51 protein-coding genes and 1 pseudogene (2 of these 52 only partly in view) are annotated in these 55,951 nt (G+C 70.0%); 31 read left to right on the top strand and 21 right to left on the bottom strand.

Translation table 11 applies throughout. The features are described 5' to 3' along the window. The 6 genes and pseudogenes from TSH58p_RS32835 to TSH58p_RS32810 form a co-directional block, all read right to left on the bottom strand. Positions 1-461 (bottom strand): annotated as a pseudogene (locus tag TSH58p_RS32835) (ATP-binding cassette domain-containing protein); it reaches 328 nt to the left of the window's first position. Continuing rightward, complete coding sequence (locus tag TSH58p_RS32830) at positions 458-1,579, bottom strand: siderophore-interacting protein (protein ID WP_109067879.1); 1,122 nt, start codon at positions 1,577-1,579, stop codon at positions 458-460. Before TSH58p_RS32830 ends, TSH58p_RS32835 begins: the two are co-directional and overlap by 4 nt. Then, on the bottom strand, positions 1,576-3,585 hold the full coding sequence (gene fhuB, locus TSH58p_RS32825) for a Fe(3+)-hydroxamate ABC transporter permease FhuB (protein ID WP_109067878.1): 2,010 nt from the start codon (positions 3,583-3,585) through the stop codon (positions 1,576-1,578). Before fhuB ends, TSH58p_RS32830 begins: the two co-directional genes overlap by 4 nt. Continuing rightward, complete coding sequence (locus TSH58p_RS32820; protein ID WP_109067877.1) at positions 3,578-4,501, bottom strand: ABC transporter substrate-binding protein; 924 nt, start codon at positions 4,499-4,501, stop codon at positions 3,578-3,580. The genes fhuB and TSH58p_RS32820 overlap by 8 nt, the downstream gene beginning before the upstream one ends. A gap of 19 nt (positions 4,502-4,520) precedes the next feature. Continuing rightward, entirely contained in the window at positions 4,521-6,755 is a 2,235-nt protein-coding gene (locus TSH58p_RS32815; RefSeq protein ID WP_109067876.1) for a TonB-dependent siderophore receptor, read from the bottom strand. A gap of 122 nt (positions 6,756-6,877) precedes the next feature. Further along, positions 6,878-8,530 carry a cyclic peptide export ABC transporter gene (locus TSH58p_RS32810; RefSeq protein ID WP_109067875.1) on the bottom strand — a complete coding sequence of 551 codons (1,653 nt, stop codon included), beginning with the start codon at positions 8,528-8,530 and terminating at the stop codon, positions 6,878-6,880. A 204-nt stretch (positions 8,531-8,734) separates the two neighbouring features. Between TSH58p_RS32810 and TSH58p_RS32805 the strand changes: the two genes are divergently transcribed. Continuing rightward, on the top strand, positions 8,735-9,727 hold the full coding sequence (locus tag TSH58p_RS32805; protein ID WP_109067874.1) for a FecR domain-containing protein: 993 nt from the start codon (positions 8,735-8,737) through the stop codon (positions 9,725-9,727). 30 nt (positions 9,728-9,757) lie between these two features. Here the strand turns inward: TSH58p_RS32805 and TSH58p_RS32800 are convergent, their stop codons facing one another. Next, positions 9,758-12,175: a TonB-dependent siderophore receptor gene (locus TSH58p_RS32800; protein WP_109067965.1), complete on the bottom strand. Its 2,418-nt coding sequence runs from the start codon at positions 12,173-12,175 to the stop codon at positions 9,758-9,760. Positions 12,176-12,329: 154 nt separating this feature from the next. Between TSH58p_RS32800 and TSH58p_RS32795 the strand changes: the two genes are divergently transcribed. The 4 genes from TSH58p_RS32795 (at position 12,330) to TSH58p_RS32780 (ending at position 16,379) form a co-directional block, all read left to right on the top strand. Further along, positions 12,330-12,863: an RNA polymerase factor sigma-70 gene (locus TSH58p_RS32795; RefSeq protein ID WP_109067873.1), complete on the top strand. Its 534-nt coding sequence runs from the start codon at positions 12,330-12,332 to the stop codon at positions 12,861-12,863. Between the two features lie 174 nt (positions 12,864-13,037). Continuing rightward, positions 13,038-13,976, top strand: a complete 939-nt coding sequence (locus TSH58p_RS32790; RefSeq protein ID WP_109067872.1) for a hypothetical protein — start codon at positions 13,038-13,040, stop codon at positions 13,974-13,976. A gap of 110 nt (positions 13,977-14,086) precedes the next feature. Further along, positions 14,087-15,313: a LysR family transcriptional regulator gene (locus tag TSH58p_RS32785; protein ID WP_109067871.1), complete on the top strand. Its 1,227-nt coding sequence runs from the start codon at positions 14,087-14,089 to the stop codon at positions 15,311-15,313. A gap of 145 nt (positions 15,314-15,458) precedes the next feature. Then, positions 15,459-16,379 carry an NAD(P)-dependent oxidoreductase gene (locus TSH58p_RS32780; RefSeq protein WP_109067870.1) on the top strand — a complete coding sequence of 307 codons (921 nt, stop codon included), beginning with the start codon at positions 15,459-15,461 and terminating at the stop codon, positions 16,377-16,379. Positions 16,380-16,406: 27 nt separating this feature from the next. Here TSH58p_RS32780 and TSH58p_RS32775 read toward each other — a convergent pair whose 3' ends face one another. After that, positions 16,407-17,324 carry a helix-turn-helix domain-containing protein gene (locus TSH58p_RS32775; protein ID WP_109067869.1) on the bottom strand — a complete coding sequence of 306 codons (918 nt, stop codon included), beginning with the start codon at positions 17,322-17,324 and terminating at the stop codon, positions 16,407-16,409. Between the two features lie 183 nt (positions 17,325-17,507). Between TSH58p_RS32775 and TSH58p_RS32770 the strand changes: the two genes are divergently transcribed. The 3 genes from TSH58p_RS32770 (at position 17,508) to TSH58p_RS32760 (ending at position 20,323) form a co-directional block, all read left to right on the top strand. Beyond that, positions 17,508-18,671 carry a cytochrome P450 gene (locus TSH58p_RS32770; RefSeq protein ID WP_109067868.1) on the top strand — a complete coding sequence of 388 codons (1,164 nt, stop codon included), beginning with the start codon at positions 17,508-17,510 and terminating at the stop codon, positions 18,669-18,671. Between the two features lie 84 nt (positions 18,672-18,755). Continuing rightward, the gene (locus TSH58p_RS32765) at positions 18,756-19,079 is read left to right on the top strand and encodes a 2Fe-2S iron-sulfur cluster-binding protein (protein WP_109067867.1); all 324 of its coding nucleotides are present in this window, start codon (positions 18,756-18,758) and stop codon (positions 19,077-19,079) included. Further along, on the top strand, positions 19,079-20,323 hold the full coding sequence (locus TSH58p_RS32760; protein ID WP_247873806.1) for an NAD(P)/FAD-dependent oxidoreductase: 1,245 nt from the start codon (positions 19,079-19,081) through the stop codon (positions 20,321-20,323). The genes TSH58p_RS32765 and TSH58p_RS32760 overlap by 1 nt, the downstream gene beginning before the upstream one ends. A 121-nt stretch (positions 20,324-20,444) precedes the next feature. Here the strand turns inward: TSH58p_RS32760 and TSH58p_RS32755 are convergent, their stop codons facing one another. The 6 genes from TSH58p_RS32755 to TSH58p_RS32730 are packed head-to-tail and all read right to left on the bottom strand — an operon-like array spanning position 20,445 to position 25,031. Further along, the gene (locus tag TSH58p_RS32755) at positions 20,445-21,287 is read right to left on the bottom strand and encodes a class III extradiol dioxygenase family protein (RefSeq protein ID WP_109067866.1); all 843 of its coding nucleotides are present in this window, start codon (positions 21,285-21,287) and stop codon (positions 20,445-20,447) included. Positions 21,288-21,291: 4 nt separating this feature from the next. Then, positions 21,292-21,645, bottom strand: a complete 354-nt coding sequence (locus TSH58p_RS32750; protein WP_109067865.1) for a protocatechuate 4,5-dioxygenase subunit alpha — start codon at positions 21,643-21,645, stop codon at positions 21,292-21,294. A gap of 28 nt (positions 21,646-21,673) precedes the next feature. Further along, positions 21,674-22,549 carry an amidohydrolase family protein gene (locus TSH58p_RS32745; RefSeq protein ID WP_109067864.1) on the bottom strand — a complete coding sequence of 292 codons (876 nt, stop codon included), beginning with the start codon at positions 22,547-22,549 and terminating at the stop codon, positions 21,674-21,676. A 25-nt stretch (positions 22,550-22,574) separates the two neighbouring features. Then, positions 22,575-23,633, bottom strand: coding sequence for a 4-oxalomesaconate tautomerase (locus tag TSH58p_RS32740; RefSeq protein ID WP_109067863.1), 1,059 nt, complete (start codon positions 23,631-23,633; stop codon positions 22,575-22,577). Continuing rightward, positions 23,626-24,297, bottom strand: a complete 672-nt coding sequence (locus TSH58p_RS32735; RefSeq protein WP_109067862.1) for a 4-carboxy-4-hydroxy-2-oxoadipate aldolase/oxaloacetate decarboxylase — start codon at positions 24,295-24,297, stop codon at positions 23,626-23,628. The genes TSH58p_RS32740 and TSH58p_RS32735 overlap by 8 nt, the downstream gene beginning before the upstream one ends. After that, positions 24,297-25,031, bottom strand: coding sequence for a PIG-L deacetylase family protein (locus TSH58p_RS32730; protein WP_109067861.1), 735 nt, complete (start codon positions 25,029-25,031; stop codon positions 24,297-24,299). The genes TSH58p_RS32735 and TSH58p_RS32730 overlap by 1 nt, the downstream gene beginning before the upstream one ends. A 475-nt stretch (positions 25,032-25,506) precedes the next feature. Between TSH58p_RS32730 and TSH58p_RS32725 the strand changes: the two genes are divergently transcribed. From TSH58p_RS32725 to TSH58p_RS32695, 7 genes are all read left to right on the top strand, one after another. Further along, on the top strand, positions 25,507-26,454 hold the full coding sequence (locus tag TSH58p_RS32725; protein ID WP_109067860.1) for a Gfo/Idh/MocA family oxidoreductase: 948 nt from the start codon (positions 25,507-25,509) through the stop codon (positions 26,452-26,454). A gap of 107 nt (positions 26,455-26,561) precedes the next feature. After that, the gene (locus TSH58p_RS32720) at positions 26,562-27,926 is read left to right on the top strand and encodes an MFS transporter (protein ID WP_109067859.1); all 1,365 of its coding nucleotides are present in this window, start codon (positions 26,562-26,564) and stop codon (positions 27,924-27,926) included. A 279-nt stretch (positions 27,927-28,205) separates the two neighbouring features. Next, positions 28,206-29,390 (top strand): ABC transporter substrate-binding protein, encoded by a 1,185-nt coding sequence (locus TSH58p_RS32715; RefSeq protein ID WP_109067858.1) that lies wholly within the window; start codon positions 28,206-28,208, stop codon positions 29,388-29,390. 58 nt (positions 29,391-29,448) lie between these two features. Continuing rightward, complete coding sequence (locus tag TSH58p_RS32710) at positions 29,449-30,318, top strand: branched-chain amino acid ABC transporter permease (protein WP_109067963.1); 870 nt, start codon at positions 29,449-29,451, stop codon at positions 30,316-30,318. Between the two features lie 23 nt (positions 30,319-30,341). Next, positions 30,342-31,340: a branched-chain amino acid ABC transporter permease gene (locus TSH58p_RS32705; protein ID WP_371732470.1), complete on the top strand. Its 999-nt coding sequence runs from the start codon at positions 30,342-30,344 to the stop codon at positions 31,338-31,340. After that, entirely contained in the window at positions 31,337-32,095 is a 759-nt protein-coding gene (locus tag TSH58p_RS32700) for an ABC transporter ATP-binding protein (RefSeq protein WP_109067857.1), read from the top strand. The genes TSH58p_RS32705 and TSH58p_RS32700 overlap by 4 nt, the downstream gene beginning before the upstream one ends. After that, positions 32,082-32,792 carry an ABC transporter ATP-binding protein gene (locus tag TSH58p_RS32695; protein ID WP_109067856.1) on the top strand — a complete coding sequence of 237 codons (711 nt, stop codon included), beginning with the start codon at positions 32,082-32,084 and terminating at the stop codon, positions 32,790-32,792. Before TSH58p_RS32700 ends, TSH58p_RS32695 begins: the two co-directional genes overlap by 14 nt. A gap of 15 nt (positions 32,793-32,807) precedes the next feature. Here TSH58p_RS32695 and TSH58p_RS32690 read toward each other — a convergent pair whose 3' ends face one another. Continuing rightward, positions 32,808-33,917 carry a metal-dependent hydrolase gene (locus TSH58p_RS32690; protein ID WP_109067855.1) on the bottom strand — a complete coding sequence of 370 codons (1,110 nt, stop codon included), beginning with the start codon at positions 33,915-33,917 and terminating at the stop codon, positions 32,808-32,810. Between the two features lie 52 nt (positions 33,918-33,969). After that, on the bottom strand, positions 33,970-34,356 hold the full coding sequence (locus tag TSH58p_RS32685; RefSeq protein WP_109067854.1) for a response regulator: 387 nt from the start codon (positions 34,354-34,356) through the stop codon (positions 33,970-33,972). A gap of 288 nt (positions 34,357-34,644) precedes the next feature. On the opposite strand from TSH58p_RS32685, the gene TSH58p_RS32680 reads away from it, so the two are divergent. The 7 genes from TSH58p_RS32680 (at position 34,645) to TSH58p_RS32655 (ending at position 42,438) form a co-directional block, all read left to right on the top strand. Beyond that, positions 34,645-36,378, top strand: a complete 1,734-nt coding sequence (locus TSH58p_RS32680) for a sensor histidine kinase (RefSeq protein ID WP_109067853.1) — start codon at positions 34,645-34,647, stop codon at positions 36,376-36,378. A gap of 253 nt (positions 36,379-36,631) precedes the next feature. Then, positions 36,632-36,841 (top strand): cold-shock protein, encoded by a 210-nt coding sequence (locus TSH58p_RS32675; protein ID WP_109067852.1) that lies wholly within the window; start codon positions 36,632-36,634, stop codon positions 36,839-36,841. Between the two features lie 72 nt (positions 36,842-36,913). Then, positions 36,914-37,066 (top strand): hypothetical protein, encoded by a 153-nt coding sequence (locus TSH58p_RS33495; RefSeq protein WP_158282546.1) that lies wholly within the window; start codon positions 36,914-36,916, stop codon positions 37,064-37,066. 61 nt (positions 37,067-37,127) lie between these two features. Further along, on the top strand, positions 37,128-37,331 hold the full coding sequence (rpsU, locus tag TSH58p_RS32670; RefSeq protein WP_035673681.1) for a 30S ribosomal protein S21: 204 nt from the start codon (positions 37,128-37,130) through the stop codon (positions 37,329-37,331). A gap of 92 nt (positions 37,332-37,423) precedes the next feature. Further along, positions 37,424-37,957, top strand: coding sequence for a translation initiation factor IF-3 (infC, locus tag TSH58p_RS32665; RefSeq protein WP_035673684.1), 534 nt, complete (start codon positions 37,424-37,426; stop codon positions 37,955-37,957). 188 nt (positions 37,958-38,145) lie between these two features. Next, entirely contained in the window at positions 38,146-39,288 is a 1,143-nt protein-coding gene (locus TSH58p_RS32660; RefSeq protein WP_109067851.1) for an efflux RND transporter periplasmic adaptor subunit, read from the top strand. A gap of 6 nt (positions 39,289-39,294) precedes the next feature. Then, complete coding sequence (locus tag TSH58p_RS32655; RefSeq protein WP_109067850.1) at positions 39,295-42,438, top strand: efflux RND transporter permease subunit; 3,144 nt, start codon at positions 39,295-39,297, stop codon at positions 42,436-42,438. 27 nt (positions 42,439-42,465) lie between these two features. Here the strand turns inward: TSH58p_RS32655 and TSH58p_RS32650 are convergent, their stop codons facing one another. Then, a complete protein-coding gene (locus tag TSH58p_RS32650; RefSeq protein WP_109067849.1) occupies positions 42,466-43,893 on the bottom strand; it encodes a sigma-54-dependent Fis family transcriptional regulator in 1,428 nt (475 codons plus the stop codon). A 275-nt stretch (positions 43,894-44,168) separates the two neighbouring features. Here TSH58p_RS32650 and TSH58p_RS32645 point away from each other — a divergent pair, with 275 nt between their 5' ends. From TSH58p_RS32645 to TSH58p_RS32600, 9 genes are all read left to right on the top strand, one after another. After that, entirely contained in the window at positions 44,169-45,080 is a 912-nt protein-coding gene (locus TSH58p_RS32645; protein WP_109067848.1) for a 3-hydroxyacyl-CoA dehydrogenase family protein, read from the top strand. Between the two features lie 58 nt (positions 45,081-45,138). Beyond that, a complete protein-coding gene (locus TSH58p_RS32640) occupies positions 45,139-46,077 on the top strand; it encodes a 3-keto-5-aminohexanoate cleavage protein (protein WP_109067847.1) in 939 nt (312 codons plus the stop codon). A gap of 46 nt (positions 46,078-46,123) precedes the next feature. Next, complete coding sequence (locus TSH58p_RS32635) at positions 46,124-46,903, top strand: 3-hydroxybutyrate dehydrogenase (RefSeq protein WP_109067846.1); 780 nt, start codon at positions 46,124-46,126, stop codon at positions 46,901-46,903. 41 nt (positions 46,904-46,944) lie between these two features. Further along, positions 46,945-48,159 carry an ABC transporter substrate-binding protein gene (locus tag TSH58p_RS32630; protein WP_109067845.1) on the top strand — a complete coding sequence of 405 codons (1,215 nt, stop codon included), beginning with the start codon at positions 46,945-46,947 and terminating at the stop codon, positions 48,157-48,159. Between the two features lie 407 nt (positions 48,160-48,566). Continuing rightward, positions 48,567-49,235: an ABC transporter substrate-binding protein gene (locus TSH58p_RS32620; RefSeq protein ID WP_158282545.1), complete on the top strand. Its 669-nt coding sequence runs from the start codon at positions 48,567-48,569 to the stop codon at positions 49,233-49,235. A 23-nt stretch (positions 49,236-49,258) separates the two neighbouring features. Continuing rightward, a complete protein-coding gene (locus tag TSH58p_RS32615) occupies positions 49,259-49,819 on the top strand; it encodes a hypothetical protein (protein WP_158282544.1) in 561 nt (186 codons plus the stop codon). A gap of 3 nt (positions 49,820-49,822) precedes the next feature. Next, on the top strand, positions 49,823-51,256 hold the full coding sequence (locus TSH58p_RS32610) for a di-heme oxidoredictase family protein (RefSeq protein WP_109067842.1): 1,434 nt from the start codon (positions 49,823-49,825) through the stop codon (positions 51,254-51,256). Between the two features lie 39 nt (positions 51,257-51,295). Further along, entirely contained in the window at positions 51,296-53,401 is a 2,106-nt protein-coding gene (locus TSH58p_RS32605; RefSeq protein ID WP_247873805.1) for a TonB-dependent siderophore receptor, read from the top strand. Between the two features lie 46 nt (positions 53,402-53,447). After that, a complete protein-coding gene (locus TSH58p_RS32600) occupies positions 53,448-54,335 on the top strand; it encodes a TonB family protein (RefSeq protein WP_109067840.1) in 888 nt (295 codons plus the stop codon). On the opposite strand, the gene TSH58p_RS32595 is transcribed toward TSH58p_RS32600, so the two are convergent. The 4 genes from TSH58p_RS32595 to TSH58p_RS32580 all read right to left on the bottom strand — a co-directional run. Next, positions 54,328-54,696: a helix-turn-helix domain-containing protein gene (locus TSH58p_RS32595; protein ID WP_109067839.1), complete on the bottom strand. Its 369-nt coding sequence runs from the start codon at positions 54,694-54,696 to the stop codon at positions 54,328-54,330. The genes TSH58p_RS32600 and TSH58p_RS32595 overlap by 8 nt on opposite strands. Further along, entirely contained in the window at positions 54,689-54,895 is a 207-nt protein-coding gene (locus TSH58p_RS32590) for a type II toxin-antitoxin system RelE/ParE family toxin (protein WP_247873804.1), read from the bottom strand. The genes TSH58p_RS32595 and TSH58p_RS32590 overlap by 8 nt, the downstream gene beginning before the upstream one ends. A 98-nt stretch (positions 54,896-54,993) precedes the next feature. Further along, a complete protein-coding gene (locus TSH58p_RS32585; RefSeq protein WP_109067837.1) occupies positions 54,994-55,686 on the bottom strand; it encodes a helix-turn-helix domain-containing protein in 693 nt (230 codons plus the stop codon). Beyond that, positions 55,683-55,951, bottom strand: partial view of an FAD-binding oxidoreductase gene (locus TSH58p_RS32580; RefSeq protein ID WP_109067836.1) — the final stretch only. It continues 1,168 nt past the right edge of the window; only the last 269 of its 1,437 coding nucleotides appear in the window; the start codon falls outside the window, past its right edge; it ends in the stop codon at positions 55,683-55,685. Before TSH58p_RS32580 ends, TSH58p_RS32585 begins: the two co-directional genes overlap by 4 nt.

The raw sequence follows: 55,951 nt of genomic DNA, 5'->3' as shown, positions 1-55,951 counted from the left end.
ACACCCGCTGCCGCTCGCCACCCGACAGGCTGTCGACCAGCCGGTCGGCGAAGGGCGCGGTGTCGGTCAGCGCCAGCGCCTTCCTCCACCTTGCGGGCGTCCTCCGCGCGGAAGGCGCCGAGCGCGCCGTGCCAGGGGTAGCGGCCGAGCGCCACCAGCTCGCGCACCAGCAGCCCGGACGCCGCCGGCATGTGCTGCGGCAGGTAGCCGATGCGGCGGGCGAGCGCCCGCTGCCGCCAGCGGTCCAGCGGCTGGCCGTCGAACAGCACCCGCCCGCTGCTGGGCGGCTGCTGGCGGGCGAGGATCTTCAGCAGGGTCGACTTGCCGGAGCCGTTGTGGCCGATCAGCGCGGTCACCCGGCGCGGGAAGAGGTCGCAGGACGGCAGATCGAGCAGCAGGCGCCCCGGCAGGGCAAAGCGCACCCCGTCGAGGTGGAACATCGGCTTGGTCGCTGGCGTCATCCGGAGGTTCCGCGGTCTGAAGAGGCTATTGGCGGGCTGCGCCGCCAGTAGGCGACGGCGAGCATGCGGTCGCGGTCGATGCCGCAGCCGCGCAGATGCTCGCGCAGCCGGGCGAGGTCGTCGAATTCGCAGGCGACCCAGGCGAACAGGGTGGCGGTGTCCGCCGGGAGCGTCAGCGACCGCACCGCCTCGACCAGCGGGCTGGCCGTCCCGGCGCTCCGGCGGTGCAGCCAGCGGACGGCGATCCCGGCGGGGGCCTGCAGCGGCAGCTCGTCCGCCGCGTCCTCCACCTCGATCAGGGCGGTGCCGCGGGAGTCGTCGGGCAGTTCCTCCAGAATGCGGGCGATGGCGGGAAGGGCCGTCTCGTCGCCAGCCAGCAGGTACCAGGAGGCCGGACTGACGCCGAGCCCGTAGGGGCCGGACATGCCGCAGAGGTCGCCGGGCCGCGCCCGCCGGGCGAAGTCGGCGCCGGGGGCCTCGCCGGAATGGCCGCCATCATGGACGTCGTCCTCGTGCAGGACGACGTCGATGTCCAGTTCGCCAGCCTCGGCATCGACGCGCCGCAGGGTGTAGTAGCGGACCGCCGGCCGGCGCTCGGGCTCCGGCAGCACCGGCCGCCCGTCGGGGCCGGGGCGCGGCCAGGACGGCACCGCCAGCCCCGGCGGCGGCAGATAGAGGCGGACATGCAGGTTGTCCGACGTGGCGAAGCGGCCGAGATCCCGGCCGCGGAAGGTGATGCGGCGCAGGCGCGGGGTCAGGTCGCGGACCGCGGCGACGCGGATCTCGCGGAAATCGGCGAACAGCGCACCGGTCTCGACGTCGCCGGTCCAGACGATCGCCGCGCCCTCCCCCAGCAGGCCGAGCAACTGCTCGGTGATGGAGCCGCGAAACCGCTCCAGGAGGCCGCGGTCGTCCGATTCCGCCCGCAGACGCAGCGCGTCCGTGCCAACGGTCAGCGTCAGGCGGCCGAACGGCCCGTCCGTCGTCCGGCGGTCGCCGTCGCGGGCGAAGGTCAGCCCGTAGGGCTCGGAGGCGGCGACCAGCCAGTCCGCGGCAGCGGCGGGGGTATCGGGGAGGAGGTCTTGGGGAATCGCGGTGTCGCAGAGGAAGCGGGTCATCGGCGCCGTCCCAGAAGCCAGAGAAGAAAGGGGCCGCCGATCACGGACGCGAGCAGCCCGGCCGGCACTTGATAGGGGAAGATCACCCCGCGTCCAAGCCAGTCCGCCGCCAGCATGACCAGCCCGCCGAGCATGGCCGAGCCGAAGAGATGGGCCGCCGCCCGCTGCAGGCCCATCATGCGGGCGAGGTGCGGCCCCATCAGCCCAACGAAGCTCAGCGGTCCGACGATCAGCGTCGCCGCCGCGGTCAGCAGCGCCGACAGGCTGAACAGGACGACGCGGCTGAGCGGCGGGCTGACCCCCAGCGCCGCCGCCACCCCGCCGCCGAGCGGCAGCAGGTCGAGCCAGCGGGCGACGAAGGGGATGGCGGCGACGGCGACCCCGGCCAGAAGCAGCGCCGCCATCGCGTCGGTCCGGCCGACCATGTAGGTCGACCCGGACAGCCAGGTGACGAGCGTCTGCAGGCGCGGGTCGTGCCCGGCCATCAGCACGGCGACGACGACCCCGGAGATGGAGCTGGTGGCGATCCCGGCCAGCAGCAGCCGGTCGGGCGAAAAGCCGTCCTTGCGGCCGAGCGCCAGCATCGCCGCCAGGACCGCCGCCGCTCCCGCCCCGCCGGCCAGGATCTGGGCGCCGCGGCCGGGGGCCCCCAGATCCTGATCGGTGGAGAACATCAGCGCGATCACACCGAGGATCGCGCCGGAGGAGACGCCGAGGATTTCCGGCGCCGCCAGCGGGTTGCCGGTCATCCGCTGCAGCGTGGCGCCGGCCACCGCCAGCATCGCCCCGCCGGACAGCGCGGCCAGAGCCCGCGGCAGGCGCCAGGGCTCCACGGCGGCGAAGGCGCCGCCGACGCTCCACTCCCAACCGTCCGGTCCGGGACCGACGGCGACCGCCGCCCACAGGGCCAGCGGCAGCAGCAGCGCGGCCCCGGCAAGCGGCAGGGCCGGCCGGGACGCCCGCGACGGGGGAACGGTGGCGGCGGTGACCGGTGGGGCCGCCGTGCGCAGCCGGGGCAGCAGCCAGAGCAGCATCGGCACGCCCAGCACCGCGGTGACGGCGCCGGTCGGCAACTCGCGGTAGGTCACCGGGGCCAGCAGCACCAGGGCGTCGGTCGCCCACAGCAGGGCGGCACCGCACAGGGTCGCCCACAGCATGCGCGGACCCAGCCGGCGGGCGCCGGCCATGCCGACGATGGTCGGGGCGGCCAGCCCGACGAAGCTGACCACGCCGACGGCGGCGACGCTCAGCGCGGCCAGCATCACCGCGATCACCAGACCAGCCAACCGGGCGCCCGCCACCGACAGGCCCAGGCTGCGCGCCCCGCCCTCGCCGAGGCCGAGCAGGACCAGCGGGCGCAGCACCAGCGCGGCGGCGAGCGCCAGCACCGCCAGCCGCGGCGCCAGGAAGGCGGCCATGCTCCAGTCCTGCTGGTCGAGGAATCCGGCGCCCCACAGGAACAGGCCGATCAGCAGGTCGTGGTTGAACAGCACCATCACGCCGCTGACCGATCCGGCGTAGAGGCTGAGGACAAGGCCGGCCAGAACGACGGTCACCGGCGACAGCCCCTTGCGCCAGGACAGCGCCAGCAGCGCCGCCGCCGACAGCCCGGCGCCGGCCAGCGCCACCCATTCCCGCCCCAGCGCCAGCGCCTCGGGCAGCCACAGCGTGGTGACGGCGAGCGCCAGATGCGCGCCGGCGGAAATGCCCAGCGTGGCGGGCTCGGCCAGCGGGTTGCGCAGGACCTGTTGCAGGATGGCCCCGGCGAGCCCCAGCGCCGCCCCGACCAGCAAGGCGACCGCGAAGCGCGGGAACAGGACGTAATGGGCGGCGAGCTGGTCGAGCCGCGCCGGGTCGGGAGCGACGAGCGCCCGCCACCACAGCTCCGGCGGCAATTGCCGGTCGAGCACCGTGACGGACGCCAGCCCGGCCAGCAGGAACAGGCCGACGACCGGCCATGCGGGACCGAAGCGGCGGGGCGGGGGTGCCATCGCGGTGTCAGCCATGTTGCGGGGCAAGCCCTTCCCCGAGCAGGCGGGCGAAGCGTTCCGCCGCCGGGACGCCGCCGTAGAACAGGATGGGCGGCAGGATGGTGACCCGGCCTTCGCGCAGGAAGGGCAGCCCCGCGAACAGCGGCAGGGTGGCCAGCGCCTCCAGCGCCCGCCAGCCCTCGCTGCCGATGTTGACCAGCCCGGCGTCTGGGCGTCCGGCCAGCCGGTCCATGGTCACCGTGGCGTGGCCGTAGGGGCCGCTGGGGCCGGTCCAGGCGTTCACGATTCCCAGCCGGTCGAGGACGTCGTGATAGAGGCTGTTGCGCCCGTGGATGAGGACGCGCCGCCCGTCGAGGACGCTGAGAATGTAGAGCGGGTGCGGCTCCCATCCGGACAGCCGGTCGCGCGCCGCCGCCAGCGTGCGGTCGAGCCGGGCGACCGCCTGTTCCGCGGCCTCCGGCGCGCCGAGGCCGGCGGCCAGCCCGCGCAGCGCCGCGATGGCGAAGGCGAGTTGCCCGCCCGCGTGCCCGTCCTCGTCGGAGCGGGTGTCGAAGGGCGGGTGGAGGGTGACGGGGGCGATCCGTTCCAGCCGGCCCTGCACCGCCGCCAGCGTGCCGTCGCCGACGAAACGCGCCGGGGCCAGCCGGTCGAGCAGTTCCAGGTTCGGTTCCGCCCGCGCGCCGATGTCCGGGACGCCGTCCGGCACCGCCGGCTCGACCACCGCCCGGCGGTAGCGGTCAAGCTCGGGCAGGCCGCGCGGAACGACGCCCAGCGCCAGCAGGGCCTGCGCGCTCGTCCAGTCGAGCGCGCAGACTCCGCCGGTTGTCCGTCGCTCCGCCGACCGCGCGCCGCCGGCCATCAGGCCGACCGGCAACGCGGCGGCGGTGCGCAGGAAGCGGCGCCGGCCGAGGGTTCCGTTGATGCCGGGCATCGGGGACAAGGGTCCGGCCTTACCAGCTGTATTTCAGCGTCGCCAGGACCTGGCGGCGGTTGCCGTACAGCACGGTGTTGTCGTAGAAGCCCGGCGAGTAATAGGTCTTGTCGGTCAGGTTGCTGACGTTGAGCGCGGCGCTGGCGCCCGCCAGCTCCGGACGCAGGGCGCCGAGGTCGTAGCGGATGGCGGCGTCGATCAGCGCGCGCTCGGGGATGGTCGCGGTGTTGGCGATGTTCTTGGACGAGCCGACATAGCGCACCCCAGCCCCAAGGCCGAGCCCGTCGAGCGGACCGGACTTGAAGGTGTAGTCGCCCCAGGCCGAGGCCATGTGGCGCGGAATCCCCTTCGGCCGCAGCCCGACCGAGCTGGCGGAGGAGCCGACGGCGGGGTTGTCCTTGGTGATCTCGGCGTCGATGAAGGCGTAGGAGGCGATCAGGCTGAACGCCTCCGTCAGCGCCATCTTGCCCTCCAGCTCGATGCCGCGGCTGCGGATCTCGCCTTCCTGCACGGCATAGCCGCTGTAGAGCGGGTCGCTGGTCGACACGTTCTGCTGGGTGATGTGGTAGAGCGAGGCGGAGATGAAGCTGTTCCAGCCCGTCGGCTGGTACTTCACGCCCACCTCGTACTGCGTGCCGGTGGTCGGCTTGAAGGTGCCGCCGCCGCGCTCCGGCGCCAGCGTGCCGGTGCTCGGCTGGAACGAGGTGGCGTAGCTGGCGTAGGGCGCGATGCCGTTGTCGAAGACGTAGCCGAGGCCGGCGCGCCCGGTGAATTCGTGGTCGCGCGTGGTCTGGAAGCTGCTGGAGAGGTAGTCGACCTCCTTGCCGACCACCCAGTCCTGACGGCCGCTGAGCGTCAGGATCCAGTGGTCGTAGCGGAGCTGGTCCTGGAGGTAGGCGCCGATCTGGGACAGCTTGCTCTTTCCGTTCACCCAGGGGTCGGCGTAGATGAACTCCGTCCCCGGATAGGTCGGGTTGAAGACGTCGACGACCAGCGCGTTCAGCGAATTCCGCCGCGTCTCCTTGCCGGAGTAGTAGCCGTAATCGACGCCGGCCAGGATGGTGTGCGAGACCGGGCCGGTGGTCAGCTTGCCCTGGATGTTGCTGTCGATCAGGTAGGTGTCGGTGTTCTTCGGACGGTCCTGCAGCCCCACCGGGTAATAGCGGCCGTCCACCAGCTCGACCGGCCATTCGGTGCTGAAGGCGGTCTTGAAGCTCACCCGGGAATGCATGTAGCGGGCGTTCTGATGGATCGTCCAGTTCGGGCTCAGCTCATGGTCGACCTCGTAGCCGATCGACGTGTTCTTCACCCGCCAGTCCGACACGCCCGGAACGCCGAAATAGAGGTCGGTGCCGATCCGGTCGAGCGCGCTGCGCGGGATGCTCTGCTCCGCCCCGCCCATCTTCAGCGTCTGATGGCTGGCGAGCAGGGTCATCCTGGTCTTGTCGGTCGGCTTGAAGGTCACGGCCGGCGCGATGTAGAAGCGGTCGTCCGGCACGTGGTCGACCTGGGTGTCGGACAGGCGGCCGAGCCCGGTCAGGCGGTACAGCACCTTGCCCTCGCCATCGACCGGTCCGCCGAAATCGAAGGCGGCCTGACGGCGCTTGTAACTGCCGGTCTGCAGCTGGATCTCGTGCAGCGGTGCCGCGGTCGGCCGCTTGCTGGTCAGGTTCACCACGCCGCCGGGCGCGGTCTGGCCGAACAGGACCGACGAGGGGCCCTTCACGATGTCGACGCGCTCCAGCCCGTAGGGCTCGAAATTGGTGTCGTAGTTGTTGAAGCCGGACCGCAGGCCATCGCGGTAGATGCCGAACAGGCTGAAGTCGCGGAAGCCGCGCATCGAGAAGTCCGGGGCGCCGGGGCCGCCCGGGTAATCGACCACGACGATGCCGGGCGAGTAGGCGACAGCACCGCCGAAATCCTGAACGGCGCGCTGGTCCAGCTCCTCGCGGGTCACGACGGAGATCGTCTGCGGAATCTCGACGAGCGGCGTGTCCACCTTGGTGCCGACGACGCTGCGCGTCGCGACATAGCCGTCGGTGCCGCCGACGCCCTGGACGGTGACCGGGGCGAGAATCGTGACGTTGCCGCCACCGGCCTGTCCGGCATCCGGCTGCTGCGCCAGGGCGGTTGGCTGTTGTGCCAAGGCCGCCACCCCGGCCATCGTCGTCGCCAGCAGGAAAGCCTTCAGGCGCCCGCGCTTGCCCGTCGCCGGACGACCGCCCGCTGCGGCCATCCCAACCCCGATCTCCATCTCGATTCCCCCAAACTGAAGCGCGATCCGGCGGGTTCCGCGTCCTGCGAAACCCGTCTCCTGGCTCTAAGACGAAGGGGGTAGTCGGAACTTAAGGGGATTCTTTCATCGCCGTGAAATTTTTAGCGGGCGAAGGCCTCCTGGGCGACCGTCCCGGCGGTCAGCCGGAGCAGATGGTCGGCCACGTCGAAATAGCGGTCGTCGTGGGAGATGACGATGATCGTCTTGCCCATCGCCTTCAGGCCCGGCAGCAGCTCGGTGTAGAAGATCCGGCGGAAGGTCGGGTCCTGGTCGGCGGCCCACTCGTCGAACACCAGCACCGGCCGCCCCTCCGTCCAGGCCTGGAGCAGGGCCAGCCGCTTGCGCTGCCCGGTGGACAGGTCGGTCGTGCTGAACACCCCGTCGACCAGACTGACCTTGTGGGCGATCTCCAGCCGTTCCAGATAGGCCTGGGCCTCCTCCGGCACGTTTCCGCCAGCCTGGATCAGGTCGTCGAACAGGAAATAGTCGGCGAAGATGGTGGTGAAGAGCTGGCGGTAGTCGTCGCGCGTCTCCGGCGTCACCGGCCGGCCGTTCAACAGGATGTCCCCGTCCTGCGGGGCGTAGAGGCCGAGCAGCATCTTGATCAGCGTGGTCTTGCCGCAGCCGTTCTCGCCGACGATGAACAGGATCTCGCCGCGTCCGACCCGCAGCGACACGGGGCCGAGCACGAAAGGCTCCACGCCCGGCCCGGCCGGTGGGTAGGCGTAGCGGGCCTCGCGCAGCTCCAGCGAGTCGATGGTTTCGGGCGGGCGCCCGTCGTCCTTCATCAGCAGATGCGGCTCCGGCGAGGCGAAGGCCGCCGACAGGTCGGCGATGCGGCGGAAGGCGACCTGGGCGCGGCTGACGATGGGCAGGGTGCCGATCAGATGCTCCAGCGGCCCCTTCATGTAGAGCAGGACCAGGATGAAACCGCTGAGCGTGCCGCGGTCGGTGCTCGGCCACAGCGCCTCGACGCCGAGCGCCACCCCGATGACGATGAAGAACAGCGTGGAGCCGAACCCCTTGGCGACCACGAACAGGGTGATCGAGCGGATCTGGACGTCGCGGATGCGGTCGATGGTGCCGCGCAGCGCCTCGCTCTGCAGGCGCAGCCGCCGCGGGCGGTTGATGCGCAGCTCCTTCGCCCCTTCGGCCAGCGAGCGGTAGTGCTTCTGCAATTCGTCCTCGTGGGCGCGGGCCTCCTGGAAGCCCTCGATGCCGCGGCCGCGCGCGACATACTGCACGGCGCTGCCGATCAGGATCGCCGCCGCCGTCGCCAGGAACATCGGCCAGGACAGCAGCGCCAGATAGGCGAGGCTGCCCAGCGTGACGCTGAGCGACACCGCCAGCGGCGCGAAGACGAAGGCGAAGTCGCTGATGGTGTCCACGTCGTGGGTCAGCACCGGGATCAGGCGGTGGCTGCGGTAGCGCTCCAGCCGGTCGATCGGCGCGGTGAGGATGCGGTCGCCGAGATCCTTGCGCAGCCGGGCGATGACCTGCTGCCCGATCCGGTTGGTGCCGATGTCCGACAGGATCGACCCGGCCAGCGCCAGGGCGCACAGCCCGGCGAAGGCGAGCAGGAGCCCGGCGCCGGGGCTGTCCCCGGCGTGCAGGATGCGGTTGATGGCGGCCAGCAGGCCGGTCACGCTGAGCCCGCCCAGCACCCCCAGCAGGGTGGCGGCGGTCAGCAGCGGCCAGAAAGGGCGCAGGAGGTGGAGCAGCGCGGAAAGACTGGAACGGGGGGGCGTCGGCATCGGGGTTCCTGGAGGACGGGACGGATGGCGGCCGGTGCGCAGCCCCGCCGGGGGCGGGCGCACGGCCCTGCCGACTAGGACGAACGAGCGGCGAAAAACTGAAACGGCGCCTGCCGAGCGGGCGCGGCGGTCCCGCCCGCCTTGCGGTGCGGTCCCCGTCTGCCCTATAGCTGGCACACGATTTCCGGAGCCGAGCGCGTCTGTATGCCTCCGTCCCATCCTTCCGACGACGACCGCGTGACCGAAGAGGCGGCGGACTGGTGCCTGCGCCTGCAAGCGGAGGAGGTGAGCGACGCCGACCGGGCCGCCTTCGAGCGCTGGTGCCGGGAGGACCCGCGCCATGTCGCGGAATTCGACGCGATGCGGGAGCTTTGGGGCCTGTCCGCCGGCCTGCGGCCGCGGGTGACGGCAACCCCCGCCCCGGCACGGCCCGTTGAGGCGGTGCGCTCTCCCATTGTCCGGGCGCCGAAACAGCGGCGCTGGGCGCTGGCGGCCTGCGTCGCGGCGGTCCTCGCCGTCGGCTGGCCGGTGGGCTGGTCGTTCGGGTTGCTGCCCGGCACGGTGGACGTGTTCCTCGGCGGCGACCGGCACCGCGTGGTCGATCTGCCCGACGGCTCGACGGTGGACCTGAACGTCCGCACCACCCTGTTCTACGCCCAGTTCCGCGACCGCCGCAGCGTGCTGATGGACCATGGCGAGGCCTATTTCGCGGTGGCGGGCGACGCCGCGCGGCCCTTCACCGTCTTCACCGCCGCCCATCGGGTCCGGGTGACCGGGACGAAATTCAACGTCTGGGCCAACGACGGCGAACTGGCCGTGACGCTGGCCGAAGGGTCGGTGACGGTGAGCGCCGCCGCCGCGGCGGGGGAGGAACCGCTGCGGCTGACGCCGGGCCAGCAGGGCCGCTTCGCCCGCGACAGCCGGTTCGGCAGCGTCGCGCGCGTCGATCCGGCGCGGGTTCTGTCCTGGCGCGAGGGCAAGCTGGTGTTCGACGACATCACCCTGGCCGACGCCGTCCCGCTGCTGAACCCCTACCTGTCGCAGCCGCTGCGGCTGGCCGACCGCCGGGTCGGGGCGATGCGCATCGGCGGCGTCTACGACGTCGCCGACCTCGACCGCGTGGTGGCGTCGCTGCCGCGGGTGCTGCCGGTGACGATCGCCGCGAAGGACGGCGCGCTGCTCCTCTCCGCCCGCTGAGGCCGCGGGCGGCGGTCACCAGCGGGCCGGTCACCAGTGGTAGGAGAGGGTCGCCAGCACCGCCCGCCGGTTGCCGACGAAGACCGAATCCTCATAGAAGCCCGGCGAGAAATAGCGGCGGTCGAACAGGTTGGTCGCGGTCACGGTCAGCCCGACCCCGTCGAGCGACGGGCCGAGCCGGTCCAGCTCGTAGCCCAGGCTGACATCGACCAGCGTGTAGGCGGGGACGCGCACGCTGTTCGCGGCGTTGTCCGTCGCGCCGACATACCGCATCCCGATGCCGGCGGTCAGGCCGTCGGCCGGTCCGTCCCCGAAACGCTGGCGCAGCCAGAGCGACGCGGCGTGGCGGGGGACCGAGGCCACCCGATGCCCGGTCTTGTCGGTGCCGCCGGGGGCGGGGGTGTCGCGGGTGACCCGCGCGTCGGTGTGGGTGTAGGCCGCCGTCAGATCGGTCGTCTCGCCGATCGCCGCCCGCGCCTCCAGCTCGACGCCGCGCGACCGCGTTTCCCCGGTCTGGGCCAGATAACCGGGATGGTCCGGATCGGCGGTGGTGAGGTTGCGCTGCACCGCGCGGAACAGCGACGCGGTGAACAGCGCCTCGACGCCCTCGGGCCGGTAGCGCAGCCCGGTTTCGATTTGCGCGCCGCGGCTCGGCGAGAAGGGACGCCCCTGCGCGTCGCTGCCGCTGGTCGGCTGGAAGGAGGTCGAATAGCCGGCGTAGGGCGTCAGACCGTTGTCGAAGCGGTGGGCAAGCCCGATGCGCTTGGTGAAGGCGCGGTCGAACTGCATCGTCTCCACCGGCACGCTGTCGGACAGCAGGCCGCGGACGTCCGTGCGGCTCCAGTCCAGCCGCCCGCCGAGCGTCAGGCGCCAGCCCCCGGCGGCGATCTCGTCCTGGAGATAGAGGCCGCTCTGGCGGATGCGGTCGGTCAGGTCGTTGAGCAGGGCCGCGTCCCAGGCGTAGGGGCCGCCATAGACCGGGGCGAAGACGTCGATGGGGTTGGCCACCGTGCCGTTCCGCCGCGTTTCATGCACCCGGTAGTGGGCATGATCGACGCCTGCCAGCAGGCTGTGGCGCAGCGGCCCGGTGGTGACGCTGCCCTGCAGGTTGGCGTCGGCCAGCAGGGTGGAACTGGTCTTGGGCCGGTCCTGCAGCCCGAACCGGTAATAGCGGTCCGCCTCCAGCGCGCCGGAGTCCGCCCAGCTCCACCGGTATCCGACGCGGCTGCGGCTGTGGCGCAGGCTGTGGTGCAGCGTCCAGTCCCCGGACAGGGCGTGGCGGACCTCGTAGCCGGCCGAGAGGGTGCGCGAGCGGTAGGAACTCACCCCCGGATAGCCCAGGAACAGGCTGGAATCGAGTCGGCCGTATGGGTTGTCCAGCACCGTGCCCGACGCCGGGAAGCTCTGCTCCGCCCCCATCTTGCGGAAGTCGAGAAGGCTGGCGAGGACCGTGATCTCGGTGTCCTCGCCGGCCGACCAGGACAGCGCGGGGGCGACGTAGAGGCGGTCGTCCGGCGTGTGGTCGACCTGCGTGCCGCTGCGCCGCGACAGCGCGGTCAGCCGGTAGCGCAGCGATCCTTCGGCGTCGATCCGGTCGCCGAGGTCGGCGGTGACCTGCCGTCGGTCATGGCTTCCGCCCTGGAGCTGGAGCCGGTGCAGCGGCTGGTCGGTCGGGCGCTTGCTGGTCAGGGCGATGGCGCCGCCGGGCGGCATCGCGCCGTAGATGGCGGAGGCGGGTCCTTTCAGCACCTCCACCCGCTCCACGCCGAAGGGCTCGTACTCCAGCCCATAGGGGTTGTAGCCGCTGCGCAGCCCGTCGATCAGGACGGATTCGGAACTCTGGCGGAAGCCGCGGACGTAGACGTCGATGGCGCCCTGGCCGCCGGGATAGTCGACGGGGCGCACGCCGGCGCTGTAGGCCAGCGCGCCGTTGATGTCCTGGACGTCGCGCCGGTCGAGATCGGCGCGCGTGACGACGGAGATCCCCTGCGGCAGATCCTCGACCGGGGTTTCGGTGCGGCCGACGCTGCGGTCGGGACTGGCGAGGCTCGCCGTCCGTCCGGTCGGCGGCGGCCGGCCTTCCACCCTCAGGGCGGGCAGGACGTCGGCGGTCTCCGGCGGCCGGCCGATGGTCGCCATACCGTCCCGCAGGTCGAAGGTCAGCCCGGTGCCGCCCAGCAGTTCGGCAAGGGCCGTTGCCGGGGCCATCCGCCCCGCCAGGGCGCGCGACCGGCGGTCCGACACGAGGTCCGGGCTGTAGAGGATTTGCAGGCCGGTCTGCTGGCCGAAGCGGGTCAGCGCCGCGCCGAGGGGAAGGGCCGGGATGTTCAGCGGCATGTCCTGCGCCGCGGGTTGCACGGGATCGGACAAGGCGGCGGGCGGAGCGGCGAGCACCGACCAGCCGAGCGCCAGCCCGCCGAACAGGAGGCCTGCGCAACGCGGGATCATCCGGAACTCACGCAACGAATACTAGAAATCACCTTGGGAAATTCTGCCTTTTCCTCATTTGCAAATGACTGTCAGTTGCATTAGCTTGCGACGGCTTGTCAAGCCTTGGGGATTGCTGCCCCGCCGCGGCGTCGCTTTGCACAAGGAACGTCCCATGCGACCGGTAGGAAGCGCCGAGAACCAGAGCCTGACCGATGTCTTCACGACGCATCGGCGGTCGTTGATCGGGATGGCCGAGCGGATCACCGGGTGCCGCCACCACGCCGAGGATGTGGTTCAGGACGCCTTCGTGAAGCTGCTGGGGACGGAATCGACCAGCTCCATCCGGGCCAAGGCGGGCTACCTGATGATGGTCGTGCGCAATCTGGCGATCGATCATTACCGCCGGAAGGGCCTGGAATCGCGCCTGCTGGCGGCGGAGGAGGAAGGGCAGGCGGTGGGCACGCCGGACGCGGCCTCGCCGGAAAGCGTGAACGTGAACCGCCAACTCCTGCAGACGCTCGAATCGGCGCTGGCCGACTTGCCGGAGCGCACCCGCTACGCCTTCGAAATGCACCGGATCCACGGCCACAGCCAGAAGGACATCGCGGAGACCCTCGGCGTGTCGCCGACGCTGGTCAATTTCATGATCCGCGACGCGCTGGTTCACTGCCGCAAGGCGATGAAGCGGGCCGACCCTTCGTCCTGAAGGCCGGGGCGGCGCCCGACCGCGATGGTTGCTTGACCTGCGGCCCGGCAACGGCGTTACCTTTCCGGGAACGGACCGGGCGGGGACCAGATCGGGGATGCCGCGCGCTGGTCCGCCCGAGTTGGCTTCGCGGACCGGATGGACGGTTGCCGCTTTTCCGGAGACCGCCCGCCCGTGACCCACGCCGCCCCCTTCCGGTCGCCGACGGGCGCCGAGACGCCGCTGGACCGCCAGTTGCGGCTCTGGCGGGGCCACCACCGTCCGGTGCCGCCCGACGAGCGGATGCGCGCCCTGACGGAGCGGTGGCTCGGCCCCCACCTCGCCGCTCTGGAAGCGCTGATGCTGGAACTGCGCCACGGCGTCGACCGGGATCGGGACGAGGGCCGGCTGACCTTCCCGAAGCGCCGCTATGCTTATCCAAAGGGGTTCTGCCGCGAGATCAGCGACGCCGTCTTCGAGCGGCTGCGCCGTCGGATCGCCGCGCCGGACACGCCGGTCACGCAGGCTCTGGCGGCCTTCGTCCGCGAGGGCGGCCGCCTGTCCCCGATCTGGGGGGCGCTGCGCGGCAGCTATTTCCAGAACGCCATGCAGGTCGGCGCCCTCTACGTCGACGCGGCCAACGACACCGTGACCATCACCAAGCCCAAGGTCGAGATCCTGCCCCTGGAGGCGAGCGGGCTCGAACCGGTCGTCGAGGTGGCCCACTTCGCCCGGATCGCCCAGATCTACTGGGGCGGGACCGTCTGGGCGAACACCCTGTTCCCGCGGCTGGCGCCGGTCTTTCCCATCCTCTACATCGACCCGGACGGACGTCCCCACCTGCACCCGGACAGCCTCGGGGTCTTCGCCGAGAACATGGCCGGCGGCTGCCGGTCGGCCCTGGCCTTTCTGGAGCAGGAACGGGACGGCGGACGCGTCCTGCCGGCCGACGTCGCGGCGGCGCTCGCCCCGTGGCGCAGGCATGGCCCGTGGTTCGAGGAGCAGTGCCCAATACCGGACTGGGACCGGCTTCGCGCCTGCTTCGCCCAGGCGGCCGATCCGCGGGGGCCGTACCGCTCGGCCCAGGGCTTTGCCGGCATGATGGATGCGGTCAAGCGGGTGGCGGGGGTGTAACGCTTCGCACGGCCCGGCCTCTTTACGGACCGGTGCCCCGACGATAAGCTGGAGCCATTGAGTTTTGCTATGGCCGCTCCGGCAGCGATGCTGTGGGGCAGGAAGGTCCGATGAACGGCATTCCCAACATCCGGCATTTGCGGGCCTTCCGCGAGGTGGCGCGGCGCGGCAGCATCAGCCAGGCGGCGGAGCATGTGCATCTGTCCCAGCCCGCCATCACCCAGGCCATCGCCAAGCTGGAGGAGGAGGTCGGCACCCCCCTGTTCGAGCGGCGGCCGGACGGCATGGCGGTGTCCGCCATGGGCGTGCTGTTCCTCGACCGCGTGGAGCGCGCGCTGGACCGCCTGCGCACCGGCACGCGCGAGGCCGTCCGCATCGGCGGGCGCAAGGGCGGCCTGCGCGGTGTGGCGGATTTCGACCAGCTGCTGACGGCGGCGCAGATCCGGGCGCTGGCCGCGGTCGCCGACGCCGGCAATTTCAGCCTCGCGGCGCGCACCGTCGGCATCTCGCAACCCACCCTGCACCGCGCCGCCCGCGATCTGGAGCGGCTGGCGGGCATGGCGCTGTTCGCGCGGACGGCCGCCGGCATCGCGCTGACCCCCGCCGCCAAGGCGCTGGTCCAGCATGTGAAACTGGCGATCACCGAGCTGGAGCAGGGATTCGCGGAGGTCGGCGAGGGGCTGGGCGGCGACACCGCCCGCATCGTCGTCGGCAGCATGCCGCTGTCGCGCCCCTTCATCCTTCCGACCGCCGTCAACGCGCTGGTGCGCGAGCGTCCGGACGTCCAGTTCGACGTGCTCGACGGCCCCTACGACGACCTGCTGCACGGGCTGCGCCACGGCGAGATCGACGTGCTGATCGGCGCGCTGCGCGACCCGCTGCCCATCGACGACGTCGTGCAGGAACCCCTGTTCGAGGACCCGCTGGTCGTGGTCGCGCGCGCCTTCCACCCGCTGTCCCGCCGGCCCAAGCTGACGCTGGAGGAACTGGCGGGGTGCCAGTGGGTGGTCCCGCGCCGCGGCACGCCGACGCGCGACCGGTTCGAGGCGCTGTTCGCCGCGGCCCCGCCGCGCGGGCTGGTCGAGACCAGCTCCCAGATTCTGGTGCGCGGCCTGCTGCTGGGCAGCGACCGCCTGACCCTGATCTCGGCGCACCAGATCCGCCACGAGCATGAGCTGGGGTTGCTGGTCATCCTGCCCGTCGAACTGGCCAACACCGAGCGCACCATCGGCCTCACCGTGCGCCGGGGGTGGCGCCCGACCGGGACGCAGGCGCATTTCCTCGACCTGCTGCGCGAGGCCGGCACGCAGGCCGTCTCGCCGGTCCCGCGCCCCTGAGCGGCCATTCAAAAGGCGCGCGGAGCGTTATTCAAAAAATGGATAGGATGGTCCGTCATTGAATGGCGCCGCGGGCCGGTCGGCGTGCTAGCCATGCCCATGCGCGGGAGGCGGACTCCCGGCGCGCGAACGGGTGGAGGCGGCGATGACGGTGCGGGATCGGAGGACGGCGAAGGTGGCCTTCATCGGCTTCGGGGAGGCGGCGTCGGCCTTCCGGTCCGGCTGGCGGAGCGCCGGGCTGGCGGAAGCGGTCGCCGCCTTCGACATCAAGACCGGGTCCGCCGACGCGGCGGTGCGCGCCCGCAAATGGGCGGATTACGCGACGGCGGATGTGACCGGCGCGGAACGGGTGGAGGACACTCTGGCCGGGGCCGCGCTGGTCTTCTCGCTGGTCACCGCCGATCAGGCGCAGGCCGCCGCCCGCGACGCCGCCGCCCATCTCGCCCCCGGCGCCTTGTTCTTCGACGGCAATTCCTGCGCGCCCGGCACCAAGCGGGAATCGGCGCAGGCGGTCGAGGCGGCCGGCGGGCGCTACGTCGATCTGGCGGTGATGGCGCCGGTCCATCCGAAGCTCCACAAGACTCCGCTGCTGGTCGCCGGCCCGCACGCCGCCGAGGCCCTGGCCGCCCTGTCCGCCCTGGAGATGAACGCGAAGGAGGCGCCGGGGCCGGTCGGCACCGCCTCCTCCATCAAGATGATCCGCAGCGTCATGATGAAGGGGCTGGAGGCGCTGTTCCTCGAATGCGTTCTGGCCGGGCGAAAGGCCGGGGTGGACGAGGTGGTGCTGGACTCCCTGGACGTCACCTATCCCGGTTTCGGCTTCAAGGAGCGCGCCGCCTACATGCAGGAGCGCGTCATGACCCACGGCGTCCGCCGCGCCGCCGAGATGCGCGAGGTCGCGCGCACCGTCGACGAGCTGGGGCTGGCCGGCGGCATGGCCCGCGCCGCCGTCGACTGGCAGCAGCGCGTCGGCGATCTGACGCTCGACGCCCGCGCCATCGGGGAGGGCGATTACCGGGCGCTCGCCGACGCCATTCTGGCGCGGCTCGAACCAGCGGAACGGTGAGAAACCGCCCGCTCCACCCGGCCAATTCTACCCGGCCCGCGCCTCGCGCCGGAAGGCGGCCGGCGTCTTCCCGGTCAGCCTCTTGAAGACGCGGTTGAAATAGCCGGGGTCCTGAAAGCCCAGCTCATAGGCGATCATCGACACCGGTGCCGCGATGTAGACCAGACGGCGCTTGGCTTCGAGCAGCAGGCGGTCCTGCACCACCTCGAAGGCGGAGCGGCCGGCGAGATGCCGGCACAGGCGGTTCAGCCGCGATTCCGTGATCCCCAGCGCGTCCGCGTAGCGTGGGATCGGCCAATGTTCGGTGAAGCGCTGCTCGACCAGGGCGCGGAAGCGGGCGAACAGTTCGGTGCGCACGCGCTCCGCCGGGTCGGCGCCGGCCGCCGCCGCGCGCTGGCGCTCCAGCAGCAGCAACACGCCGCGCAGCAGCCACTCGCACATCGCCGACCGGCCGAGCTGCGGCCAGCGGAACTCCGTCATCAGCTGGTCGAGCAGCGCGGAGACGCGCCCCGCCGCCGCCGGGGCGTCGGTGAAATCGATCAGGCAGGGGCGCAGGAACAGCGCCTCGAACAGCGGCCGGCTCTGCGCGCTGGCTCCATCGAACAGCATCACCTCCGCCACCGTCAGCACATAGCCATGGCTGCCCGGCCGGAACTGGAAGGAATGCACCACAGCCGGCGGAACGACGATCACGCAGGGGGCCGCGACCTCGGCCACCCGGTCGTCGATCTGCACGCGCGCCCCGCCGTCGAGCACCGCCACCAGCTGGAACAGCCCGCGGTGGGTGTGGGAGCCGATGCCCCAGTCGTAGAGGCGGCTGCGGCTCTCGATGTCCTCGATGTGGATGAATTCGGCGTCGGTGAGCCGGGCCTCCTCGCCGTAGAGCGCGAACAACGGCACCGCACCGGAAGGCGTCCGCGCCGGCCCCTCCGCATCCTGCTCCATGCCGTCCTCCCCCGCGCCTTCGTTTGTCGGAAAAGTACAATTTTCCTTCCGCTTCGTCCATTCCGCGGCGGGGCCGAACCCGTCTAGGATGCAATTGTTCGCGACCGCAACGGTTCGCGTCAATCCAAACCAAAAACCGCCAATTGGCCGCCCGCTGCCGCGGGTGTCGGAGGACTGCGCCCGATGTTTCGTTTCGATCCCTACTCCCCGGCCGTCGACGCCGACCCGTTTCCTTTCTACAAGACCTTGCGCGACGAGCATCCCTGCTTCTGGAGCGAGGAGGCCAACATGTGGGTGCTGTCGCGCTACGACGACATCGTCACCGCGCTGAACGACTGGGAAACCTATTCTTCGGCCAAGGGCAACCTGATGGACGAGATGCCCAACCGCGCCGGCAACACGCTGGGCACCACCGATCCGCCCCGCCACGACCGCCTGCGCAGCATCGTCCAGTTCGCCTTCACCAAGAAGGCGGTGGAGGGACTGACCGAACCGGTGCGCGCCTCGGCCAACCGGGCGCTCGACGCCGTGCAGGGGGAGAAGACCTTCGACTTCGTCGGCGACGTCTCCAGCAAGGTCACCGTGGACGTGCTGTTCGGCCTGTTCAACCTGCCGCGCGAGAACGAGCGGATGGTGCGCGACAAGGCCGTGCTGATGGTGCAGTCCGATCCCCGCACCCGCCAGAAGGGGCCGGAGCATCTCGCCGCCTTCCAGTGGATGAGCGAATACGCCAAGGAGCTGGTGGAGCTGCGCAAGCGCGAGCCCGGCGACGACCTGATCACCGCCCTGATCCAGGCCGAGGTCGCCGGCGAGAAGCTGGCCGACCGCGAGGTGCAGATGACCATCACCACGCTGATCATGGCCGGCATCGAATCCCTGTCGGGCTTCCTCGCGATGTTCGCCCTGAACCTCGCCGACCACGCCGACGCGCGCCGCCGGCTCGCCGCCAACCCGGCGCTGATCCCCGACGCCATCGAGGAATCGCTGCGCTTCAACACCTCGGCCCAGCGCTTCCGCCGCTGCCTGCAGAAGGACGTCGAGCTGCACGGCCAGACGATGCGCGCCGGCGATTTCGTCTGCCTCGCCTACGGGTCGGGGAACCGCGACGAACGGCGCTTTGCCAACGCCCACCTCTACGACATCGACCGCAAGCCGAAGGGGCATCTGGGATTCGGCGGCGGCGTCCACGCCTGCCTCGGCACCGCCTTCGCCCGTCTGGCCGCCCGCGTCGCCTGCGAGGAATTCCTGAAGCGCGTGCCGGAGTTCGTCCGGGTGCAGGACCAGCTCCCCTGGATGCCCTCCACCACCTTCCGCAGCCCGACCCGTCTGGAACTGGCGGTCGGCTGACCACCTGGGACGACGGCGCGGCCGGGGGACGGGCCCCGGCCGCGCCACGACGCGCAACACGGTTTTTCAAAGGAAGTTTCGGCCATGGCGAAGGTCACCTTCATCGAGCACGACGGCCTGGAGCAGGTCGTGGACATCCCGACCGGCTGGACCCTGATGCAGGGCGCGGTGCAAAGCGGCGTCGCCGGCATCGAGGGCGAGTGCGGCGGCTCCTGCGCCTGCGCGACCTGCCACTGCTACGTGGACGAGGCGCATGTCGACGCCCTGCCGCCGCCCAGCGAGACGGAGGAGGAGATGCTCGACTGCACGGCGTCGGAGCGGCGGAGCAACAGCCGCCTGTCCTGCCAGATCCGGGTGAGCGACGCGCTGGACGGCATCGTGATCCGCCTGCCGGAGGCCCAGAGCTGATGGGCGGCCCGGCGCAGTCGGAGCCCGCGGACGCGGGAATGGTCATCGTCGGGGCAGGGCAGGGCGGGCTGCAGGTCGCCGAATCCCTGCGCGCCGAGGGCTATGACGGTCCCATCACGCTGATCGGCGAGGAGGCGTCGGCCCCCTACCACCGGCCGCCGCTGTCCAAGGCGATTCTCGCCGGCATGATGGAGGAGGCGCAGCTCGCCATCCGCGGCGCCGAGGTCTTCGAACGGCAGCGCATCGCCCTGCTCACCGGCACGCGCGTCGTCGCCATCGACCGCCCGGCCCGCCAGGTGCGCCTGGAGGACGGGCGCCGCCTGGGCTATCGCGGGCTGGCGCTGGCCACCGGCGCGCGGGTGCGCCGTCTGCCGATCACCGGTGATGGGCTGGACGGCGTTTTGGGCCTGCGGTCGCTGGACGACGCCCGGCGGATACGCGCGGCGCTCGACCGGGCGGCGCGGGTGGTGGTGATCGGCGGCGGCTACATCGGGCTGGAGGTCGCGGCGGCGGCGCGGAAGCGCGGCCTGGAGGTGACCATCCTGGAGGCGGCCGACCGGCTGCTCGCCCGCTCGGCGACGCCGTTCCTGGCGGGCTTCTACGCCGATCTGCACCGCGGCCAGGGCGTGACGGTCGCGCTGGGGGCCAAGGTGGTCGGGCTGGACGGGCAGGGCGGCCGCGTCACCGCCGTGCGCACCGCCGACGGGCGGACGCATCCGGCGGATCTGGTGGTCGTCGGCGTCGGAATCGTCCCCGACACGGCGCTGGCCGAAGGCTGCGGGCTGGCGTGCGACGGCGGCGTCCTGGTGGACGACTGCGCCCGCACCGACGATCCGGCCATCGTCGCGGTCGGCGACTGCACGGCCCGGCGCACCAGCTCTGGGGCCTTGCTGCGGCTGGAGTCGGTCCAGAACGCCGTCGAGCAGGGCAAGTCGGCCGCCGCCGCGCTGCTGGGGCGGGAGCGTCCCTTCACGGCGGCGCCCTGGTTCTGGTCCGATCAGTATGACGTGAAGCTGCAGATCGTCGGGCTGTCCGCCGATCACGACCGGATGGCGCTGCGCGGTTCGCCGGAGGAACGCCGCTTCTCGGCCTTCTATTTCCGTGAGGGCGCGCTGGTCGCCATCGATTCCGTCAACCGCCCGGCGGACCATATGGCGGGCCGCAAGCTGCTGGACCGCAAGGCCGCCCTGACGCCCGAACAGGCCGCCGACGAGGGCTTTCCGCTGGCGTCCCTGACCCGGTGATCGACCAGACGGCAAGCAAAAACAGGCCGGTGCAGCGCGCGCTGCACCGGCCTTGCGCTTATGGCCCCCGCCCGCCGGGGAACGCGGCGGCGGACGGGGGCCATCGGCGGCGGTTTCCCGATCAGGCCGCGCTTTCCAGCACCAGCAGGCCGGCCCCGGTGTTGGAGATCGGGATGTGGTAGTTGCTGTGGACCTTCGAGACCCTCTTGCCCAGCGCGCCGCGCATGATCAGCCAGAGGATCAGCTCCGCCCCCTGGGCGCCGGCCAGCCGGACCAGATCGTGGATGGAGTATTTCGCCAGCGCCTCCGGCTCGTCGACGATCTTCTCAAGGCACATCAGGTCGAAGTCCTTGTTGATGAAGCCCGCCCGCTCGCCGTCGAGCTGGTGCGACAGGCCGCCGGTGCCCAGCACGACCACCTTCAGGTCCTTGGGGTAGGAGGCCACCGCGCGGCCGATGGCCTCGCCCAGCTTCAGGCAGCGCGCCGGAGTCGGCAGCGGGTGCTGCACCGTGTTGACCGCCACCGGGATGGTGCGGACGGGCCGCTGCGTCTGGTCGGGCCACAGCAGGGCCATCGGCACGGTGAAGCCGTGGTCCACCGCCATCTCCTGGCAGGAGCAGATGTCGAACTCGTCGTTCACCAGCGATTCGATGATGTGCCAGGACAGCTCCGGATCGCCGGGGTAGGGCGGCAGCGGCTTCAGGCCCCAGCCCTCGTCCTTGTTCTGGTACTCGGGGGCCGCGCCGATGGAGAAGGTCGGCATCTTGTCGAGGAAGAAGTTCAGCCCGTGGTCGTTGTAGACCACGATGGCCACGTCCGGCTTGACCTCGGCCAGCCAGTCGCGGGCCTTGGGATAGCCGTCGAAGAACGGCTTCCAATAGGGGTCCTCGAACAGTTCGTTGGCGATGGCGTTGCCGATCGCGGGAATGTGGGAGGTGGTGACGCCACCGACGATCTTGGCCATGGTCTCAGTTCCCCGCCGCCTTGAGCTTCGCCTTGAATTCCTCGACCGTCATGCCGGTCTGCTGCGCGCCGATGTCCTGGACGTTCAGGCCGAGCATGCCGATGAACTTGGCGAGGTAGTAGATGTTGCCGCCCGCCGCGAGCAGGGCCAGGGCGTTGCGGTCCTTGACGGCCTTCTTCTGCTCGTCGTTCAGGCCGAACTTGGCGCAGTAGGCGTCCTCGTCGGCCAGGAACTCCTGCCGGGCCGCCGCCTCGTTGAACGAGTAGCACATCTTGTTCAGCGGATAGCCCTTCATGGCCATCCGGCCGTCGAAGATGGTGGTGCCGGGTATCGGCTCGTGTGGCGTCGGTGCGCTCATGGTTTGTTTCCTCCGGATCGTTTCTGACTTATTCGGACCAGTAAAGCCGCATCGGGTTGTCGACGAGAAGCGCCTTCCGCTTGGCCTCGTCGGTGGCGATGCGGGGGATGACGTCGACCAGATGCCCGTCGTCGGGCATGTGCGAGGTCATGTTCGGGTGCGGCCAGTCGGTGCCCCACAGCACGCGGTCGGTGAAGCGGTCGACCAGCAGGCGGGCGAAGGGCACCACGTCGTCGTAGGACGGCGGACCCTGGACGCTCAGCCGCTCTGGGCAGCTCACCTTGCTCCAGACCTTGGGGTTCTCGGCCATCAGGGCGACGAATTTCTGGAACTGGGGGTGGTCCACGCCCTTGGCGATGTCCGGGCGGCCCATGTGGTCCACGACGATGGTGGTGGGCAGCTCGCGCAGGAAGGGCGTGAGGTCGTCCAGGTCCGGCGCCTCGAAATAGACCACGATGTGCCAGCCGAATTTGGCAATCCGGTCGGCGATGCCGAGGAAGACCTCCTTGGGCGTGGCGTCCACCAGACGCTTGACGAAGTTGAAGCGCACGCCGCGCACGCCGGCCTCGTGCAGTTCGGCCAGTTCGCCCTCGGTGATCGCGGGGCCGACCGAGGCGACGCCGCGCGCCAGCCCGTTGGAGGCCTTCAGCGCGTCGACCAGCGCCCGGTTGTCCTTGCCGTGGCAGGTCGCCTGGACGATGACGTTGCGCGCGAAGCCCAGATCGTCGCGCAGGGCGAACAGCGTTTCCTTCGGCGCGTCGCAGGGGGTGTATTTGCGCTCCGGCGCGTAGGGGAAGCGGTCGGCCGGACCGAAGACGTGGCAGTGGGCGTCCACCGCGCCGGGCGGCGGCGTGTAGGCCGGCTTGCTCGGGTTCGGGTGGAAGGGACGATAGTCGGCGTCCATGGAAGGCTCCCTTCGGGGAAAAAAGTCAGTCGGCGTAGACGGTGCCGTCGAACAGCTTGCGGGCGGTGCGCAGCAGGGCGGCGCGGGTCACCGTTCCGGACCCGTCCAGGTCGAGGACCACGGTCATCTCGCCGGTCGGATGCTCGATGCTCAGCGTCCGGGTGGCGCCGCCGGGGACCACGGCGAGCGCCGCGGCGGGGGAGCCCTCCAGCGCGCAGGCGGTGGCCACGCTGACCGCGCCGAGCACCCCGATGGAGGCGTGGCAGCGGTGCGGGATGAAGGTCCGGGTCGAGATCGCCCCGCCGTTGGCCGGCGCGCTGACCAGAGTCATCTTCGGCACCGACTTGTCCCTCACGTCGCCCAGAGTCATCAGCGGCCCGGCCTGCAGCCGGATGGACTCCAGCCGCGCCTTCAGCGCCGCGTCGGCGTCGAGTTCCTCCCGCGTCTCGTCGCCGCGCACGCCGAGGTCGGCGGCGCGCAGCAGCACCACCGGCATGCCGTTGTCGATGCAGGTGACCGGAACCCCGTCGATGACGTCCACCGCGTTGCCCGTCGGCAGCAGCGCCCCGCAGGAGGAGCCGGCGGTGTCGCGGAACTCGATGGGAATCGCCGCCGCTGTGCCGGGCACGCCGTCGATGCGCGCCTCGCCCCGGTAGGTCACCGCCCCGCCCGGCGTCGGCACGCTCGCCACCGCCACCTGCCCGGTGTTCTCCATGTGGATGGTCACCGGCGTCACGCCGTCGCGAGCGGGGACGAGGCCGCGCTCGATGGCGAAGGGGCCGACGCCGGCCAGGATGTTGCCGCAGTTCTGGGCGTCGGTGACGACGGCCTTGTCCACGAACACCTGGAGGAACAGGTAGTCGACGTCCACGCCCGGCCGTTCCGACCGGCGCACCACCGCCACCTTGGAGGTCAGCGGGTCGGCGCCGCCCATCCCGTCGATCTGGCGCGGGTCGGGCGAGCCCATCACCCGCAGCAGGAAGGCGTCGCGCGCCGCCGTGCCGGGCGGCAGGTCGTCGGCCAGGAAATACCCGCCCTTGGAGGTCCCGCCGCGCATCCACAGGCAGCGCACGCCGTCAGACATAGCGCAGCCCCTTCGCGGCGAGCGGGCCGCGCATGCCGTAGAGGTCGAGGCCGAGTTCGCCGGCGGCGAGCCGCGCCCGCTTCTCCTCCTCCTTCGCCAGCCGGTCCCGCGCCTTCGCCAGCACCCCGGCGGCCTCCTCGCGGCGGACCACGCAGACGCCGTCGTCGTCCGCGACGATCACGTCGCCGGGGTTGACCAGCGCGCCCGCGCAGACCACCGGCACGTTGACCGAGCCCAGCGTCTCCTTCACCGTGCCCTGCGCGCAGACCGCCCGCGACCAGACCGGGAAGCCCATGTCGGTCAGCGTTTTGACGTCGCGCACCCCGGCGTCGATGACCAGACCGGCGCAGCCGCGCGCCTTGGCCGAGGTCGCCAGCAGGTCGCCGAAATAACCGGCGTCCGACGGCGAGGTGGTGGCGAGCACCAGGATGTCGCCCGGCGTCACCTGCTCGATGGCGACGTGGAGCATCCAGTTGTCGGCCGGCGGGGCCAGGACGGTCACCGCCGAGGCGGCGATCTGGGCGCCGGGATAGATCGGCCGCAAGGCGGAGGACAGCAGGCCCTTGCGGCCCTGCGCCTCGTGCACGGTGGCGACGCCGCATTCGGCCAGACCGGCGATCACCGCCGGGTCGGCCCGCTCGATGGTTTGGACGACGACGTTCATCACAGCTCATCCACGGTGCGGGGATAGACCGACTGGAAGCCCTCGGCGTAGCGGGCGTTGCGCCCGCCGGCCTGCCCGCCGGAGTTGCGACGGAAGTGGTTGCCGCGGTTCTGCGCCAGGTTGGTGTAATAATCCCAGAGATGCTCCTGCCCGGCCATGCATTCGATGGCGGCGCGCTTGTTGTCCCACACCTCGGTGATGTCGAGGAAGACGTCCGGCTTCCAGCCCATCTGCTCGGTCTGGTGCGGCTCGAACAGGTAGAGCTGCGGCGCGCCGAGCACCTTCTGGCCCGGATTGTGGCCCCAGGCCTGGGCGATCATCCGGCATTCCATCAGGACCTTGGTCGCGTAGGAATGGTCGGTGTTGTAGGGGTCGTAGTGCGAGTGGCTCATCAGGAAGGCCGGCTGCACCTTGCGGATCACGTCGACGAGACGGAACTTGGCCTCGCGGTCGATCTCCAGCGGGTAGTCGCCCAGGTCGAAGAACTGGATGTCGTGGGCGTTCAGCGCCTTGGCGGCGGCCTCGGCCTCCTTGCGGCGCTCCGCCTTCACATGGTCCAGCGTGCAGCCCTCCTGCTTCCACAGCTTGGCGGACTCGCCGCGCTCGCCGTAGGACAGGCAGACGATGGTGACCTCGTAGCCCTTCTTCTGATGCAGCGCGATGGCGCCGCCGGCGCGCCACACGAAATCCGCCGAGTGGGCGCTGAGCACCAGCGCTCTTTTGTTCTGTGCCATGAATGTCCGCTCCCCAGTGTGGGCAGTCTGATTCCGATGGCCCATCATCCGCCGGTCCGACGGCAAATCCTATTTCGAACTCCCGTCCTGACCATTTGGTTTTGCTATAGGAGCTTTCTCCGTCCGGGTCTCGCGGCGGGATCTCCGGCGCAGGAAGACACCCCGAGCGGGCACGAAGATGTGCTGTCTTGCGTAATCTCATGTCGAATCATGGGTGTAGGACATACGGGGCTGTGCTTTCAGGCGCGCTGCAGCGCAATGGAACGGCCGGGTCGGGTCGGTCCCGGCGAGGGTGCCGACAGCCCGTTTCACCTCTTCGCTATTCAAAAAACAAATGGGCTCTTCGATGAACGAATTTCCTCGGCGGCGGGCGGGATGATACCCATTCGATCATGAGGGATTAAGGGGCGAGGGGCCGGACCCGCCGTTGCGGGAGGCTCGCCAGCCCGAGCAAGGGACTTCGGGAGAGGACGCGATGAGGATTTGTGTGGCGGGGGCCGCGGGCGCCTTCGGCGTGAAGCATCTGGAGGCGGTCGCCGCCATCGACGGCATCGAGGTGGTGTCGGTGGTCGGCGGCGAGCCGGACGACATCGAGGGCTTCGCCAAGGCGCGTGGCATCCCGCATTGGACCAAGGATCTGGCCGAGAGCCTGGAGCGGCCCGACGTGGAGGCGGTCATCCTGGCCACCCCGACGCCGGTGCACGCCGCGCAGGCGATCCAGTGCCTGGAGGCCGGCAAGCATGTGCTGGTGGAAATTCCCATGGCCGACAGTCTGGCCGACGCGGAGCGGCTGGTCGCGGTGCAGCGGGCCACCGGTCTGGTCGCCATGGCCGGGCACACGCGGCGCTTCAACCCCAGCCACCAGTGGATCCGCAACCGGGTCCAGGCCGGCGAGCTGACGATCCAGCAGATGGACGTGCAGACCTACTTCTTCCGCCGCTCCAACATGAACGCGCTGGGCAAGCCGCGCACCTGGACCGACCATCTGCTGTGGCACCACGCCTGCCACACGGTGGACCTGTTCCAGTACCAGACCGGCGAGGTGGCCAGCCAGGTGCACGCCCTGCAGGGGCCGACGCACCCGCAGCTCGGCATCGCCATGGACATGAGCATCGGCCTGAAGGTGCCGTCCGGGGCGATCTGCACCCTGTCGCTGTCCTTCAACAACGACGGCCCGCTGGGCACCTTCTTCCGCTACATCTGCGATAATGGGACCTACATCGCCCGCTACGACGATCTGTACGACGGCAAGGACAACAAGATCGACCTCAGCGGCCTCACCGTGTCGAACAACGGCATCGAGCTGATCGACCGCGAGTTCTTCGCCGCCATCCGCGACAAGCGCGAGCCCAACGCCAGCGTGGCGCAGTGCCTGCCGGCCATGCGGACGCTCGACCGTCTGGAAAAATCGCTGAACGCCTGATCGGGGAACGCGTCGCCGGCCCCCCGGCCCCAGCCCCAAACAGCAAGAACGCGGGACGCAAGACCAAGAAAAACGTCCTGCGAAGACCCGCCCCGAGGAGGAAACCCATGCCAACCGCGCGCAGCGTCGACGTCCAGGCCTTTCTCAACGAACACCCCTTTTCGCGATACCAGTGGCTGGTGTTCGCGCTGTGCTTCTTCATCGTCCTTCTGGACGGCTTCGACACGGCCGCCATCGGCTACATCGCCCCGTCGCTGACGACGGAATGGGGCATCGCGCGGCCGGCGCTGGCGCCGGTGCTGAGCGCGGCGCTGTTCGGGCTGGCCTTCGGCGCCCTGTCCGCCGGGCCTCTGGCCGACCGCTTCGGCCGCAAGGCGATCCTGATCGGCTCGGTGCTGGTCATCGGCACCGCCTGTCTGGCCTCCGCCTTCTCGGGCAACCTGGACCAGCTCGTCATGCTGCGCTTCGTCACCGGCCTCGGGCTGGGGGCGGCGATGCCCAACGCCGTCACGCTGATGAGCGAATACTGCCCCGAGGGGCGGCGGGCCATGGTCACCAACGCCATGTTCTGCGGCTTCCCGCTCGGCGCGGCCTTCGGCGGCTTCCTCGCCGCCTGGATGATCCCGCTGTGGGGCTGGCGCAGCGTGCTGGTGCTGGGCGGGATCGCGCCGCTGGTCCTGGCGGCGGTGCTGCTGGTCCTGCTGCCGGAATCGGTCCGCTACATGGTCGCCCACAACCACCCGGTGGAGCGCATCCGCGCCGTGCTGCGCCGCATCTCCGAGACGGCGGCCGGGGCGGCCAGCTTCGTGATGACCGAGAAGGCCCCGGCCACCAAGGCGCGGAACGGCATCGCGGTCGTGCTGTCGCGCGGTTATCTGGTCGGCTCGGTGATGCTGTGGGTCGCCTATTTCATGGGGCTGGTCATCTTCTACGCGCTGATCAACTGGATGCCGATCCTGTTCAAGGACGCCGGGCTGCCGCCGCGCGACGCCGCGCTGATCGCCGCGCTGTTCCCGCTGGGCGGCGTCGGGGCCATCCTGTCGGGCTGGCTGATGGACCGCTTCAACGCCAACCGGATCATCGCCTTCGGCTTCGTGCTGACCTACGGCGCCGTCTACGCCATCGGGCAGGTCGCCGGGAATGTCGGGCTGCTGGTGGTCACGGTCTTCGCGGCGGGCACCATCATGAACACCGCCCAGACCTCGCTGCCGGCGCTGGCGGCCAGCTTCTACCCGACCCACGGGCGGGCCACCGGCGTGGCCTGGATGCTGGGGCTGGGCCGCTTCGGCGGGATCGGCGGCTCGTTCCTGGTGGCCGAGCTGGCGCGCCAGCAACTGGACTTCACCAGCATCTTCGCGATCGTCGCCGTTCCCGGGCTGGTCGCCGCCCTGGCCCTGCTGGTCAAGCAGTTCGTCCATCCCGAGGACCGGTCGAGCGGCACGGGGCGGACCGTCGAAGCCCTGGGGCATTGAGTTTTACTATAGCCGGTCCACAGGCTTTGCCGCCCGGCACCGGCAGCCGCCGTTTCGCGTGAACATGCCGCACTGCAAAAGCGCCCCGGACGTTATTCAAAAAACGAATGGGGCCTTCGCCCAACGAATGAGCGCAGCGCTGCGATCACTGATAATCATGCCGAGGTGACGGTATCGGCGGCCAGCGGGTCCGGCCCCGGCGAACGCCAAGACGCCCCCAAGCAACGCCCCCCAATCAACGACAAAAAAGCACGGGGGCTTTCAAAACGAGGAGGAAACATGTCCGGAACATTTCGCAAGGCCCTGCTGGGCACGGCTTTCCTGTGCGCCTTAAACGCCGGTTCGGCCTGGGCCGACACGATCAAGGTCGGGGTGATCGCGCCGTTCTCCGGCCCCTTCGCCACGGTCGGCCAGACCTTCAAGCAGGCCATCGAGGTCTATCAGGCCCAACACGGCAAGACGGTCGCCGGCAACACGGTGGAGTTCGTCTACAAGGACCTCGACCAGGCCAACCCGGCGCAGAGCAAGGCCCTGGCCCAGGAGCTGGTGGTCAAGGAGAAGGTCGGCTACCTCGCTGGATTCTTCTTCACGCCGGACGCGCTGGCCGTCGCCCCGCTGATCGACGAGGCGAACATCCCCTGCGTGATCTTCAACGCCGCGACATCGGCCATCACCGAGAAGTCGCCGCGCTACGTCCGCACCTCCTTCACCCTGTGGCAGAACACCGTGCCGCTGGCCGAGCATGTGGCCAAGCAGGGCATCCGCAAGGTGGCCACGGCGGTCAGCGACTACGGCCCCGGCATCGACGGCGAAACCGCCTTCAAGCAGACCTTCGAGAAGTCCGGCGGCAAGGTGGTCGACAGCATCCGCATGCCGCTGAAGTCCACCGACTTCGCCCCCTTCATGCAGCGCATCAAGGACTCCGGGGCGGAGGCCATCTACGCCTTCCTGCCCGCCGGCCCGACGACGCTGGGCTTCGCCCGGGCCTTCAGCGACACCGGCCTGAAGGCGGCGGGGATCAAATTCTTCGGCCCCGGCGACATCACGCAGGAGCCGGACCTGCCGGTGCTCGGCGACGCGGCGGTCGGCATCACCACGACCTTCAACTACAGCCAGGCCCACGATTCCGACCTGAACCGCCGGTTCCTCGCCAAGCACAGGGAGCTGTTCGGCGCGTCCGACATCGTCACCTTCACCTCGGTCGGCGCCTATGACGGCGCGCACGTGATCTACCGCATGGTCGAGGCGACGGGCGGCAAGAGCGACGGGGCGAAGGCGGTGGAGGCGGTCAAGGGCATGGCCTGGGAAAGCCCGCGTGGCCCGGTGCGGATCGACCCCGAGTCCCGGCACGTCACCCAGACCATCTATCTGCGCGTGACCGAGCGCAAGGACGGCCGGCTGCAGAACACCGAGGTCGCCGGATTCCCCGACCAGCCCGATTACGGCTTCAAGGCCGGCAAGTAGGACCATGACGGCCCCTGTCCCGCGATGGGACGGGGGCTTGTCCGCGCTGGAGTTCCTGATGGAAACGCTTTTCGGCATCGTGGTGGACGGGGTCACCTACGGGATGATCCTGTTCATCATCTCCGTCGGCCTGTCGGTCACGCTCGGCCTGATGCGCGTGGTCAACCTCGCGCACGGCGCCTTCGCCATGGTCGCCGGCTACGTCGCCTCCTACGCCGCGCAGGGGCTGGGCCTGCCCTACGCCGTGGGTCTGGTGGCGGCGATCCTGTTCACCGTGCTCGCCACGCTGCCTCTGGAAAAGCTGCTGTACCGGCGCATCTACGGCTCCGCCAACGAGCTGGCCCAGGTGCTGCTGACCATCGGCCTGACCTTCGTCATCGTCGCCGGGATCAACTACCTGTTCGGCCCCACGCTGAAGCGCATCCCGCTGCCCGACGCGCTGCTCGGCACCGTGGCGATCGGGCCGAAGTCGATCCCGGTGCACCGCGCCTTCGTCATCGCCATGGGGGCGGCGACCGTGCTGGGCCTGTGGTGGCTGCTGGAGCGCACCGATTTCGGCATCAAGCTGCGCGCCGCCGTGGACGACCCGAACATGGCCGCCGCGCTGGGCATCCGGACGGAGCGCCTCTACACCGCGACCTTCGCGCTGGGCACCGGGCTGGCGGCGCTGGGCGGCGTGCTGGGGGCGGAGCTGCTGCCGCTGGAGCCCTATTACGCCATCCGCTACATCGTCCTGTTCCTGGCGGTGGTCGCCGTCGGCGGGGCGGGCAACATCCTCGGCTTGGCCGCCGCCGCCCTGGCGCTCGGCATCGTCGACACCGCGGGCAAGTACCTGATTCCCAGCTTCGGCGAGTTCTTCTTCTACGCCGCGCTGATCCTGATCCTGTTCCGCTGGCCGCACGGCTTCTTCCAGGGGAGGGCGGCCTGATGGGCGGACGTCACATGGGTCACATGGGCGCGGTGGCCACCGGGCAGACCCCGCAGGCCGCCGCCCGCGCGCCCCGGCTCCGCCGGGCGCTCGGCGGTGCCGTGGTGCCGCTGCTCGCCGCCGCCGGTCTGGCGGCCTTCTGGCTGTTCCCCAACGACCTCGGCCTGATGACGCGCATCGCCGCGACGGCGCTCTACGTCCTGTCGCTCGACCTCGTGCTCGGCTTCGGCGGCATCGCCACGCTGGGGCAGGCGGCGATGTTCGGCAGCGGGGCCTACGCCGCCGGCATCGCCGCGGTGCATCTGGTGAACGACCCGCTCGTCCTGCTGGCCGTCGGCGGACTGGCCGGCGGTCTGGTCGCCCTGGTCACCGGCGCGCTGATCCTGCACGCGCGCGGCCTGACGCTGCTGATGCTGACCATCGCCGTGGTGCAGATCGTCCAGGAGGTGGTCAACAAGGCGCGCGACCTCACCGGGGGCAGCGACGGCCTGTCGGGCATCGAGCCCAGCCCGCTGTTCGGCCTGTTCCGCTTCGACATGTTCGGGCGCACCTCCTACCTGTTCGCGCTGGCGGTGCTTCTGGTCGGCTTCCTGGTGGCGCGGCGCATCGTCCGCTCGCCCTTCGGGCTGGCCTGCCGGGGCGTGAAGGAGGACCCGCTGCGCGTCGCCGCCCTGGGCGGTTCGCCGCGCCGCTATCTGGTCACGCTCTACGCCGTCGCCGGGGTGTTCGCCGGGGTGGCCGGGGCGCTGACCGCGGTGACCAGCGGCATCGTCGGGCTGGACAGCGTCAGCTTCTCCTGGTCGGCGGAGGCGCTGGTCATGCTGGTGCTCGGCGGCGCCGGGCGGCTCGTCGGCGCCGTCATCGGCACGGTGGCCTTCATGACCATCCATCACGTCATGGCCGCGATCGACCCCTTCCACTGGATGCTGTTCATCGGCCTGTTCCTGATGGGCACGGTGCTGTTCCTGCCGGGGGGGATCGCCTCGCTCGCCGACCGCTTCATCAAGGGGAACCGGACATGACCGCGCTTCTCGACGTCAAGGGGCTGAGCAAGAACTTCGACGGCTTGCAGGTGTCGGCCGACATCACCCTGGCGCTCCATCCCGGCGAGCGCTGCGCCCTGATCGGGCCGAACGGGGCGGGCAAGACGACCTTCGTCAATCTGGTGACCGGCGTGCTGGCGCCGAGTTCCGGCACCATCCGGCTGGCCGGGCAGGACGTCACCCGTCTGTCGGCCCAGGCGCGGGTGCGCCTCGGGCTGATCCGCTCCTTCCAGGTGGCCCGGCTGTTCCGCTCGATGACGGTGCGCGAGCATCTGGAGCTGGCCGTTCTGGAGCGCGAGCGGAAGACCTTCCGCGTCTTCGCCTCGGTCCGGCGCACGCCGGGGCTGGCCGATGAGGTGGCGGGCCTGCTCGACGGCATGGGTCTGGTCCCGGTGGCGGACACCGCCGTCGGGGCGCTGGCCTACGGGCAGCAGCGTCTTCTGGAGATCGCGCTGGCGCTTGCCCTGAAGCCCAAGCTCCTGATCCTCGACGAGCCGGCGGCCGGCGTGCCGCATTCGGAAAGCCACCGCATCCTCGACGCGCTGGACCGCCTGCCGGCCGATCTGGCCGTGCTGATGATCGAGCACGACATGGATCTGGTCTTCCGCTTCGCCAAGCGCATCGTCGTTCTGGCGCAGGGACGCCTGCTGTGCAGCGGCACGGCGAAGGAGATCGCCACCGATCCGCGCGTCCGCGAGGTCTATCTGGGGAGCCGGGCCAATGCGCCGCACTGAAGGAACGCTGGAGATCGCCGGCCTGACCGCCGGCTACGGCGACACCCGCATCGTCGAAGGCCTGTCCTTCACCGTGCCGGCCGGCGGGCGGCTGGCCCTGCTGGGCCGCAACGGCATGGGCAAGACCACGACGCTGGCCACCCTGGTCGGGCAGACGACGCGGCACGCCGGCAGCATCCGGCTGGACGGCGTCGAGCTGACCGGCCTCGATTCCTCGGCACGGGCGGCGGCCGGTCTGGGCTATGTGCCGCAGACGCGCGACATCTTCCGCTCACTGACGGTGGAGGAGAATCTGGTCACCGGTCTGAAGGGCCGGCCGCGCTCCGCCCTGGAGGAGGCCTACGCGCTGTTTCCCCGCCTGAAGGAGCGGCGGGGCAACGGCGGGGGCGCGCTCTCCGGCGGCGAGCAGCAGATGCTGTCCGTCGCCCGCGCCCTGCTCGGCCGGCCGACCGTACTGCTGCTCGACGAGCCGCTGGAGGGCCTGGCTCCGGTGATCTGCGACCAGCTGATGCAGGCGCTGGCGCAGCTGACCATCACGCTGATCCTGGTGGAGCAACAGGTGGACCGCGCCCTGGACTTCGCGCAGGGGGTGGTGATCCTCGAACGCGGGCGGGTGGCGCATGAGGGGGCCGCCGCCGATCTGCGGGACGACCACGCCCTCATGGAGCGGCACCTCGGCGTCGCGCTCGCGGCGTGAGGACCGCCGTCAGCGTCAGTCGGCGCTGACGGTCCGGTCCGCCGGGCCCGTGCCGACGATGCGGACCCACAGGTCCTGCCAAGCTGCCTGGGACGCGTCACGGGGAGTCTGGAAGGACTCCACCGGCCCCACCAGCCTCCCCGCCGGGTCGACGACGGCCCGGATGCCCCAGAAGCCCAGCGACGAGACGCCCGGCATGCCGTAGCGATGGTCGAGGGCCTGCACCAGCGTGCGCCCGGACTCCAGCGGCTGCTCGCGCCAGATGAGGCTGTCCATCGAGAACCAGCGGAAGACCTCGGCCTCCGGCGTCGCGGCGACCGCCTCGATGGCCGGCGAGCGGCCCCGCTCGAAGCGCTCCCAATGGATCTTCCCGTCGCTCAGCACGGAGTGGAAGCCGACCAGCACCGCGTCCGGCGTTTCCGCCACCACCCGCCGCAGCAGCGGCTGGAACAGGGTCGGGTAGGCCGTCACCTCGGCGGTCACCTGGGCGGCGGTCACCTGGGCAGCGGTTGCCGGGGCCGTGCCGCCGACCTGCGCCCTGGCGATCGCCTCGACGCGGTCGTTGATCGCCCAGCCGCCGAGCGTGTAGGCCGACACCAGGATCAGCGCCGCACCCGCGATGTCCTGCGCCAGGGCCGCCCGCCTGCGGAGGGCGACGCCGGCCACCACCGCGGACAGCAGGATCAGGCTGTAGATCGGGTCGATGATCGGCATCGCGTTGATCGCGAAGCGCGTGTTGGTGAGCGGATACAGCCACTGCGTGCCGTAGGACGTGAAGACGTCGATCACCGGGTGGGTCATCAGCGCCAGGATGGCCAGCCAGATCCAGGCGCGCCTCGCCTCGCCGTCGCCCGACGGGCTGTCCGGGCCGTGGCGCCGGCGCTGCCAGCGCCAGACCAGCCAGCCGAGCAGCAGCCCGGCGAACGGGCCGAACAGGATCGAATGGGTCAGGCCGCGGTGATGGACCCAGTTGGCGAAGGGACCGCCGATCCAGCCGGCGGCGACGTCCAGGTCGGGGATCAGCGCGATACCGGCACCGACAGCGAGGGCGCGGCGGCCCAGCCGGCGGCGGAAGCCGGCCTGCGCGACCGTAGCCCCGAGAAGCATTTGGGTGACGGTGTCCATGATGCCCGGTCGTTGTGATGCGCTGGGTGATGCGCTGGGTGATGCGCTGGCGTCAGGCGCCGGGGGCGACCGCCAGCATCCGCTTCAACGCGCCCGAGATCTCTTCGACACGCACCGGCTTGGGCATGATCGCGATGGGCTCCGGAAAACTCACCTTCAGCGTCTCGGAAACCTCGCCGGTGGCGTAGCCGCTGACCACCACCACGGGCAGGCCGGGCTCCTCCCTCCGCAGGTTGCGGATCAGCTCGTCGCCCGCCATCACCGGCATCCTGAGATCGGTGACCAGGGCGTCGAAGGACTCGTCCTTCCAGATCCTCAGGGCCTCCTGGCCATTGAAGGCCGTGGTGACCCGGAACCCCTCGTCCATCAGGCCATGCTCCAGCGCCATGATCGCGATCGCCTCATCGTCGACCAGCAGGATATGGCGGGGTTCGGTCATCGCGGCTCACCGTACAGAAATAACACAGTCCTGGGTGTGGAGCGACGCGCCCCAGCTCCAGGTATGATTGTAGCCGGCAACGCCAGGAAAAACAAAGCCGAACGGGTTGCTGAACGGGTGGCGGCCGTTTCGTTGGCCATTTCGGGGAGCCTCTATCCCTTGTTCGTGCCGGGAGGATGTGCGCATCTTTCCTGATCCGGCCTGATCCGGCCTGATCCGAAGCGGCACGGCCGAGCCTTGACGCGGTGCTCCGAACCGAAACCCTGAACAGAGGGAAGATCCGCAACCTTGAAGATCGGTCTGAGGGCGATGCTGATCGCGTGCCTGGGGGGTGTCGGGCTGGCCTTCACGGCCGGCACCGCCGCGATTCTGCAGGTCGAAGCCGGAGAGCGGCTCCAGCGCGTGATCGGGGAACAGCTGCACCTGTACGCCGGGCAGGTGGCCGACAAGCTCGACCGTGGCATGTTCGAGCGCTACCGCGATCTTCTCGTCGTGACGAGTCTGGAAACGATCCGCGCGACCGACACGTCCCGCGATTCGCGGCGCGCCGTCCTCCAGAAGCTTCAGGACAGCTATCCGGACTATGCCTGGATCGGCTTCATCCGGCCGACCGGCCTCCTCGAAGCGGCGACGGGCCGCGTCTATGAGGGCATGGACGTCAGCGCGCGCGATTGGTGGAAGCAGGGGTACGACCGCCCCTATGTCGGCGACGTGCACGACGCGGTGGTTCTGGGCAAGATTCTCTACGCCGACCGGTTGGAGGTTCCGCGTTTCGTCGACCTTGCGGCTCCGGTTCGCGACGAACACGGAACGCTGACCGGCGTCGTCGCCGCCCATCTCAGCTGGGACTGGGCGTCGGAGGTCGAACGCTCCGTGCTCGGCCAGATTTCCGAGGACGCCGCGGTCGAGGCGATGATCCTCTCCGCCGACGGGAGGGTGATTCTCGGACCCAAACCCCTGGTGGGCACGCCGCTGGCCTTCGCCTCGGCGCAGGGGCGCCGCGCGTGGGTCGAATCCTGGCCGGACGGACGCCGCTTCCTGACGAGCGTGGTGCCGACGAAAGGCTACCGGGATTATCCCGGCCTGGGCTGGAGCGTCGTCCTCCGCCAGCCGGTCGATCAGGCGATGGCTCCGGTCGCCGAGTTGCGGAACCGGGTGATCGCGTGGGGAATCGGCGCCAGCCTCCTGGCGGTCCTCGTCGGCCATGTCCTGGCGACGTGGCTGTCGGCGCCCCTGCGCGCCATGTCCAGGGCCGTCGAGGCCGCGGGCACCGACGGCACGATGCCCGTCCTGCCGCTGGCCGGCCGCTACACGGAAGCCGCCACGCTGTCCGGGGCGCTGCACGCCTACGTGAACGACCTGCAGGAGGCGGACCGGCGGCTCCGCGGCACCGTCGCCGAAAAGACGGTCCTGCTTCGCGAGGTCCACCACCGTGTGAAGAACAACCTTCAGGTGATCTACGGGTTGATGATGGTGGAGATGCGCCGCCTGCCCAAGGGGGACCTGTCGCGGGGCCGCATCGAGGCGCTGGCCGGGCGCGTGACCTCGATGGGGCGCCTGCACGAGCAGCTCTACTCCTCCGGGGACCTGATGAACGTCGATTTCGGGACGCACCTGCGCCAGCTCTGCGACGCGCTTCAGGAGCTTCGCCCGAACGAGGCGATCGCCATCCACGCCGACACGGATGACGTGGCCTGCTCCATCGAACTCGCCACGCCGCTCGGCCTGATCGCCAACGAACTCGTCGTCAACGCGCTGAAGCACGCCTTTCCGGAGGGGAGAAGCGGGACGGTGACGGTCCGGCTGCGGCAGGCGGGCGACCGTCTGACGATGACTGTGGCCGACGACGGCATCGGCTGCGCGGACATGCCGCCCAAGGGGGGAACCGGCACGACGCTGGTCGACGCGCTGGTCCGGCAGGTCGGCGGCACCATAACCTTCGACTCGCAGTCCGGCTGCGCCGCCACCGTCAGCGTGCCGTTCACCGCCGACGCGAACCGTCCCGTCGCCGTCCACGCGTGACCCACGCGCGATGCGCTCCCGGAATTGCGTCCGTATTCAATTCCGTTCCGAAGAGGCGGGCGACGCCGGTCGGCAATCGACCGCTCAATAATCGCTTGTAAAAGCCGATGGCCCCTCCCATCTGGAACCCATCAAGATTGTTTCGGGGCCTGCTGTCCTCAGCCACGGCCAACCGGTTTGGGTCTCTTTTCCCGAAGTGAATTTGATCCCTTCCCGATGTCGGGCGGGGCACCATCAGCAAGGGAACAGACCCATGGCGAACGGCACCGTGAAATGGTTCAACTCCACCAAGGGCTACGGCTTCATCCAGCCGGATGACGGTTCGGCGGACGTCTTCGTCCATATTTCCGCCGTCGACCGCTCCGGCATCGGCCAACTCAACGAAGGGCAGAAGCTGTCGTTCGAGGCCGTCCGCGACCCGCAGCGGGGCAAGGTGTCGGCCGAGGATCTGCGCGCTCTCTGAGCGCCGCGGCCCCCGATTCCAGTACAGAAGAACAATGGCCGGCGGGCGTCGCCCGTCGGCAAGAGGATTCGCATGACCATCAAACTTCCTTCGACCGGGGCGGCCCAGGCCGCCCAGCCCCAGCATCAGCGGCCCAATCCCGTGGCCGAACCGGCGTGGGCGCCGGGGTGGCCCCGCCTGACCCCGCGCGAGATCCGCCAGATCGTTCTCGACACTTTGGGCTAACCGCCTCATCCGTATCGAAAAAAAGCCTTCCCACAGAAACAACCGCGAGGACAGCCACCCTATGCTCGTTCAGGTCCGCGACAACGATGTGGGGGGCGCTCTGCGCGTCCTGAAAAGAAAAATGCAGCGCGAAGGGCTTTTTCGTGAGATGAAGCTGCATCGGCGTTACGAAAAGCCCTCGGAGCGCCGGGCACGGCAGGCGGCGGAATCGGTCCGGCGGCGGCGCAAGCTGCTGCGCAAGCGCTTGCTGCGCGAGGGCTATTGACCGTGGCCACCGATGCCTTAATTTGAGGGACGGCGTCAGGGCCGTCAGCACCCATTCCGGTTCCTCGCCGGACAGACCGTTGGAGACAGGACATAGCTAAACTCTACGATGCGGACCCGGTCCGCGAAGGCCCGCGCATCAATCGGGAAATCACGGCACGCACGGTGCGCCTCGTCGGTGCCAACGGTGAGATGATCGGCGTGGTTTCGCTGCGCGACGCCTTTGACGCTGCGGTGGAGGCCGAACTCGACCTTGTCGAGGTTGCCCCCCAGGCGGAGCCTCCAGTCTGCAAGATCCTCGACTACGGCCGGTTCCGGTTCGAGGAGCAGAAGAAGGCCAACGAGGCGCGCAAGAAGCAGAAGATCATCGAGATCAAGGAGCTGAAGCTCCGGCCGAACATCGATGACCACGATTACGACGTGAAGATGCGGGCCGCGCGGCGCTTCCTCGAAGAGGGCGACAAGGTCAAGATGACCATGCGGTTCCGTGGCCGTGAGATGGCGCACCAGGATTTGGGCATGAACGTGCTCATCCGGGTGCGCGACCAGTTCGAGGACATCGCCAAGGTTGAGCAGATGCCCCGGATGGAAGGGCGCATGATGGTCATGGTCATCGCCCCGCGCTGACCGGTAAACACGGCAGACCGGTAAACACGTTTGACGGCATGGGGACCGCCCTTCCTGGGGCGGTCCCCATGCGTTTTGGGCGACCGTTTGCCGAAGTCCCTCCTTATCGCAGCCACTTTTCATCAGCATCGCTGAACCCAATCGACGCGGCCCTGTTTAGAAGGCACGGTTGAACGGGAGCCCCCTCGATGCTGCGCCTTCGCCACGGCCTCGCCGTCTCGTGCCTTTTCGCCCTGCTCGTTCCGGGCGGGGTGCTGGCCCAGCAGCCCGGCAACGCGCCACCCCCCACGGTCACGACCGAGGTGGTGCGCGACCGGGAGGTCACCCCGACCAGCGAGTTCATCGGCCGCGTCCAGGCGATCCAGGATTTCGAAGCCCGCGCCCGCGTCGAGGGCTTCATCGAGCAGGTGGCCTTCCAGGAAGGGCAGAACGTCACCAAGGACACCCTGCTCTACGTCATCGAGCAGGCCCCCTACCAGGCCGCCGTGGACAGCGCCAAGGCCGACCTCTCCCGCGCCCAGGCGACCCTGCGCGAGGCCCAGCGCGCCTTCCAGCGCGCGCAGGAACTGCGCACCCGCGGCAACATCTCCCAGGCCGACGTCGATCAGGCCCAGGCGGGGCAGGAGACCGCGGAGGCCGACATCATGCAGACGCAGGCCAAGCTGCGGCAGGCGGAGCTGAACCTCGGCTACACGCGCATCGCCTCGCCCATCGACGGGCGCATCGGCGCCACCGCGATGACCGTGGGCGACCTCGTCAACCCGTCCAGCGGTCCGCTCGCCACGGTCGTCCAGCTCGATCCCATCCGGGTCGTCTTCTCGGTCAGCGACCGCGACATCCTGGATGTCCAGCGCGCCGCCCCCGATCTCGCCTCCTCCGATGCGGTGAACCGCTTCGTCCCGGCCCTGCGGCTGGCCGACGGTTCCGAATACGGGCAGAAGGGCAAGGTCGCCTTCGCCAGCAACCGCATCGACCCGCAGACCGGGACCATCCCCGTCTACGCCGATTTCGCGAATCCCAAGGCGCTCCTGCTGCCGGGCCAGTATGTGACCGTCCTGATCCGTCCGGCGCAGACCGAGCGGCAGCCGGTGGTGCCGGTGTCCGCCATCCAGCAGGACCAGCAGGGCAGCTACGTCCTGGTGCTCGACCAGGAGAACCGGGCGCAGCGCCGCCCGATCGAGCCCGGACCGCAGCTCGATCAGGTGATCGCCGTGCCCAAGGGCGTCCAGGCCGGCGAGACCATCATCGTCGGCGGCGCCCAGAAGGTGCGCCCCGGCATGGCCGTGCAGCCCGAGCGGGCCCCCCAGACCGCCGAACAGCCGCGAGGATAAGCGCCCATGTTCTCCGGCCTGTTCATCCGGCGCCCGAACCTCGCCATCGTCATCGCACTGGTCGTGACCATCGCGGGCGCGCTGGCCATCCTCGCCATCCCGGTGGCGCAGTTCCCGCCGATCACGCCGCCCTCGGTGCAGGTCTCCGCCACCTATCCCGGCGCCAACGCCCAGGTCGTCGCCGACAGCGTCGCCGCCCCGATCGAGGCGCAGGTGAACGGCGTGGAGGGCATGCTCTACATGTCCTCGACCAGCACCGACACCGGCGCCTACACGCTGTCGGTCACCTTCGCGCAGGGCACCGACCCGGATCTGGCCCAGATCAACGTGCAGAACCGCCTGTCGCTCGCCACGCCGACCCTGCCGACGGAGGTGTCGCGCCAGGGCGTCACGGTGCGCAAGCAGTCGTCCAACATGCTGATGGCCGTCAACGTCTTCTCGCCCGGCGGCCAGTTCGACCCGATCTTCATCTCCAACTACGCCAGCATCAACCTGCGCGACGCCATCGCGCGGGTGCCCGGCGTCGGCGACGCCCAGGTGATGGGTGCGCTGACCTACGCCATGCGCGTCTGGATGGACCCCAACCGCATGACGGCGCTGGGCATCACCGCTGCGGACGTGGTCGCGGCGATCCAGAACCAGAATCTCCAGGCCTCGGCGGGGCAGATCGGCGCCCCGCCGGTCCCGGACGGCCAGCAGCAGCAATTGACCATTCTGGCCCGCGGCCGGCTGGACGACCCCAAGCAGTTCGCCGGGATCATCGTGCGCACCAACGCGAACGGGGGCGTGGTGCGGCTGGGCGACATCGGGCGGGTGGAGCTGGGCGCGCAGAGCTACAGCTCCACCGCCAGATTGGACGGCGACCCGGCGGCGACGCTGGTCGTCTACCAGTCGCCGGACGCCAACGCGCTGGACGTCGCCAAGGCGGTGCGGGCCGAGCTGGAACGGCTGTCCGGCCGCTTCCCGGAGGGGCTGGACTACGCCGTCGTCTTCGACACCACCAGCTTCGTCAGCGCGACGATCGAGGAGATCGTGCTGACTCTCGGCATCACCTTCCTGCTGGTCGTGGTGGTCATCTACGTCTTCCTCCAGGACTGGCGGGCGACGATGATCCCCACGCTGGCGATCCCGGTGTCGATCATCGGCGTCTTCGCCGTGCTGCTCGCGCTGGGCTACAGCGCCAACACCATCACGCTGTTCGCGCTGGTGCTGGCGATCGGGCTGGTCGTCGACGACGCCATCGTGGTGGTCGAGAACGTCCGGCGCGTGATGGAGGAGCATCCCGACCAGCCCGCCCCCTCGGCCAGCCGCATTGCCATGGAGCAGGTGACCGGCGCCATCGTCGCCTCCACCCTGGTGCTGGCCGCGGTGTTCGTGCCGGTGGCCTTCCTGCCCGGCATCACCGGCCAGCTCTACCGGCAGTTCGCGGTCACCATCACCACCGCCTTCCTGATTTCCGGCATGGTGTCGCTGACGCTGACCCCGGCGCTGTGCGGCCTGCTGCTGCGCCCGCCGACCCCGCCCTGGCGCCCGCTGGCCGCCTTCAACCGGGGGCTGGACGGGGTGCGCGACCGCTACGGCGGTCTCGTCGGCTGGCTGTCGCGCAAGCTGGTGATCGGGATCGCCGTCTTCGCCCTTCTGACCGCCGGGGCCTTCCTGCTGCTGCGCGGCCTGCCCACCGCCTTCCTGCCGTCGGAGGACCAGGGATACTTCTTCGTCAATGTGCAATTGCCGAGTGCCGCGTCGCTCAGCCGGACGGAGACGGTGATGAACGACGTGAACGAGCGTCTGCGCGCGACGCCAGGGGTCGCCCACGTGATCTCCATCGCCGGCTACAGCATCCTCAGCGGTGCGGGCTCCAACGTCGGCCTGCAGATCGTCGTGCTGAAGCCCTGGGGGGAGCGCGGGGCCGACGAGACGGTGGACGCGCTGCTGGGCCGGCTGCGGCCGCAGCTCGCGGCGGTGCCGCAGGCGACCATCGCCGCCTTCAACCCGCCCTCCATCCCCGGCCTCGGCAGCACCGGCGGGTTCCAGTTGCAGGTGCAGGCGCTGGGCGGGCAATCCGCGCAGCAGCTCGGCGCGGTGCTGCGCGGCCTGCTGGTCGCCGCCAACCAGGACGCGCGGCTGTCGGCGGTCTTCAGCACCTTCAGCCCCGACGTGCCGCACCTGTTCGTCGACCTCGACCGCACCAAGGCGGCGCTGCTCGGCGTCTCGCCGGGCGACGTCTTCACCACGCTGCAGTCCCATCTCGGGTCGCGCTATGTCAACGATTTCAACCTCTATGGCCGGGTCTTCCAGGTGCAGGTGCAGGATGCCGCGGAATACCGGGACGAGGTCGCGGCCATCGACCAGCTCTATGTGCGGAGTTCGTCGGGGGACATGGTGCCGCTGCGCAGCATCGTGAGCATCCGCAACACGCTGGCTCCCGACAGCCTGGTCCGTTACGACCAGTTCCTCTCCGCCTCGGTCAACGGGAACGCCGCCCCCGGCGGCAGCTCCGGCCAGGCGCTGGCGGCGATGCAGGAGGTGGCGGACCGCACCCTGCCGGCGGGCTACGCCACGGAATGGACCGGCCTGTCCTATCAGGAGAGCCGCATCGGCAACCAGACGATCATCATCTTCGGGCTGGCGGTGCTGTTCGGCTATCTGTTCCTGGTCGCGCAGTACGAGAACTGGCTGATCCCGCTGGCCGTGCTGCTGTCCGTGGCCATCGCGGTGCTGGGGGCCGGCATCGGCCTGAGCGTCGCCGGAATCGCCAACGACGTCTACGCGCAGATCGGCCTCGTCCTGCTGGTCGGCCTCGCCGCCAAGAACGCCATCCTGATCGTGGAGTTCGCGCGGGAGCAGCGCGCCGCCGGTCACCCCATCATCGACTCCGCGGTGATGGGCGCCCGCCAGCGCTTCCGCGCGGTGCTGATGACGGCGCTGGCCTTCATCCTGGGGGCGGTGCCGCTGCTGGTCGCCACCGGCGCCGGAGCGGCGAGCCGGCGGTCCATCGGCACGACGGTCTTCAGCGGCATGACCGCGGCGACGCTGGTCGGCATCATCTTCGTGCCGGTGCTGTTCGTCGCCTTCCAGCGGCTGACCGAACGGCTCGTCCCGCACCGCGATCCGGCGGACGTCCCGGCGAAGACCTCTCCGGCGGAGTGAGCCCGCCAAAGGGGGGGCGTGCGGCGCCTAGGCGTCGGAGTCCGCGGTGATGCCGTGCTTGCGCAGTTTCGCATAGAGGTTGGTGCGCGACAGGCCGAGGCTTCGCGCGGCTTCGAGCTTGTTGCCCTGCGCGTCCTCCAGCGCGGCGAGGATGAGCGAGCGCTCCAGCTCGTCCATGCTGTCGGCGAGCGGACGCTTGCGGGCCGGCGGGGCGGGGGGCCGGACGGCGGCTCCGGGAAGGATGTCGGCGAAGTCTTCGGCCAGGATGCGCTCCCCGTCGGTGCGCACATAGACCTGCTCGATGACGTTGCCCAGCTCGCGGACGTTGCCCGGCCAGTCATGCCCGCGCAGCGCGTCGAGCGCCGCGGGGGTGAGGTCGCGCATCGGCTGATCGAGGCTCACCGCCATCCGTTCCGAAAACAGCGAGGCGAGGATCTCCAGGTCCTCCTTGTGGTCGCGCAGCGCCGGAAGCTGGATCGGAAAGACGTTCAGCCGGTAGTAGAGGTCCGAGCGGAACGTGCCGTTCCGCATCATCTCCGGCAGCGGCCGGCTGGTCGCGGCGATGATGCGGACATCGACCTTGATGACCTGATTGGAGCCGAGCGGCTCGACCTCGCGCTCCTGAAGCACGCGCAGCAGCTTGGCCTGGAGCGGCAGCGGCATGTCGCCGATCTCGTCGAGGAACAGCGTGCCGCCGTGGGCGAGCTGGAATTTTCCGGGCCGCGGCTGGCGGCCGGCGCCGGTGTAGGCGCCCGGCGCCACGCCGAAGAACTCCGCCTCCAGCAGATTCTCGGGAACCGCCGCGACGTTGACGCCGACGAAGGGGCGGTCGGCCCGGTCCGAGGCCGCGTGGATCGCCTGCGCCACCAGCTCCTTTCCGGTCCCCGTCTCCCCCAGCACCAGCACCGCCGAGTTGATCTGGCCCGCCTTGCGCACCAGCCGCTTCACCTGGAGCATCGCCGGGCTGAAGCCGACCAGATTCTCGACCGAGTATTTCGGCGCCCGGCTGGCGGCGAGTTCCTGTTCCATGCGCGCGAGCCGCGATTGCAGCTTGTTGAAGCGCTCGGCGATGGGGCGGAGGTAGGTCAGGCTGTTCTTCAGGGCGAAGGCGAGGGCGCCGATGATCTCGCCCTGTTCGTCGCGCAGGGGCAGGCGGCTCACCAGCAGCGTGTGCTCGCCATAGCGCATGATGTCGAGCGGGAAGGAGCGGCCGGTCTCCACCACGTCGCGCATCTGGCTGTGCGGGATGACCCGTTCGATGGGCTGCCCCACCACCTCGGCCAGGGAGCGGATGCCCAGCAGCGCCTTGCGCTTGTCATCGAACCAGACGTGCTTATCATTGGACCAGACGATGCGCGCGTCCTTGTCGACGAGAATGGCGCCATCGATCATCTCGTCGATCATCACCATCAGGGCGCGCGCCGCCGCGAAGTGTTCGTCCCGTCCCGCCGCCATCGCCCGCCTCCCGCCGCGTCGTTTCTGTCAATAATCTGAACACTGTTTGTCAGAATTCAGCACACGGCGAAAGCCCTGATGGCGAGGGCGCCGGCGGACGAGAGGACAAATCCCCAGGCAATCCGCCCGCTGGGTTGGCCCAACCCCGCCCATGGCAACGCTTCCCATCATTGGCACGCCCCTTGCTTTGATTGCACCAAGAAAATATGGGTGCAGCGAACAATCGGCCGAACGGCCATCGCGGCGCCGTCAGGCAGGGGGGAAGCAACGAAGGCATGACGCAACAGCGTATTGGAATCGTCGGCGCCGGGCTGATGGGGCATGGGATCGCGCAAGCGTTCGCCGTCGCCGGGCATCCCGTCGCCATCCAGGAGCCCGATCCCGGCCGCCGGGCCGCCATCGTCGGGCGGGTCCGCGGCAACCTTGAAAATCTGGGAATGGACGCCGCCGCCGCGGAGCGGATTCGGCCCTGCGCCTCCCTGGAGGACGCCGTCGGCGACGCGGACGTCGTCATCGAAGCGGTCCCGGAGGATCTGGCCCTCAAGCAGCGGATCTTCCTGGCGGTCGAAGCCGCCGCGCCGCCCCACGCGCTTCTGGCGAGCAACACGTCGGTGATCCCGATCACCCGGATCATGGAGCCGCTCCGCGACAAGAGCCGTGCGCTCGGCACCCACTGGTGGAACCCGCCGTACCAGATTCCGCTCGTCGAGGTCATCCAGACCGCCGACACCGACGACGCGGCGGTCGCCGCGATGATCGGGCTTCTGGCCGCCATCGGCAAGACACCGGTGCATGTCCGCAAGGACGTTCCCGGCTTCATCGGCAACCGTTTGCAGCACGCGCTCTGGCGCGAGGCCATCGCGCTCGTCCAGAACGGCGTGTGCGACGCCGAGACGGTGGACGCCGTGGTCAAGGCCAGCTTCGGCCGGCGCCTCGCCGTCCTGGGGCCGCTGGAGAACGCCGACCTCGTCGGCACCGAGCTGACCCTGGCGGTGCACGAGCATGTCCTGCCCGACCTCGACCGGACGCCGGAACCCTTGCCCCTGCTGCGCGACCTCGTCGCGTCCGGACGGCTGGGCATGACGTCCGGCGCCGGCTTCCGCACCTGGACGGAGGCGCAGCGGACCGACGTCCACGCCCGTCTGGCGGCCCACCTCCAGCGGTTGGACGACATCGAGCGCGGATGATCGCGCGCCGTCCACCGCCCCCTTTCCTTTCGAATTGAACCCACACAGGGAACGTTCCATGGCCGCACCACAGAAGAAGGTCATCATCAGCTGCGCGTTGACGGGGTCGATCCACACCCCGACCATGTCGGACGCGCTGCCGGTGACCCCGGATGAGATCGTCGAGCAGGGGGTCGGCGCCGCCGAGGCCGGCGCCGCGATCCTGCATCTGCACGCCCGCGACCCCCGCACCGGGCAGCCGACGCCGGACCCGGCGGTGTTCATGGAGTTCCTGCCGCGTCTCAAGCAGTCCACCGACGCGGTGCTCAACATCACCACCGGCGGCTCACTCAACATGACGGTGCAGGAGCGCCTTGCCGCCCCGCTCCAGGCCCGGCCGGAAATGTGCTCGCTCAACATGGGCTCGATGAATTTCGGCATCTTCCCGCTGGCCGACCGTTACCAGGGCTGGAAGCATGACTGGGAGGAGCCCTATCTGCGCGGCACCGACGACTTCATCTTCCGCAACACCTTCCGCGACATCGCCTATATCCTGGAGCATCTGGGCGAGGGCTGCGGAACGCGCTTCGAATTCGAGTGCTACGACGTCGGGCACCTCTACAACCTCGCGCATTTCGTCGATCGGGGGCTGGTGAAGCCGCCCTTCTTCGTCCAGACGATCTTCGGCATCCTCGGCGGCATCGGCGCGGAGCAGCGCAACCTCGTCTTCATGCGCGAGACAGCTGACCGGCTGTTCGGGACGGATTACGAATGGTCGGTGCTCGCCGCCGGGCGCCACCAGATCCCCTTCACCACCATGGCCGCGGTCATGGGCGGCAACGTCCGGGTCGGGCTGGAGGACAGCCTGTATCTCAGCAAGGGCCGGCTGGCCCGGAACAGCGCGGAGCAGGTGGCGAAGATCCGCCGCATTCTCGAAGAGCTGTCGCTGGAGGTCGCCACCCCCGCCGAGGCGCGCGCCATGCTCGCCCTCAAAGGCGCCGATCAGGTGGCCTTTTGACCGGCAGGACGCCTCACTCTCCATGACGCCCGAAAGAAGGACAGAGATGCGAAACAGGAACGCTGTCGTCACCGGCTCCACCACCGGCATCGGGCTGGCGACCGCCCGCGAACTCGCCCGCCAGGGCTGCCATGTGATGCTCAACGGCTTCGGCGACCGCGCGGAGATCGACCGGCTGTGCGCGGACATCGCGGCACAGAGCGGCACACAGATCGTCTATTCGGGGGCCGACCTCAGCCGGCCGGAGGAGGCCCGCGCCATGATGGCGGAGGCCGCGGCGGCGCTCGGCCCCATCGACATCCTGGTGAACAACGCCGGGGTGCAGCATGTGGCGGCGGTGCACGAGTTCCCCGACGACAAGTGGGACCTGCTGCTCGCGGTCAACCTCAGCGCCGCCTTCCACACCATCAAGGCGGCCCTTCCGGCGATGCGCGAACGCCGCTGGGGGCGCATCGTCAACACGGCGTCGGTCCTCGGCATGGTCGGCGCCCCGCACAAGCCCGCCTATGTCGCGACCAAGCACGGCATCATCGGCCTGACGAAGTCGGTGGCGATCGAGGTGGCGGAGCACGGCATCACCTGCAACGCGGTGTGCCCCGGCACGGTGCTGACCCCGATCATCGAGAAGCAGATCGCCCAGCAGGCCCAGGTCACCGGCCTGCCGGAGGAACGGGTCCTCCAGGCCGTGTTCCTCGACCGCATGCCGACCGGCCGGCTGATCCCGCCGGAGGAGGTCGCCGCCACCATCGCCTTCCTGTGCTCCGACGCCGCCGCGTCGATCACCGGCGCCGCGATCCCCGTGGACGGCGGCTACACGACCCATTGAGTCTCCAACCACCAAGAAAACAACACCCTAGGGAGTGAACCATGCGCAGCACCCGTATCGCCGGCCTTCTCGCCGGAGTCGCCTTCGCCGCCCTGGCGTCCGGCACGGCCCAGGCCCAGATGTCGGACAACGTCATCAAGATCGGCATGCTGTCCGACCGGTCCGGCATCTACGCCGACATCAACGGCGAGGGATCGGCGGTGGCGGCACGGCTGGCCGCCGAGGAGTTCGGCAACGCCATCAACGGCACCAAGATCGAGATCATCGTCGGCGACCACCAGAACAAGGCGGACATCGCGGCCAACCTCGCCCGCCAGTGGATCGACGTGGAGAAGGTCGACGTCGTCGCCGACGTGCCGAACTCGGCCGCCGCGCTGGCCGTGCAGGGCATCACCAAGGACAAGAAGCGCATCTTCCTGATGTCCGGCCCGGGCTCCACCGATCTGACGGGCAAGGATTGCAGCCCCTACGGCTTCCTGTGGACCTGGGACAACCACGCGGTGGCGTCCTCCACCGCCCGCGCGCTGGTCGAGCAGGGCCGGAAGAGCTGGTTCTTCATCACCGCCGACTACGCCTTCGGCCATTCGCTGGAAACGGAGGCCGCCAACACCGTCAAGCAGCTTGGCGGCACGATCAAGGGCAGCGTCCGCCATCCCCTGGCAAGCTCGGACTTCTCGTCCTTCCTGCTGCAGGCCCAGGCCTCGGGCGCGGAGGTCGTCGCCTTCGCCAACGCCGGCGGCGACACCATCAACGCGGTCAAGCAGGCCGCCGAGTTCGGCATTCCCCAGGGCGGCCAGACGCTGGCGGGCCTGCTGCTGAACGTCAACGACATCCACGCGCTTGGGCTCGACACCGCGCAGGGGCTGATGCTGGCGAACTCCTTCTACTGGGACATGAGCGACGAGACCCGCGCCTGGTCGAAGAAGTTCGAGGAGCGGACCGGGCGCAAGCCGTCGATGAACCAGGCGGGCGTCTACTCGGCGGTCAAGCATTACCTGAAGGCCGTGCAGGAGGCCGGCACCGACGACGCCGACAAGGTCGCGGCCAAGATGCGCGCCACGCCCATCACCGACATGATGATGAAGGACGCGCGGATCGCCGACAACGGCCGGATCTTCAACGACATGTATCTGGCGCAGATCAAGACGCCGGGCGAGTCGAAGGCGGCCTGGGACTACTTCAAGATCCTCAAGACCATCCCCGGCGAGCAGGCCTACATCAACCCGAAGGACAGCGGCTGCCCCCTCGTGAAGTGACGGGTTGATTGCATTTGAAGTCCCCTCTCCCCTCCGCTCACGCGCAAACACAGTTTGCGCTGACGCGACAGGCGGACCTTTGGTCCGCCGAAAGCGGGGAGAGGGTTAGGGTGAGGGGGTTGCGCTTTCGCCGGACGTATCGCCACGCGCAACCCCCTCACCGGCCCTCCGGGCCACCCTCTCCCCAGAGGGGAGAGGGTTATTGAGGCCAAATGCGATAGCTCTGAGTTAAATCACGGCCTGAGGTAAGGGCGCCCGGACAGTGCGCGCCTTTCCCATTTCCATATTTTTCTCACGGTTATATACCAAACGTATATAGCGGCCGTTGACAGACGCCGGTATGCGCTGTATCCAAACAAACATAGCGAATGGATACGCCTGATCGGTCCCCTGTGACGGAGCCCGCGATGAGACTGCGTGCGTTGGTTGTGCTGGCGATGGGCATCCTTCCGGGTGCGCTGCACGCGGAGCCCCTGGAACCGAGCCTGCTCGTTCTGACCAGCTACCCCGACGAGTTGGTCGCGCGGTTCGAGGCGGCGTTCGAGCGGGCGAATCCCGGCACCGACCTGCGCGTCCTCTGGAAGACCGGGCGGGAGGCGATGCCGATCCTGCGCAGCGCCGACCAGGGGGGTGTGGACGTCTACTGGACCCCGGCGCTGCGCAATTTTCCGGTGCTGCGCGACGAGGGGCGGCTCCGCCCGCTGGCGATCGGTTCACCGGAACTCGATCGCGAGGCGCTGCCGGGCCGCATCGGGGCCCAGACCCTCTCAGACCCCTCGGGCCGGTTCGAGGCGTTCGAGGTCGCCGGCTACGGAGTCGTCGTCAACCCGGCCTATCTGGCGGAGCGTGGGCTGCCGACGCCGCGGCGCTGGGCCGACCTCGCCGACCCGGCGCTGGCCGGACACGTCGCCTTCCCGGTGCCCTCGCGGGTCGGCTTCGCCCCGGTGCTGGTGGACATCATCCTCCAGGCCGAGGGCTGGACGGCGGGCTGGACGCTGCTGCAACGCATCGCCGCCAATGCGGAGCTGGCCGACCGCGGGCCGGGGGTGGGCCGACCATCGACTTCCAGGCGCTGAACGCCCAGTCCGACGGCAAGCCGGTGGAGATCCTCTATCCGGAGCGCACCGCCTGGCTGCCCGCCCACATCGGCGTGACCGCCGCCGCCCCGCACCCGACGGCCGCCGCCGCCTTCGTCGCCTTCGCCCTGTCGGAGGAGGGGCAGCGGATCCTGTTCCACCCGGACATCCGCCGCCACCCGGTCCGCCCGGCGGTCTATCGGGACGCCCCGGCGGGAACCGGCAACCCCTTCGCCGCGGCGGGCGCCTTCGCCTACGAGACGGAGCGGGCCAGCCGCCGCGAGCCGGCGGTCGCCGCCCTGTTCGACGCGCTGATCACCCGCCGCCAGGACGAGTTGCGCGACCTGCTGGCCCTGCTGGACGAGGCGCGGCGGGCCGCCGCCCGGACGGGCGATCCCGCCCTCGCCGCGAAAGCGGAGGAGGCGCTGGCCCTCGCCACCGCGGTCCCGCTGACCGAGGACGAGGCCGCCGCCCTGACCGTCACGGAAGCGCTCGACCGGGAATGGGCGGAGCGCATCGGCAAGGCCCGCGCCACCGCCGCCGATACCGCCCGCGCCGTTCTGGCCGCCGCCAAGGAGCCCTGACCCGTGCGCCGGTCCCTTCACGCGCTGCTCGGCCTCTCGGTCGCCCTGTCCGCAACGGCCGGGACCGTCGTTCAGGCCGCCGCGCCATCCAACCCGACGCGCGCCGCCTTCGACCAGACCCTGCCGCCGACCGACGAGGCGCAGCGGGTCCAGCTCACCATCGGGCGCATCCTGTTCAACCATGTCTGGACGCCGGGCGGCCCGGACCCGGAGGCCGGGACCGGCGTCGGCCGCGCCCAGGCCGGCGGGCGGGCGCTGGTGCAGAACGGCTTCGCGGGGGAGGGCGGGTTCCACGGGCTGGGGCCGACCTACAACCGGCTGTCCTGCGCCGCCTGCCACATCAAGAACGGGCGGGGAGAACCGCCACAGGGACCCGACGACGCGCTGCGCGCCATGCTGGTCCGCCTGTCGGTGCCGGGCGAGGACGCGCATGGCGGGCCGAAGCCGCACCCCGCCTACGGCGACCAGATCAACGACCAGTCGGTGCCCGGCGTCCCGGCGGAGGCGCGTGTCTTCTTCACATGGCACGAGCGGGTGGAGCGTCTGGCCGACGGCACCGCGGTGCCGCTGCGCGCTCCCGAGATCCGCATCACCGATCCGGCCTTAGGGCCGCTGGGCGACGGCGTGATGACCTCGCCGCGCATGGGGCCGCCGGTCTTCGGGCTGGGCCTGCTGGAGGCGGTGCCGGAGCGCGCCATCGTGGCGCTGGCCGAGGCGCAGGCGCGCGAGGGGGTGGTCGCCGGCCAGCCCAACCGCGTCTGGGACCGCGAGGCCGGGGCGGAGGCGCTCGGCCGTTTCGGGCTGAAGGCCAACCAGCCGACCGTGCGCCAGCAGATCGCCGGGGCCTTCGTCGGCGATCTCGGCATCACCAGCCGCCTCTATCCGGAGCCCAACTGTCCGGAGGCGCAGGCCGCCTGCGCCGCTTATGCCGCCGAGGGGGAGGGGCCGCAGCCGGAACTGTCCGAGGCGATGCTCGACACCATCCATCTCTACACGCTGGCGCTCCAGCCGCCGCCCCGGCGCGGCGCGGACGATCCGGCGGTGCGCCGCGGCGAGGCCGTCTTCGCGGAGGCCGGCTGCGCCCGCTGCCACGCCCCCAGCCTGGAAACGGCGGAGCATCCGCGCCTGCCTGGATTGGGCAGCGGGACGATCCATCCCTACAGCGACCTGCTGCTGCACGACCTGGGTGACGGGCTGGCCGACGGACGGCCCGATCACCGCGCCGGCGGGCGGCAGTGGCGCACCGCGCCGCTGTGGGGGCTGGGCCTCGTCCCGCTGATCGCCGACCACCCCGCCTATCTGCACGACGGCCGCGCCCGCAGCCCGCTGGAGGCAGTGCTGTGGCATGGCGGCGAGGCCCAGGGCAGCGCCGACGCCGTGCGCGCCCTGCCCACCGCCGACCGCGCGGCGCTGCTGGCCTTCCTCGCTTCCCTGTGACCGACACCCTTCCGCTGACGCCCATTCCCTAGGAGTCCGATGAGACGATTGCTGCTTGCCGCTGCGTCGTCGGCCGTGCTGGCCGCCGCGCAGAACGCCCCCGCCTTGGCTGAATCCACCGCTGAATCCACCGCTGAATCCACCGCTCAAGCCACCGCTCAGGCGGCCGCGCCCGACGAGCCGGTCTACCGGCTGGGCCAGATCAACGCGACGGCCCAGGCGGCCGGCGGCACCCCGGTCGGCGGCTCCGTCCTGACGTCGGAGGACATCGCCCGCTTCAACCGCGAGCGGCTGGACCGCGCGCTCGACCTGCTGCCGGGCGTCAGCATCGCCACCACCCGCGGCCCGCGCAACGAGCGCTACGTCACGGTGCGCGGCTACGACCGGTTCCAGGTGCCGCTCTATCTGGACGGCGTGCAGCTCTATCTGCCGGCGGACAACCGCTTCGACCTCGGCCGCTTCCTGACCGGCGATCTGGCCGAGATCCAGGTGGCCAAGGGCTACGCCTCCGTCCTCGACGGGCCGGGCGGGCTCGGCGGCTCGATCAACCTCGTCAGCCGCAAGCCGACGCGCGAGCTGGAAGGGGAATTGCGCACCGGCATCAATCTCGACACCACCGGCGCCTTCTCCGGCTATCTGACCAGCGCCAGCGCCGGGACGAAGCAGGAGCGCTTCTACGTCCAGGGCGGCATCGCCAAGGTCGAGCAGACCTTCTTCCGCCTGTCCGACGACTACAAGCCCACCGCCAACGAGAATGGCGGCCGGCGCGAGGGAACGGAGAGCCGCGACTGGCGTGTGAACGCCAAGTTCGGCTTCACGCCCAACGACACCGACGAATACTCCTTCAACGTGCTGAAGCAGAACGGCTCGAAGGGCGCCCCGCTGCACACCCACGACCCGGCCAGCAGCCAAACCATGCGCTACTGGAAATGGCCGGAATGGGCGGTTCAGAACCTGTCCTTCAATTCGCGCACACAGCTCGGCGACAAGTCCTACGTCAGGACGCGGCTGTTCCATTCGACCTTCGACAACAAGCTCGATTCCTACGACGACCGCCGCTACGTGCGGCAGAGCACGTCGCGGGCCTTCACCAGCATCTATGACGACCGCGCCTATGGCGGCGGCGTGGAGCTGGGCACCGATCTGATCCCGCGGAACACGCTGAAGGGCGCCATCCACGTCCGCCGCGACGAGCACGAGGAATTCCAGACCATCTACGCCCCGCGCTTCCGCGAGCCGAACCAGACGAGCGTCGAGGACACCTATTCGGTGGCGCTGGAGAACACCTTCCACGCCACCGGGGCGGTGGATGTGGTGGCCGGCGTCAGCTACGACTGGCGCGACCTGCGCAAGGCGCAGGACTGGGACGGGACCAACACCGGGCGCTTCGTCACCTACCCGACGAAGGACATGGACGCCTTCAACTGGCAGAGCGCGGTGATCTGGCGTTACAGCGCGACCGGAGAGACGCACGCCAGCGTGTCCAGCCGCACCCGCTTCCCGACGCTGTTCGAGCGTTTCAGCTCGCGCTTCGGCGGGGCCGTGTCGAATCCGGGGCTGAAGCCGGAACGCGCCATCAACTACGAGGTTGGCGCGTCCGAGCAGGTCTTTGGCAACACCCGCCTGGAAGGGGCGGTGTTCGTCAACGACCTGACCGACGCCATCCAGTCGGTGAACATCCTCTACAACGGCCAGTCGGTGACGCAGAACCGCAACGTCGGGTCCGGCTTCGACCGCGGGTTCGAGCTGTCGGCGCGCACGCTGCTGTCCGACCGGATCGAGATCGGCGGCAACTACACGCTGCTGGTCCGCACGCTGGATGCCGTGGGCACCCCGGAGCCCAAGCCGACCGGCACGCCGACGCACAAGCTGTTCGCCTACGCCGACCTCCAGCCCGTCGAGGCGCTGCACGTCGTGCCATCGCTGGAGGTCTCCTCGACCCGCTGGACCAGCAACTCCGCGCAGACCGCCTACTACCGCACCGGCGCCTACGCGCTGGCGAACCTCAAGGTCTCCTACGAGATCGTCAAGGGGGTGGAGGCGGAGGCCGTGGTCCGCAACATCACCGACCGCAATTACCAGCTCATGGACGGCTACCCGGAGGAGGGGCGCAGCGTCTACCTCGGGGCGCGCTACCAGTTCTGACGCGGCGGGCGGCGGCCTGATCATGGATGGGGGGCGCCCCGCAGGGATGACGATCGGTGGGGAGGGGCATCCCGCCGGCGCGCGGGAAGGGCGGGGACCATGGGCACACTGGGCCCTCGCCCTGTCCACCCTTGCCCACGCCGCCCTGCTGGGCCTGCTGATCGCCGCATCCGAGACGCCGCCCGTGACCGTTCCGGCGACGATCAGCGTCGATCTCGTGCCGGGAAGCGGCGCCGAAGCGGCTGGGCAGGCGGGAGGAGGCCCGCAAGGCGGCGGAGAAGAGGCGGCGGAGCCGACACCCGCCCCTCAAACCGCCGTGCCGGATCCAGCACCGGACCCGGAACCGCCGACGGCGGAGGCCGTGGCGCTTCCCGACCCGTCGCCCACCGACAGTCCGACCTCCGAGTTGCCGGTTCCCGAAGACGCCGATAAACCCGTGGCCGCGCCGCCGGTTCCAGCCCGCAAGCCGGCGGTGAAACCGGCGACGGCGGTCACCCACGCCCCGCCATCGGCCGCCCCGGCGAGGGCATCTCCGTCACGGACGGCAACGGTCGGGGAGCAGGACGGGGACGCCACGCCAGGACCATCGGATGGAACGGCGAACCGCTCCCCCCTGGCGGAGGCCGGAGTGGGCAGCGGCGGTGCGGACGCCATGCGGGCCTATCTGGAGGAGGTGCGCCGCCGTCTTCAGGCCCGGCTCGCGGTGCCGGCGGAAGCGCGGCGTCTGCGGCTGGGCGGGACGGTGCTGGTGCGCTTCACGGTGGAGCGCGACGGCAGCGTTCCGGGCGATTCCATGGCCGTCCTTTCCGGCCCCGGCGTCGCGGTGCTGGAGCGGGCGGCGCTGGAGACGGTCGCCCGGACCGCCCCCTTTCCGCCGCCGCCCAAGCCGGCCACCATCGAGGTGCCGGTGCAGTTCTCCGTGTCGGTCAGGTGAGGTCGGCGAGGTCCACCTGGAGAGCGTCGGCGATCCGCTTGAGCACGTCCACCGAACCACCACGCGTGCCGGCCTCGATCTGCGAGACATAGGCTTGCTTGAGCCCGGCGGCTTCCGCGAGTTGGGCCTGTGTCATGCCGCGATGGTCGCGGAAGACCTTCACCGGATGTTCGCCGCTCAGCAGCCGCTCAGCCACGTCATCGGGGAATGTCTCCGGCTGGGTTGCCTTGTAGACGTCGAAGGCGCGGGTCGCGATTGCTTCGTCGGCGGCCTGCAGCAACCGTTCATACTCGGCGATGGGAAGAACCGCGAAGACCGGATTGCCGTTGCCATCCCGGATGATCTGCGCGGGATCACTCATAGATGCCTCCTCTCGGGCCGACTTCGATGACGATCAGCACCAGCACGCCGGATTCGAGGTCATAAACGATCCGCCAGTCGCCGACGTGGAGCCGGTAGCCGTCGCGGCCCTTCAGCTTCTTTACGTTCCGCCCGTTCGCCGGGTCGGCGGCCACCTCCTGCAGCTTCAGGCGGATCAGGTCCGCCGTGTTGCGCGGCATTCGGCGAAGCGTCTTCAGGGCCGCCGCGGTATAGCGGATCGTGTGCATCGCATGAACATAGCGATTTGCTATTTATCTATCAATCGTATCGTTATGTGTCACTGGTACTTCGCGTAGACCCAGAGAACACGGGCGTCCCCGTCGCCTTCCGAGACCCAGAGATGGGGGGTGCTGGCGTCGTAATACATGGAATCGCCGGCTTCCAGCCGCAGCGGCTCGTAGATCTGGCTGTGCACGACCAGCGTCCCGGAGACGACGTGGAGGAACAGTTCCGCGTCGTATTTGGCCCATTCCGGATAGGCATCGAGCGAGCGGGCGACGACGGTGGTCATGATCGGGGTCATGACCTTGTTCGTCAGGTCCGGGCAGAGCCAGGCGTTGTTGCAGGTGCCGGTCGGGAAGGGGCGGCCCTCGCCCGACCGCGTCACCGAGCGGCGTCCGGCGACGCGCAGCGCCGGGGTCGGCCCGCCGATGATCGCCGCCGCGTCCATATCGAACCCGCCGGCGATCTTCTGGAGGGTGGTGACGGTCGGCGACAGCTCGTTCCGCTCGATCTTGGACAGGGTGGACACCCCGACGCCGGTGCGGTCGGCCGCCTGCTGGAGCGTCAGCCCCAGGCGCTTGCGCAGGTTCTTCAGCCGGACGCCGAGGTCCAGCTCCCCGTCCGCCCCGCTTTGGGAGGGAGCGGCGGTGGCCGCGTCGGGCCGGTCGATCACATCCATTGCGTCGTCCGCCGCCTGTCGTGTCGCGATTCGTCGTACATGCTTGGTCGTCAGGGCGGGCCGCTTCATTGAGGTTCCTCGAACACCAGAACCTTTCCAGGATTCATCATATGGTCAGGGTCCAGCAACGCTTTGATCTGCGTCATCAGCCGGTAGCGCGCCGGGTCGATGGAGCGGGCGAGCCGTTTGCGGTTGCTGAGGCCGATCCCGTGCTCCGCGCTGATCGAACCATCGCAGGCGAGCGTCGCGGTGTCGACGATCTCGTTGATCCGTTCCGCCGTCGCCTCGAATTCGGCGCGGGAGGGAAAGGCGTCGTGGTCGAAATGGATCACCG

This window comes from Azospirillum sp. TSH58 (assembly GCF_003119115.1).
Classification (GTDB): Bacteria; Pseudomonadota; Alphaproteobacteria; order Azospirillales; family Azospirillaceae; genus Azospirillum.
This window is presented reverse-complemented; position numbering and strand designations above follow the sequence as displayed.

Coding starts and splice junctions, on each gene's coding strand:
- TSH58p_RS32730 (WP_109067861.1), bottom strand. CDS start 25,031: ATGGCACAGAACAAAAGAGCGCTGGTGCTCAGCGCCCACTCGGCGGAT.
- TSH58p_RS32675 (WP_109067852.1), top strand. CDS start 36,632: ATGGCGAACGGCACCGTGAAATGGTTCAACTCCACCAAGGGCTACGGC.
- TSH58p_RS32770 (WP_109067868.1), top strand. CDS start 17,508: ATGTTTCGTTTCGATCCCTACTCCCCGGCCGTCGACGCCGACCCGTTT.
- TSH58p_RS32760 (WP_247873806.1), top strand. CDS start 19,079: ATGGGCGGCCCGGCGCAGTCGGAGCCCGCGGACGCGGGAATGGTCATC.
- TSH58p_RS32815 (WP_109067876.1), bottom strand. CDS start 6,755: ATGGAGATCGGGGTTGGGATGGCCGCAGCGGGCGGTCGTCCGGCGACG.
- TSH58p_RS32705 (WP_371732470.1), top strand. CDS start 30,342: ATGGGCGCGGTGGCCACCGGGCAGACCCCGCAGGCCGCCGCCCGCGCG.
- TSH58p_RS32585 (WP_109067837.1), bottom strand. CDS start 55,686: ATGAAGCGGCCCGCCCTGACGACCAAGCATGTACGACGAATCGCGACA.
- TSH58p_RS32660 (WP_109067851.1), top strand. CDS start 38,146: ATGCTGCGCCTTCGCCACGGCCTCGCCGTCTCGTGCCTTTTCGCCCTG.
- rpsU (WP_035673681.1), top strand. CDS start 37,128: ATGCTCGTTCAGGTCCGCGACAACGATGTGGGGGGCGCTCTGCGCGTC.
- TSH58p_RS32795 (WP_109067873.1), top strand. CDS start 12,330: ATGCGACCGGTAGGAAGCGCCGAGAACCAGAGCCTGACCGATGTCTTC.
- TSH58p_RS32830 (WP_109067879.1), bottom strand. CDS start 1,579: ATGACCCGCTTCCTCTGCGACACCGCGATTCCCCAAGACCTCCTCCCC.
- TSH58p_RS32685 (WP_109067854.1), bottom strand. CDS start 34,356: ATGACCGAACCCCGCCATATCCTGCTGGTCGACGATGAGGCGATCGCG.
- TSH58p_RS32720 (WP_109067859.1), top strand. CDS start 26,562: ATGCCAACCGCGCGCAGCGTCGACGTCCAGGCCTTTCTCAACGAACAC.
- TSH58p_RS32600 (WP_109067840.1), top strand. CDS start 53,448: ATGACGATCGGTGGGGAGGGGCATCCCGCCGGCGCGCGGGAAGGGCGG.
- TSH58p_RS32810 (WP_109067875.1), bottom strand. CDS start 8,530: ATGCCGACGCCCCCCCGTTCCAGTCTTTCCGCGCTGCTCCACCTCCTG.
- TSH58p_RS32620 (WP_158282545.1), top strand. CDS start 48,567: ATGAGACTGCGTGCGTTGGTTGTGCTGGCGATGGGCATCCTTCCGGGT.
- TSH58p_RS32785 (WP_109067871.1), top strand. CDS start 14,087: ATGAACGGCATTCCCAACATCCGGCATTTGCGGGCCTTCCGCGAGGTG.
- TSH58p_RS32775 (WP_109067869.1), bottom strand. CDS start 17,324: ATGGAGCAGGATGCGGAGGGGCCGGCGCGGACGCCTTCCGGTGCGGTG.
- TSH58p_RS32715 (WP_109067858.1), top strand. CDS start 28,206: ATGTCCGGAACATTTCGCAAGGCCCTGCTGGGCACGGCTTTCCTGTGC.
- TSH58p_RS32740 (WP_109067863.1), bottom strand. CDS start 23,633: ATGTCTGACGGCGTGCGCTGCCTGTGGATGCGCGGCGGGACCTCCAAG.
- TSH58p_RS32695 (WP_109067856.1), top strand. CDS start 32,082: ATGCGCCGCACTGAAGGAACGCTGGAGATCGCCGGCCTGACCGCCGGC.
- TSH58p_RS32765 (WP_109067867.1), top strand. CDS start 18,756: ATGGCGAAGGTCACCTTCATCGAGCACGACGGCCTGGAGCAGGTCGTG.
- fhuB (WP_109067878.1), bottom strand. CDS start 3,585: ATGGCTGACACCGCGATGGCACCCCCGCCCCGCCGCTTCGGTCCCGCA.
- TSH58p_RS32690 (WP_109067855.1), bottom strand. CDS start 33,917: ATGGACACCGTCACCCAAATGCTTCTCGGGGCTACGGTCGCGCAGGCC.
- TSH58p_RS32710 (WP_109067963.1), top strand. CDS start 29,449: ATGGAAACGCTTTTCGGCATCGTGGTGGACGGGGTCACCTACGGGATG.
- TSH58p_RS32650 (WP_109067849.1), bottom strand. CDS start 43,893: ATGGCGGCGGGACGGGACGAACACTTCGCGGCGGCGCGCGCCCTGATG.
- TSH58p_RS32745 (WP_109067864.1), bottom strand. CDS start 22,549: ATGGACGCCGACTATCGTCCCTTCCACCCGAACCCGAGCAAGCCGGCC.
- TSH58p_RS32630 (WP_109067845.1), top strand. CDS start 46,945: ATGCGCAGCACCCGTATCGCCGGCCTTCTCGCCGGAGTCGCCTTCGCC.
- TSH58p_RS32640 (WP_109067847.1), top strand. CDS start 45,139: ATGGCCGCACCACAGAAGAAGGTCATCATCAGCTGCGCGTTGACGGGG.
- TSH58p_RS32700 (WP_109067857.1), top strand. CDS start 31,337: ATGACCGCGCTTCTCGACGTCAAGGGGCTGAGCAAGAACTTCGACGGC.
- TSH58p_RS32735 (WP_109067862.1), bottom strand. CDS start 24,297: ATGAACGTCGTCGTCCAAACCATCGAGCGGGCCGACCCGGCGGTGATC.
- TSH58p_RS32820 (WP_109067877.1), bottom strand. CDS start 4,501: ATGCCCGGCATCAACGGAACCCTCGGCCGGCGCCGCTTCCTGCGCACC.
- TSH58p_RS32800 (WP_109067965.1), bottom strand. CDS start 12,175: ATGATCCCGCGTTGCGCAGGCCTCCTGTTCGGCGGGCTGGCGCTCGGC.
- TSH58p_RS32725 (WP_109067860.1), top strand. CDS start 25,507: ATGAGGATTTGTGTGGCGGGGGCCGCGGGCGCCTTCGGCGTGAAGCAT.
- TSH58p_RS32595 (WP_109067839.1), bottom strand. CDS start 54,696: ATGAGTGATCCCGCGCAGATCATCCGGGATGGCAACGGCAATCCGGTC.
- TSH58p_RS32750 (WP_109067865.1), bottom strand. CDS start 21,645: ATGAGCGCACCGACGCCACACGAGCCGATACCCGGCACCACCATCTTC.
- TSH58p_RS33495 (WP_158282546.1), top strand. CDS start 36,914: ATGACCATCAAACTTCCTTCGACCGGGGCGGCCCAGGCCGCCCAGCCC.
- TSH58p_RS32655 (WP_109067850.1), top strand. CDS start 39,295: ATGTTCTCCGGCCTGTTCATCCGGCGCCCGAACCTCGCCATCGTCATC.
- TSH58p_RS32605 (WP_247873805.1), top strand. CDS start 51,296: ATGAGACGATTGCTGCTTGCCGCTGCGTCGTCGGCCGTGCTGGCCGCC.
- TSH58p_RS32590 (WP_247873804.1), bottom strand. CDS start 54,895: ATGCCGCGCAACACGGCGGACCTGATCCGCCTGAAGCTGCAGGAGGTG.
- TSH58p_RS32805 (WP_109067874.1), top strand. CDS start 8,735: ATGCCTCCGTCCCATCCTTCCGACGACGACCGCGTGACCGAAGAGGCG.
- TSH58p_RS32635 (WP_109067846.1), top strand. CDS start 46,124: ATGCGAAACAGGAACGCTGTCGTCACCGGCTCCACCACCGGCATCGGG.
- TSH58p_RS32755 (WP_109067866.1), bottom strand. CDS start 21,287: ATGGCCAAGATCGTCGGTGGCGTCACCACCTCCCACATTCCCGCGATC.
- TSH58p_RS32645 (WP_109067848.1), top strand. CDS start 44,169: ATGACGCAACAGCGTATTGGAATCGTCGGCGCCGGGCTGATGGGGCAT.
- TSH58p_RS32780 (WP_109067870.1), top strand. CDS start 15,459: ATGACGGTGCGGGATCGGAGGACGGCGAAGGTGGCCTTCATCGGCTTC.